This is a genomic window from Planomonospora parontospora (assembly GCA_014647935.1).
Taxonomy (GTDB): Bacteria; Actinomycetota; Actinomycetes; order Streptosporangiales; family Streptosporangiaceae; genus Planomonospora; species Planomonospora parontospora.
On the sequence record BMQD01000037.1, the window covers coordinates 1 to 42,132 of the forward strand.

43 protein-coding genes are annotated in these 42,132 nt (G+C 71.8%); 19 read left to right on the forward strand and 24 right to left on the reverse strand.

The window, feature by feature from the left end:
* Positions 1–184 precede the first annotated feature (184 nt).
* The gene (locus tag IEZ07_RS32215) at positions 185–673 is read right to left on the reverse strand and encodes an Lrp/AsnC family transcriptional regulator (protein WP_191898262.1); all 489 of its coding nucleotides are present in this window, start codon (positions 671–673) and stop codon (positions 185–187) included.
* Positions 674–793: 120 nt separating this feature from the next.
* On the opposite strand from IEZ07_RS32215, the gene IEZ07_RS32220 reads away from it, so the two are divergent.
* Together IEZ07_RS32220 and IEZ07_RS32225 are read left to right on the forward strand one after the other, a co-directional pair.
* On the forward strand, positions 794–1,687 hold the full coding sequence (locus IEZ07_RS32220; protein ID WP_068897779.1) for a phenylalanine 4-monooxygenase: 894 nt from the start codon (positions 794–796) through the stop codon (positions 1,685–1,687).
* Between the two features lie 127 nt (positions 1,688–1,814).
* Complete coding sequence (locus tag IEZ07_RS32225) at positions 1,815–2,831, forward strand: serine hydrolase (RefSeq protein WP_191898263.1); 1,017 nt, start codon at positions 1,815–1,817, stop codon at positions 2,829–2,831.
* Between the two features lie 174 nt (positions 2,832–3,005).
* Here the strand turns inward: IEZ07_RS32225 and IEZ07_RS32230 are convergent, their stop codons facing one another.
* The 7 genes from IEZ07_RS32230 to hisN form a co-directional block, all read right to left on the reverse strand.
* Positions 3,006–3,203 carry a hypothetical protein gene (locus IEZ07_RS32230; protein WP_068897777.1) on the reverse strand — a complete coding sequence of 66 codons (198 nt, stop codon included), beginning with the start codon at positions 3,201–3,203 and terminating at the stop codon, positions 3,006–3,008.
* 456 nt (positions 3,204–3,659) lie between these two features.
* The gene (locus tag IEZ07_RS32235) at positions 3,660–4,376 is read right to left on the reverse strand and encodes a response regulator transcription factor (protein WP_191898264.1); all 717 of its coding nucleotides are present in this window, start codon (positions 4,374–4,376) and stop codon (positions 3,660–3,662) included.
* Between the two features lie 28 nt (positions 4,377–4,404).
* The gene (pstB, locus tag IEZ07_RS32240; RefSeq protein ID WP_068897775.1) at positions 4,405–5,268 is read right to left on the reverse strand and encodes a phosphate ABC transporter ATP-binding protein PstB; all 864 of its coding nucleotides are present in this window, start codon (positions 5,266–5,268) and stop codon (positions 4,405–4,407) included.
* Positions 5,269–5,330: 62 nt separating this feature from the next.
* Positions 5,331–6,221, reverse strand: a complete 891-nt coding sequence (gene pstA / locus IEZ07_RS32245) for a phosphate ABC transporter permease PstA (protein ID WP_191898266.1) — start codon at positions 6,219–6,221, stop codon at positions 5,331–5,333.
* Entirely contained in the window at positions 6,221–7,162 is a 942-nt protein-coding gene (gene pstC / locus IEZ07_RS32250; protein WP_191898267.1) for a phosphate ABC transporter permease subunit PstC, read from the reverse strand. Before pstC ends, pstA begins: the two co-directional genes overlap by 1 nt.
* Complete coding sequence (locus IEZ07_RS32255; protein WP_204054738.1) at positions 7,162–8,163, reverse strand: PstS family phosphate ABC transporter substrate-binding protein; 1,002 nt, start codon at positions 8,161–8,163, stop codon at positions 7,162–7,164. Before IEZ07_RS32255 ends, pstC begins: the two co-directional genes overlap by 1 nt.
* A gap of 417 nt (positions 8,164–8,580) precedes the next feature.
* Positions 8,581–9,381 carry a histidinol-phosphatase gene (hisN, locus tag IEZ07_RS32260; RefSeq protein WP_191898268.1) on the reverse strand — a complete coding sequence of 267 codons (801 nt, stop codon included), beginning with the start codon at positions 9,379–9,381 and terminating at the stop codon, positions 8,581–8,583.
* A gap of 188 nt (positions 9,382–9,569) precedes the next feature.
* Here hisN and IEZ07_RS32265 point away from each other — a divergent pair, with 188 nt between their 5' ends.
* Positions 9,570–10,013: a DUF4442 domain-containing protein gene (locus IEZ07_RS32265; protein WP_191898269.1), complete on the forward strand. Its 444-nt coding sequence runs from the start codon at positions 9,570–9,572 to the stop codon at positions 10,011–10,013.
* Between the two features lie 120 nt (positions 10,014–10,133).
* Here IEZ07_RS32265 and rsgA read toward each other — a convergent pair whose 3' ends face one another.
* On the reverse strand, positions 10,134–11,210 hold the full coding sequence (rsgA, locus tag IEZ07_RS32270; protein WP_191898286.1) for a ribosome small subunit-dependent GTPase A: 1,077 nt from the start codon (positions 11,208–11,210) through the stop codon (positions 10,134–10,136).
* On the reverse strand, positions 11,207–12,487 hold the full coding sequence (gene aroA, locus IEZ07_RS32275) for a 3-phosphoshikimate 1-carboxyvinyltransferase (protein ID WP_191898270.1): 1,281 nt from the start codon (positions 12,485–12,487) through the stop codon (positions 11,207–11,209). The genes rsgA and aroA overlap by 4 nt, the downstream gene beginning before the upstream one ends.
* 172 nt (positions 12,488–12,659) lie before the next feature.
* Between aroA and IEZ07_RS32280 the strand changes: the two genes are divergently transcribed.
* The gene (locus tag IEZ07_RS32280) at positions 12,660–13,400 is read left to right on the forward strand and encodes an SOS response-associated peptidase (protein WP_068897769.1); all 741 of its coding nucleotides are present in this window, start codon (positions 12,660–12,662) and stop codon (positions 13,398–13,400) included.
* A gap of 209 nt (positions 13,401–13,609) precedes the next feature.
* Positions 13,610–13,942 (forward strand): TraR/DksA family transcriptional regulator, encoded by a 333-nt coding sequence (locus IEZ07_RS32285; RefSeq protein WP_084008406.1) that lies wholly within the window; start codon positions 13,610–13,612, stop codon positions 13,940–13,942.
* A gap of 187 nt (positions 13,943–14,129) precedes the next feature.
* Here IEZ07_RS32285 and IEZ07_RS32290 read toward each other — a convergent pair whose 3' ends face one another.
* The gene (locus tag IEZ07_RS32290; RefSeq protein ID WP_191898271.1) at positions 14,130–14,876 is read right to left on the reverse strand and encodes a class I SAM-dependent methyltransferase; all 747 of its coding nucleotides are present in this window, start codon (positions 14,874–14,876) and stop codon (positions 14,130–14,132) included.
* A gap of 282 nt (positions 14,877–15,158) precedes the next feature.
* On the opposite strand from IEZ07_RS32290, the gene IEZ07_RS32295 reads away from it, so the two are divergent.
* The 7 genes from IEZ07_RS32295 (at position 15,159) to IEZ07_RS32325 (ending at position 21,904) form a co-directional block, all read left to right on the forward strand.
* Complete coding sequence (locus tag IEZ07_RS32295; RefSeq protein ID WP_068897767.1) at positions 15,159–15,764, forward strand: sigma-70 family RNA polymerase sigma factor; 606 nt, start codon at positions 15,159–15,161, stop codon at positions 15,762–15,764.
* Positions 15,761–16,027, forward strand: coding sequence for a mycothiol system anti-sigma-R factor (gene rsrA / locus IEZ07_RS32300; protein ID WP_068897766.1), 267 nt, complete (start codon positions 15,761–15,763; stop codon positions 16,025–16,027). Before IEZ07_RS32295 ends, rsrA begins: the two co-directional genes overlap by 4 nt.
* 187 nt (positions 16,028–16,214) lie before the next feature.
* On the forward strand, positions 16,215–17,165 hold the full coding sequence (locus IEZ07_RS32305; RefSeq protein ID WP_191898272.1) for an NAD-dependent epimerase/dehydratase family protein: 951 nt from the start codon (positions 16,215–16,217) through the stop codon (positions 17,163–17,165).
* A gap of 269 nt (positions 17,166–17,434) precedes the next feature.
* The gene (locus tag IEZ07_RS32310; protein ID WP_231647402.1) at positions 17,435–18,772 is read left to right on the forward strand and encodes an HD-GYP domain-containing protein; all 1,338 of its coding nucleotides are present in this window, start codon (positions 17,435–17,437) and stop codon (positions 18,770–18,772) included.
* The gene (locus tag IEZ07_RS32315) at positions 18,769–20,049 is read left to right on the forward strand and encodes an HD-GYP domain-containing protein (protein WP_068897763.1); all 1,281 of its coding nucleotides are present in this window, start codon (positions 18,769–18,771) and stop codon (positions 20,047–20,049) included. Before IEZ07_RS32310 ends, IEZ07_RS32315 begins: the two co-directional genes overlap by 4 nt.
* Positions 20,050–20,209: 160 nt before the next feature.
* Complete coding sequence (locus IEZ07_RS32320; RefSeq protein WP_191898273.1) at positions 20,210–21,550, forward strand: acetyl-CoA carboxylase biotin carboxylase subunit; 1,341 nt, start codon at positions 20,210–20,212, stop codon at positions 21,548–21,550.
* A gap of 141 nt (positions 21,551–21,691) precedes the next feature.
* Positions 21,692–21,904, forward strand: a complete 213-nt coding sequence (locus IEZ07_RS32325) for a biotin/lipoyl-binding carrier protein (protein ID WP_153054295.1) — start codon at positions 21,692–21,694, stop codon at positions 21,902–21,904.
* Between the two features lie 90 nt (positions 21,905–21,994).
* Here IEZ07_RS32325 and IEZ07_RS32330 read toward each other — a convergent pair whose 3' ends face one another.
* On the reverse strand, positions 21,995–22,375 hold the full coding sequence (locus IEZ07_RS32330) for a thioesterase family protein (protein ID WP_230882420.1): 381 nt from the start codon (positions 22,373–22,375) through the stop codon (positions 21,995–21,997).
* A 24-nt stretch (positions 22,376–22,399) separates the two neighbouring features.
* On the opposite strand from IEZ07_RS32330, the gene bsaP reads away from it, so the two are divergent.
* Positions 22,400–22,582 carry a biotin synthase auxiliary protein BsaP gene (gene bsaP, locus IEZ07_RS32335; RefSeq protein ID WP_068897759.1) on the forward strand — a complete coding sequence of 61 codons (183 nt, stop codon included), beginning with the start codon at positions 22,400–22,402 and terminating at the stop codon, positions 22,580–22,582.
* A 302-nt stretch (positions 22,583–22,884) separates the two neighbouring features.
* The gene (locus IEZ07_RS32340) at positions 22,885–24,558 is read left to right on the forward strand and encodes a serine/threonine-protein kinase (protein WP_191898274.1); all 1,674 of its coding nucleotides are present in this window, start codon (positions 22,885–22,887) and stop codon (positions 24,556–24,558) included.
* A gap of 84 nt (positions 24,559–24,642) precedes the next feature.
* On the opposite strand, the gene IEZ07_RS32345 is transcribed toward IEZ07_RS32340, so the two are convergent.
* The 5 genes from IEZ07_RS32345 to IEZ07_RS32365 form a co-directional block, all read right to left on the reverse strand.
* Complete coding sequence (locus IEZ07_RS32345; RefSeq protein ID WP_191898275.1) at positions 24,643–26,292, reverse strand: acetolactate synthase; 1,650 nt, start codon at positions 26,290–26,292, stop codon at positions 24,643–24,645.
* 169 nt (positions 26,293–26,461) lie between these two features.
* Entirely contained in the window at positions 26,462–27,457 is a 996-nt protein-coding gene (gene bioB / locus IEZ07_RS32350) for a biotin synthase BioB (RefSeq protein WP_191898276.1), read from the reverse strand.
* A gap of 140 nt (positions 27,458–27,597) precedes the next feature.
* Positions 27,598–28,320, reverse strand: coding sequence for a dethiobiotin synthase (gene bioD / locus IEZ07_RS32355; protein WP_191898277.1), 723 nt, complete (start codon positions 28,318–28,320; stop codon positions 27,598–27,600).
* 84 nt (positions 28,321–28,404) lie between these two features.
* Positions 28,405–29,124, reverse strand: a complete 720-nt coding sequence (locus IEZ07_RS32360; protein ID WP_068897754.1) for a GntR family transcriptional regulator — start codon at positions 29,122–29,124, stop codon at positions 28,405–28,407.
* An 85-nt stretch (positions 29,125–29,209) separates the two neighbouring features.
* The gene (locus IEZ07_RS32365) at positions 29,210–30,370 is read right to left on the reverse strand and encodes an 8-amino-7-oxononanoate synthase (RefSeq protein ID WP_191898278.1); all 1,161 of its coding nucleotides are present in this window, start codon (positions 30,368–30,370) and stop codon (positions 29,210–29,212) included.
* 68 nt (positions 30,371–30,438) lie between these two features.
* Here IEZ07_RS32365 and IEZ07_RS32370 point away from each other — a divergent pair, with 68 nt between their 5' ends.
* Positions 30,439–32,145, forward strand: a complete 1,707-nt coding sequence (locus IEZ07_RS32370; RefSeq protein ID WP_191898279.1) for a GAF domain-containing sensor histidine kinase — start codon at positions 30,439–30,441, stop codon at positions 32,143–32,145.
* Positions 32,146–32,315: 170 nt separating this feature from the next.
* Here the strand turns inward: IEZ07_RS32370 and IEZ07_RS32375 are convergent, their stop codons facing one another.
* Together IEZ07_RS32375 and IEZ07_RS32380 are read right to left on the reverse strand one after the other, a co-directional pair.
* Positions 32,316–32,570 (reverse strand): WhiB family transcriptional regulator, encoded by a 255-nt coding sequence (locus IEZ07_RS32375; protein WP_068897752.1) that lies wholly within the window; start codon positions 32,568–32,570, stop codon positions 32,316–32,318.
* 280 nt (positions 32,571–32,850) lie between these two features.
* The gene (locus tag IEZ07_RS32380; RefSeq protein ID WP_191898280.1) at positions 32,851–33,795 is read right to left on the reverse strand and encodes a diacylglycerol/lipid kinase family protein; all 945 of its coding nucleotides are present in this window, start codon (positions 33,793–33,795) and stop codon (positions 32,851–32,853) included.
* 77 nt (positions 33,796–33,872) lie between these two features.
* Here IEZ07_RS32380 and IEZ07_RS32385 point away from each other — a divergent pair, with 77 nt between their 5' ends.
* On the forward strand, positions 33,873–34,286 hold the full coding sequence (locus tag IEZ07_RS32385) for a hypothetical protein (protein WP_191898281.1): 414 nt from the start codon (positions 33,873–33,875) through the stop codon (positions 34,284–34,286).
* Between the two features lie 34 nt (positions 34,287–34,320).
* On the opposite strand, the gene IEZ07_RS32390 is transcribed toward IEZ07_RS32385, so the two are convergent.
* The 3 genes from IEZ07_RS32390 to sodN all read right to left on the reverse strand — a co-directional run bounded on the left by IEZ07_RS32390 (position 34,321) and on the right by sodN (position 36,139).
* Positions 34,321–35,100 (reverse strand): RNA polymerase sigma factor SigF, encoded by a 780-nt coding sequence (locus tag IEZ07_RS32390; RefSeq protein ID WP_203872270.1) that lies wholly within the window; start codon positions 35,098–35,100, stop codon positions 34,321–34,323.
* Positions 35,101–35,117: 17 nt separating this feature from the next.
* On the reverse strand, positions 35,118–35,543 hold the full coding sequence (locus IEZ07_RS32395) for an ATP-binding protein (RefSeq protein ID WP_068897748.1): 426 nt from the start codon (positions 35,541–35,543) through the stop codon (positions 35,118–35,120).
* Between the two features lie 194 nt (positions 35,544–35,737).
* Positions 35,738–36,139: a superoxide dismutase, Ni gene (gene sodN, locus IEZ07_RS32400; RefSeq protein WP_068897747.1), complete on the reverse strand. Its 402-nt coding sequence runs from the start codon at positions 36,137–36,139 to the stop codon at positions 35,738–35,740.
* 91 nt (positions 36,140–36,230) lie between these two features.
* Here sodN and IEZ07_RS32405 point away from each other — a divergent pair, with 91 nt between their 5' ends.
* A complete protein-coding gene (locus IEZ07_RS32405; protein ID WP_068897746.1) occupies positions 36,231–36,539 on the forward strand; it encodes a S24 family peptidase in 309 nt (102 codons plus the stop codon).
* Here the strand turns inward: IEZ07_RS32405 and IEZ07_RS32410 are convergent.
* Positions 36,494–37,039, reverse strand: a complete 546-nt coding sequence (locus tag IEZ07_RS32410; protein WP_068897745.1) for a CGNR zinc finger domain-containing protein — start codon at positions 37,037–37,039, stop codon at positions 36,494–36,496. The genes IEZ07_RS32405 and IEZ07_RS32410 overlap by 46 nt on opposite strands.
* A gap of 268 nt (positions 37,040–37,307) precedes the next feature.
* Between IEZ07_RS32410 and IEZ07_RS32415 the strand changes: the two genes are divergently transcribed.
* Both IEZ07_RS32415 and IEZ07_RS32420 read left to right on the forward strand, forming a co-directional pair.
* Entirely contained in the window at positions 37,308–38,501 is a 1,194-nt protein-coding gene (locus tag IEZ07_RS32415; RefSeq protein WP_191898282.1) for an NAD(P)-dependent malic enzyme, read from the forward strand.
* A gap of 389 nt (positions 38,502–38,890) precedes the next feature.
* The gene (locus IEZ07_RS32420) at positions 38,891–40,249 is read left to right on the forward strand and encodes an NsdA family TPR-like regulatory protein (RefSeq protein ID WP_191898283.1); all 1,359 of its coding nucleotides are present in this window, start codon (positions 38,891–38,893) and stop codon (positions 40,247–40,249) included.
* Positions 40,250–40,323: 74 nt separating this feature from the next.
* On the opposite strand, the gene IEZ07_RS32425 is transcribed toward IEZ07_RS32420, so the two are convergent.
* Positions 40,324–41,928, reverse strand: coding sequence for a trypsin-like serine peptidase (locus IEZ07_RS32425; RefSeq protein ID WP_239321155.1), 1,605 nt, complete (start codon positions 41,926–41,928; stop codon positions 40,324–40,326).
* Positions 41,929–42,132: the final 204 nt, after the last annotated feature.

The following is a 42,132-nucleotide window of genomic DNA, read 5'->3' on the forward strand; positions in this document are numbered from 1 at the left end:
TCCGGGGTGGTGGCGTGGGAGCTGGGGTGGTCCCGGGACGGGGTGGGCCGTCCTTCGGGGGGCGGTCCTTCTTCCGTTTCCCCGGGCTGCTGCCCTCGGGTGTTCTCAGGTTTCCGGACGGTCGGGAGCCCGCCGCCGGTACGGTGGGCAGCCATCGGCGGTATCGGAGTTCGGGCCTATCCGTCTAGGACTGGCCCCGTCCGCCGTCCCGCTCGGCGGCGACGTGCAGCAGCGGTTCGATCCGGAACGGGATCTGCACCGACAGGGCGACCGTGGTGTCGGTGCGCTGCACGGCGGGAGACGCCAGGACGCGGGCGATGATCTCCTGCAGGTCCGGGGTGCTCCGCGCCACCACGCGGCAGAGCAGGTCGGACTGACCGCTGGTGCCGTACACCTCGAGGATCTCGGGCAGGGCCCGCAGCGCCCGCACGGCCTCGGCCAGCCGGCCCTGGGCAATCTGCAGGGAGACGAAAGCCAGGATCGGGTAGCCGATGCCCTCAGGGGTCACGGTGGGGCCGAAGTCGGCGATGACGCCGCGTGCGGTCAACTTGTCCACCCGCGCCTGCACGGTGCCGCGGGCCACGCCGAGCAGGCGGGCGAGCTCGGTGAGTCCGATCCGCGGGTGGGCGCGCATGGTCACCAGGAGTCGGCTGTCCAGCTCGTCGATGACCATGTCGCCAGACTAGGCGATATGACCAGTGAGAACCAGGCACGACCAGGCGATCTTGCGCAGATCGCCCACTTTTAATGCTCGCTCTTGCCAGCGAATCCGAGAATTGCTGTCATTTCATTCATGTTCGAGGAAGCACAGTACTTCGCGCCGGTGGCGGCCAACGACGACGGCACGGTCGAGGTCCAGCTCGCCGCGAGTCATCCCGGTTTCGCGGACCCCGTCTACCGGGCTCGTCGCAACGCCATCGCAGCGCTCGCCGTCGGCTACGTGCCCGGCACGCCCATCCCGACGGCCGAGTACACCGAGCAGGAGCACGAGGTGTGGGCGATCGTCAGCCGGGAGCTGGCGCTCAAGCACCGCAAGTACGCCACGGCCGAGTACCAGCGGGCCGTGACGCGGCTGGGACTGCCGGGTGACCGCATCCCGCAGCTCCAGGAGGTGGGCGACCTGCTGGAGCCCCTCACCGGGTTCCGGTACATCCCGGCGGCCGGGCTCGTCCCGCTCCGGGACTTCTACGGGGTCCTGGCGGACGGGCTCTTCCACTCGACGCAGTACATCCGCCACCACTCCACACCGCTGTACACCCCCGAACCCGACGTGATCCACGAGGTCATCGGGCACGCCAACGCGCTGGCCTCCGACCGCTACGCGGCGCTCTACCGGCTGGCCGGGCAGGCGGCGCGCCGGGTCGAGAGCGACGAGGCGCTGGAGTTCGTCTCGAAGGTCTTCTGGTTCACGCTGGAGTTCGGGGTGATGACCGACGACGGCGAGCTGCGGGCGTACGGCGCGGGCATCCTGTCGTCCTACGGCGAGATCGAGGAGTTCCGGGGGATGGACATCCGCCCGCTGGACCTCGCGGCCATGGGCACCACCCACTACGACATCACGAAGTACCAGGACGTGCTGTTCCGGGCGGACTCGCTGGCGCATCTGGAGGACGTGGTCGGCGGGTTCTGGGAGAGCTGCGACGACGAGGCCGTGCTCCGGCTAATCGCCGAGGGGCGTCAAGGCTAGGTAGCTCACCGGCCCGCGGTTCCAGGAAACCGCCTCCGTTCGGCAGGCGCCCTTCTCACCCATCCTCATATGCCGCATTAATGGGATAAGTCCGATTCGTGGCTTCATGGGGAAGGCGGTGAGGGCGATGACGCGTCCGCGAGGTCCGTCCGCCGTGGCCGCGGCCGTACTGGTGCCCGCGTTGGTCTGCGGATGCGTGTCCCAGCGGGCCGCCTCCCGGGGCGCGGGGCAGGCGCGCGCGGGCCCACCGCCCGCCGTCGTCTGGCCGGCACCGTCCGCGGCCGCCGCGCCACCGGGGCCGCCCGAGATGTCCGGGGCCGAGCTCACCCGCACGCTGGACCGCTTCCTGGGGGCGCACGGCGGCGACATCACAGCCGCCGTGCGGGACCTGTCCACGGGCAGGGCCTATCACTACCACCCTGACCTGCAGCTGCCGACCGCCAGTACCTCCAAGGTCGACATCCTGATGGCGCTGCTGCTCCGGACGCCCTGGCGGGAACTGGGCACGGCGGCGCGGCGCGACGCCGACCGGATGATCCGCCTCAGCGACAACGACGCGGCGGACCGGCTGTATGAGCGTATCGGCCTGGAGACGGGACTGGCCGAGGCGAACCGGAGGTTCGGTCTCGAACGCACCTACGCGCCGCCCGGCCGGTGCGTCGACCTCTACTGCTGGGGGATCACGCGGACCACCGCGGAGGACCAGCTCCGGCTGCTCGCGGCGCTGGTCACGGAGACGAGCCCACTGAGGGCGGAGGACCGCGGACAGGTGGTCCGGTTGATGGGGGAGGTGATCCCCGAGCAGCGCTGGGGGATCAGCGCGGCGGCATGCGAGGGGGACCGGGTGGCGCTCAAGAACGGCTGGCTGCGGCGAGTGTCGAACGGGCGCTGGGTGGTCGTGAGCGCCGGGCTGATCAGAGGGCGCGGCCACGACTACGCCGTGGCGGTGCTCACCGAGGACAACGGGAGCATGGGCGCGGGCGTGCTCAGAGTCGAGGGTACGGCCGAGCGGATGCTGTCCGCGTTCCGCGGCGAGGGGGAATGCCGCGACGACCGGCGGGCCGGTGGGAACGGGAGGAACGGGGAAGGCCTGGAGCGCGGAAAAACGCGGGGAAAGGCGCCGGGAACGGCAAAAAGCCCCTGACGGGTGAGTGTCGTTGGCCAGACGACTCTCACGTCAGGGGCTTCCGCGCCGTTTCCGAGATAATTCACACCGGGCTGTTCCGGCCGGCCAGGATGGCCCGGAGGCGAATCATCTCCGAACGGCACCGCCCGGTATGGGAAGCCGGGCGTGCGTCATCGCCTCTAAGGGAGAGGATCAGTTGTCGATGATGCCGAGAAGGGCGAGGTCGATGAGGTCGTTCAGGATCTCGTTGTGGTTGCTGTCGTCGACGTAGGTGAAGTTGGGACGCTGCTTGTCGTCCCAGTCACCGGCCGACGCGACACCGGCCGTGGCCAGGCCCGCGAAAGCGGCGATCCCGGCGATGGCCGCACCTGCGAGAATACGACGGATCATGTTGCTTCCTCCATGGAAACGAAACGGGGAACTTCTGGAGACTCCTGCTGTAAGCCGTGTCCGGCTGACCGCTCGTTGTCGCGAATAAACATCTCGCACCGGCCGCGCGGCTTCAACGAATTAGCGCCAGGTTTCGGTCAAGGGCTGATGGCGCTTCTTTTGAAGTGAGCCGGTAGCGGGAGTATCCGGGTGATTTCCCGCGCCGATCGGAGATGATTGGAATATTTCACGGCCATGGGGCCGGGTTGTTTCGATCGACCGGTTCGCGTGAGTCGTCCGACCGCTTCGGGCGGCGCGGCGCATCGCGGTTCCCTCCGCGGCGTTCTCCGGCGCCTTCCCGGTGTTCTCGGCCCGGCACTTCCCCGTGTTCTCGGCACTTCCCGGCCGTGCCGGTTCGCCGTTCCGCTGCCGGCGTCCTCCCGCCGGTCCGGAGGGAGGACACGGGCGAAGGCGCGGTCAGCCGTGCTCCACCAGGCGGTATCCCACGCCGCGCACCGTCTGGATGAGCCGGTCGTCGTTGTCCCCGAGCCGGGCGCGCAACCGCTTGACGTGCACCGCGATGGTGTTGGTCGAGGTGGCGTCGGTGGAGTGCCACACGTGCCGCATGATCTGCTCGCGGGTGACCGTGCGGTGCGCGTTGCGCATCAGGTAGTGCAGCAGTTCGAACTCGCGCAGCGGCAGGTGGACGATCCTGCCGCCGACCCTCACCTGGTAGGCGTTGACGTCGAGTTCCACGTTGCCGACCACGAGCGTGCGGCGGATCCCCGAGTCGCCCTCGATCGCGGCCTGCACGAGAGGGAGGAGCTCGGGCACCCGGTACGGCCTGGCCACGCAGGCGGTGGCGCCGGCCGTGAGCGCCTGGACGGCCTGCTCGGCGTGGCTCTCGCCCACACCGAGCAGAACGGGCACGGCCCGCGCCAGCCGTACGGCGCGGATGAACTCCACCGCGCCGATGACGGGCAGCGAGGCGCTGACGAGTACGACGTCGGGCCGGAGCGCTCCGGCCTGCAACAGGGCCTGGGCGCCGTCGGAGACGCCCAGGACCTCCACGCCCTCGCGTTCGAGGGTCACGGCGAGTTCCTCGACCAGGGCCGACTCCGGATCGGCCACCAGCAGCATGGGCGCGGTCCGCGTGTCCCCGTCCACTTCGGGTGCCGTCTGCGGCTGGATCACCCGGATCCTCCAAGTAGGGGTATGTGGTTCAGCCGAAGCGGCCGGTGATGTAGTCCTCGGTCCGCTTGTCGCTCGGGTTGGTGAAGATGCGGCTGGTCTCGTCGAACTCCACCAGGCGGCCGTGCCGTACTCCGTCGGCGTCCACCTCGGCGGTGAAGAAGGCCGTGCGGTCGGAGACGCGGGCCGCCTGCTGCATGTTGTGGGTGACGATGACGATCGTGTAATCGCGCGTCAGCTCCTGCATCAGGTCTTCGATCTTGGTGGTCGCGATCGGGTCGAGGGCCGAGCAGGGCTCGTCCATCAGGATCACGTCGGGCTTGACCGCGATGGCCCGGGCGATGCACAGGCGCTGCTGCTGACCGCCGGACAGGGAGAGCGCGTTCTGCTTGATCTTGTCCTTGACCTCGTCCCAGAGGGCCGCCTTGGTCAGCGCCTCCTCGACGATGTCGTCCATCTTCCCCTTCACGCCGTTGACCTTCGGGCCGTAGGCGATGTTGTCGTAGATCGACTTGGGGAAGGGGTTCGGCTTCTGGAAGACCATGCCGATCCGGCGGCGGACCTCGATCGGGTCGACGTGGTCGCCGTACAGGTCCTCGTCGTGGTAGAGGATCTTGCCGGCCGCGCGGGCTCCGGGGATGAGGTCGTTCATCCGGTTGAAGCAGCGCAGGACGGTGCTCTTGCCGCAGCCGGACGGGCCGATCATGGCCGTGATCTCGCGGTTGCCGATGGTCATGTCGACGCCGCGGACCGCCTCGTAGTCGCCGTAGAAGACGCTGAGACCGGAGACGGTGAAGACGGGGTCGAGGGCTTCGATGGTGCGGGGGACCTCGGGGCCTCGCACGGAGACGTTCGGCACGGAGACTCCGATCTCAGCGGTCCCAGAAGTCGGCATGGGATTGCGGGGCACAGCGGTCCCGGTCGGCAGGGGGTTGCGGACGTCAGACATTGCGTTTCTCACCAGCGCTTCTGGTAGCGGTTACGGAGCCAGATGGCGACGGAGTTCATCAGCAGCAGGATCGCGAGGAGGATCACGATCGCGGCGGCCGCGAGGATGGCGAACTCCTCCTGCGGGCGGGCGATGAAGCTGTAGATCTGCAGCGGCAGCACGGTGAAGGTGCTCCAGACGCCCTCCGGGTTGAACCGGACCAGCGTCGCGGCGCCGAGCATCAGGAACGGCGCGGCCTCGCCGATCGCGCGGGAGAGCGCCAGGATCGAGCCGGTCGCGATGCCGGGGACGGACGCCGGGAGGACCTGCCGGTAGATGGTCTGCCACTGGGTCGCCCCGAGTGCCAGCGAACCTTCGCGGATCGACGGGGGCACCGCGCGGATGGCCTCACGGGCGGAGATGATCACGATGGGCAGCACCAGCAGCGAGACGGTGAGCGCACCCGTCATGACGGTGAAGCCGAACTGCATCCACCGGGCGATCATGCCGAGGCCGAGGATGCCGTAGACGATCGAGGGCACCGCGGCCAGGTTGGAGATGTTCAGCTCGATCAGCCGGTTGTACCACTTGGTCTTGTCCGCGTACTCCTCCAGGTAGATCGCGGCCAGGATCCCGGTGGGCAGCGCCATCAGCGCAGTCAGGCCGATGATCCAGAGGGTGCCGAGGATCCCGGACTGGATGCCGGCCGTCTCCGGGCGGCGGATCGAGGGCTGGTTCTCCCAGAGCGTCGAGTCGAGCCGGGGCCAGCCCTCCTCGACCACGTAGACGATCAGCATCGCCAGGAAGGCGATCGCGATCGCCAGGCTGGCCAGCAGCGCGATGCGGAACAGGTGCTCCCTGAGCGGGCGCCCCTTGCTCGCGAGCTGTACGGCGGAGCGCGGCGTGGAGAGGATGGCCATCAGTCGTAGACCTCGCGATACTTCTGGACCATGCGGGCACTGAGGTAGTTCATGGCGAAGGTCATGACGAACAGCAGCGAGCCCACCGCGAAGATGGTCTTGTAGGCGGTGGAGCCGACCGATGCGTCACCCGAGCCGGCCTGCGCGATGAACGCCGCCATCGTGGCCATCTCGTTCGCCGGGTTGAGGGTGAAGACGGACTTGAAACCGCCCGCGATCGCGACGATCATCGTCTCGCCCGCGGCCCGGGAGACCGCCAGGATGATCGCGGCGACGATGCCGGAGAAGGCGGCCGGGACGACGACCCGCACCGAGGTGATCATCTTGGAGGCGCCGAGGGCGTAGGAGCCCTCCCGCAGGCCGTTCGGGACCGCGGCCATCGAGTCCTCCGAGAGCGACGCGACGATCGGGATGATCATCACGCCGACCAGGAGGCCGGCGCTGAGCGCGTTCTTGCCGTCCAGGCCCAGGAACGGGAACACGTCCTGCAGCAGCGGGGTGACGAAGGTGAGGGCGAAGAAGCCGAAGACCACGGTGGGCACGCCGGCCAGGACCTCCAGGACCGGCTTGAGGACCTTGCGGACGCGCGGGGTGGCGTACTCCGACAGGTAGATCGCGGAGGCCAGGCCGAGCGGCACGGCGACCACGATCGCGATCAGCGTGATCTCGAGCGTGGCGACGATGATCGGCCAGACTCCGAACGCCGGCGGGTTGAACAGCGGTCCCCAGGTGGTCGAGCCGAAGAACTCACCGAGGCCGACCTCGGAGAAGAACTCGATGGTCGGCTCCAGCAGGGCCACCACGATGCCGACGGTGGTCAACACCGAGACCAGGGCCGCCAGCAGCAGGACGACCTTGACGGCGAGCTCGCCGTAACGCGGGCGCGACCGCGCCAGGGACCCGGAGGTCCTTGGCGCGGCCGTACGGTGCTGTGCCGACATCAGCCCTGGCTCTTCAGGGACTCGAGGTCGGACTTGAGCTTGGCCTCCTGCTCGGGGTTGAGCGGGATGAACTTCGCGTCCTTGGCGATCGTGCCGATGTTCGCCACGTAGTAGTCGAGGAACGCGGCGACCTCGGGCCGCTTCACCGCGGCGGCCGACGGGTAGACGAACAGCGGGCGGGCCAGCGGGGTGTACTTGCCGCCCTGGGCCGCCTCGACGCTCGGAGCGACGCAGCCGCTGCCGGAGTCGATCTCGATGGCCTTGAGCTTGTCGGCGTTCTCCTCGAAGTAGGTGAAGCCGAAGTAGCCCAGGCCGCCCTTGGCGCCGAAGACGCCGGTGACGATGTCGTTGTCGTTCTCCGAGGGGCTGTAGTCCTTGCGGCTCGCGCCCTCCTCACCGTTGATCTCGTCGGTGAAGTAGTCGAACGTGCCGGAGTCGGTGCCCGGACCGTAGAGCTTGAGCTCCTCGGCGGGGAACTTGGGGTCGACGTCCTTCCAGGTCTTGACCTTGCCCTCGGCCGCCGGCTCCCACATCTTCTTGAGCTGGTCGGTGGTCAGGCAGGTGGCCCAGTCGTTCTCCTTGGAGACGACCACGGTCAGGGCGTCGGTGGCCACCGTGAGCTCGGCGAACTTGATGCCCTTGGCCTCGCAGGCCGCCTTCTCCTCGTCCTTGATCGGGCGGGAGGCGTTGGAGATGTCCGTCTCGCCGTTGCAGAACTTCTCGAAGCCGCCGCCGGTGCCGGAGCTGCCGACCGGCACCTTGACCTGCGGCTGCTCCTCGCCGAACAGCTCGGAGGCCGCCTGGGTGAGGGGCGCCACGGTGCTGGAGCCGTCGGTCTTGACCTCACCGCTCAGCGCGGCGCCCTGGGACTCGCCCGGGGCGGCGGCGGCGGAGGAGGTGCCTTCGCTGGTGGGCTTGGCGTCGCCGCCGCAGGCCGCCGCGAGGGAAACGACGAGCGCGGCCGTCGCCACCGCGCTGAGGCGGCGCTGTCCACTGGTCACGGTTATGTTCCTTCTCCGTAGTGAGATCCGTTCTCGATGGCTCCGATGAAAGCGAGCGAAAGTGAACGGAAGTGAAACGACCAATGACCGGAGCCGGAAGACGTGAGCATTGCCGTGTGAATACCGTTCCGGGTGATCTCCATGGCTCTCACATGGGGATTCGCGCCCGTGGAGGGTGACGGGAGAACCCTGGGCGTGACAGGGGAACCCAGCGTCCGAGGGCGCCGGGTCACGGCCGGACGGGCGCGGTCGGACCGGCGGGCGCACATCGGCGGGCGCGAACCGGCGGTGCCGGAGGGGCGGAAGGCGGAGCGGGCGGACGCGGACCGGCGGGCGCGCATCGGCGGTGCCGGAGGGGCGGCACGGGTGGGTGGAATCGGACCGGCGGTGCCGGAGGGGGCGGACCGGTCGGGTGGCTCAGACCGATGGGGTGAGCGGACCGCCGAGGCGCTCGAGGACCTCGCCGTGCAGGGAGCCGTTGGTGCAGACCAGGCTCCCGCCGTCCAGGCCGGGGACACCGGACAGGTCGGTCCAGGTGCCGCCGGCCTCCTCGACGATGACGGTCAGTGCCGCGATGTCCCAGGGGGAGAGCTCGGGCTCGGCGGACAGGTCCACCGCGCCCTCGGCGACCATCATGTGGGACCAGAAGTCGCCGTAGGCGCGGCTGCGCCAGACGGAGCGGTTCAGCTCGAGGAACCGGTCGAGCCTGCCGGCCTCCTCCCAGCCGCCGAGGCTGGAGTAGGAGAAGGAGGCGTCCTCCAGGCGGGTGACGGAGGAGACCCGGCAGGGGGTGGCCTCGGCCAGGCTCCTGCCGGTCCACGCGCCGCCGTCGCGGGCGGCCCACCAGCGGCGGCCGAGTGCCGGGGCGGAGACCAGCCCGACGACGACGCGGCCCTGGTCCATCAGGGCGATGAGCGTGGCCCAGACGGGCACGCCGCGCACGTAGTTCTTGGTGCCGTCGATCGGGTCGACGATCCATGAGCGCGCGCCATGGCCGGTCGCGCCGAACTCCTCGCCGATGATCGCGTCATGGGGGCGGGCGCGCCGGAGGGTGTTCCGGATCGCCTCCTCGACCGCGCGGTCGGCGTCGCTCACCGGGGTCAGGTCGGGCTTGGTCTCGACCCGCAGGTCGACGGCCCTGAACCGGCGCATGGTCATGTCGTCGGCGGCGTCGGCCATGACGTGGGCGAGGCGGAGGTCGTCGTTGTAACCCGTCACGGAGGGCAACGCTATCGCGTCGGCGTGCCGTACAGGAGGGGCGGTGCATGTTCGGGAGGGGCGGACGGGTCTGGCCCTCGGGCCGAGGTGCACCGGCGGCCCTCGTCCGGCGGCACGACGGACGGACGGTCTGGACGGCGCGCGGACTCCGGCGCAGTACTTCATTACCCACGAGTAGCATCTAGGGCATGACCTTTGACGTGGGTGCCTTCATGCTGCAGAGCGTGCCGTTCGCGCGGACGCTGGACATCGCGTTCGAGAAGGTGGAGCCAGGCCTCGCGGTCTGCCGGATGCCGGACCGGTCCGACCTGCACAACCACCTGGGCGGTCCGCACGCCGGCGCCCTGTTCACCCTGGCCGAGTCCGCCTCGGGCGCCGCGATGCTCTCGGCCTTCGGCGACCAGCTGTCGCGGGCGACCCCGCTGGCCGCGAGCGCGGCGATCCGCTACGTGAAGCTCGCGATGGGCGAGGTCGTGGCCGAGGCCCGGCTCCAGGCGGACCGGGAGGAGGTCGTGGCCCTGCTCGACGCCGGCCGCCGGCCCGAGTTCGACGTCGCCGTCGGCATCAGGACCGCCGACGGCACCCCGGTCGCGGAGATGACCGTCGCCTGGACCCTGCGCCCCAACCGCTGAGGCTATGCCTCCGGACGTGCTCTCCGGGTCCGGCGGTCGTCCGCGCGGTGAACCCCGCTCCAGGCCCGCCTGCCGGGCGCAGCAGGACGACCCCGGGCCGGGCGGAGGCGTCAGGGGGCGTCAGGGGGCGTCCGGCCGCCGGTCGTCGTCGGGGGCGCCCTCGCGGATGGCGAGCAGGCGGCGGAGCGAGACGAGACGGGCGGGGTCGGCGCGGCCGGCCGCCACCCATCCGTCCAGGGCGCACTCCTCACCCAGGTGGTTGCAGCCCTTGGGGCACTCGACCGTGCCCTCGACCAGGTCGGGGAAGCCCGCCAGCACGGTCTCGACCGAGACGTGGGCCAGCCCGAAGCTCCGCACCCCCGGGGTGTCGATGATCCAGCCGCCGTCCGGGAGCGCCAGGGCCACGGCCGAGGTGGAGGTGTGCCGGCCCCGGCCGGTCACCGCGTTGACGTGCGAGACGGCCCGGTCGGCCCCCGGCACCAGGGCGTTCACCAGTGTCGACTTGCCGACTCCAGAGTGCCCGACGAGCACGCTGATGCGGTCCCGCAGCCGCTCCCGGACCTCGTCGAGCGTCCCCCCCTTGCTGACCACGACGTACGGCACGCCGAGCGGTGCGTACAGCGAGACGAGCTCCTCGGGCGGCGCGAGGTCGGACTTGGTGAGGCAGAGCAGGGGCTCGATGTCGGCGTCGAAGGCCGCCACGAGCATCCGGTCGATCATGCGGGGCCGCGGCGGCGGGTCCGCCAGCGCCGTGACGATCACGAGCTGGTCGGCGTTGGCGACCACGGGACGCTCGATGCCGTCGGTGTCCTCGGTGTCGTCGGCGGAGCGGCGGAGCATCGAGGCGCGCGGCTCCACGCGGACGACGCGGGCCAGCGTGTCGGGCGCGCCGGAGACGTCGCCGACCAGCGAGACCCGGTCACCGACCACGATCCCCTTGCGGCCCAGCTCGCGGGCCTTCATCGCGACGACGAGCCGGCCGTCGTCCCCGGCTCCCGAGGCCCGGTCCCTGGCCCGGCGCCGCTTCTCGCCGGCGGAGGGCCCGGCGGTCACCAGGCACGTGTAGCGGCCCCGGTCGACCGCCACGACGAACCCCTCGACCGCGTCCTCGTGCGCGGGACGGAGCCGGGTCCGGGGCCGGGAGCCCTTGCCCGGCCGGACCCTGACGTCGTCCTCGTCGTACTGCCGCTTCCTCAGCGGTCGCCTCCCAACATCCGCGCCCACATCGAGGCGAACTCCGGCAGGGTCTTGCCCGTGGTGGCGATGTCCTCCACCAGCACCCCGGGTACGGCCAGGCCGATCACCGCGCCGGCCGTGGCCATGCGGTGGTCGGCGTAGGAGTGGAACACCCCGCCGGTGAGCGGGCGGGGCCGGATCTCCAGCCCGTCGTCGGTCTCGTTCGCGTCGCCGCCCAGCGCGTTGATCTCGGCGACCAGCGCGGCCAGCCGGTCGGTCTCGTGCCCGCGGATGTGCGCGACGCCCCGGATCCGGCTGGGGGAGTCGGCCAGGGCCGCCAGGGCGGCGATCGTCGGGGTCAGCTCGGCGACGTCGCGCAGGTCGGCGTCGATGCCGGAGATCCGGCCGGTGCCGGTGACCGCCAGCCCGTCGGCGGTGAACGCGACGGAGGCGCCCATGCCGGCCAGGAGCCCGCGGAGCTGGTCGCCGGGCTGCGTCGTCTCGGCGGGCCAGCCGGGGATGACGACCGTGCCGCCGGAGACCATCGCGGCCGACAGGAACGGCGCCGCGTTGGACAGGTCGGGCTCCACGGTGAAGTCGGTGGCCCGGATCGGACCGGGCTCGACCCGCCAGACGTCGGGCTCGGAGTCGTCGACGTGCACGCCGCGCTCGCGGAGCATCTGGAGCGTCATCCGGATGTGCGGCTGCGACGGGATCGGCGGCCCGGAGTGCCGGACCGTCACCCCCTTGGGGAACCGGGCGGCGACCAGCAGCAGGCCGGAGAGGAACTGCGAGGAGCCGGACGCGTCGAGCACGACCTCCCCGCCGGTCAGCGGTCCCCGTACGGTGAAGGGCAGCGCGTCTCCGGTGACCTGCGCGCCCAGGGCGCGCAGCGCGGCCAGGATCACGCCCATCGGGCGCTTGCGCGCGTGCGGGTCGCCGTCGAAGGAGACCTCGCCGTCGGCCAGTGCGGCCATCGGCGGCACGAAGCGCATCACGGTGCCGGCGAGGCCCACGTCGATCCGCCCCCCGGCGGTGACCGGCCCGGGGACGACCGTCCAGTCGAGGCTGGAGCCGCCCTCGTTGGAGGAGGTCATCGTGGTGCCGAGCGCGCGCAGGGCGTCGGCCATCAGGTCGGAGTCGCGGCTGCGCAGCGCCAGCCGTACGGTGCCGGGGCCGTCGGCCAGCGCGGCGAGCAGCAGCGCGCGGTTGGTCACGGACTTCGATCCCGGCACCGGGACGGTCGCGTGGACGGGTTCGGTCGCGGTCGGGGCGGGCCACAGCGGAGCGGACGACATGTGATGAGCCTACCGAGACCGGCCCGCCGGACGGGAAACGCCGTGGGCGGCGGAGCGGGGGTGTCGTACGGGAAGCGCCGTGGGCGGCGGAGCGGGGTGCCGGGCGCGGAACCGTGCGGCCGAAGTGGCGGAGGGGGCGCCCGGGAGGCGCGGGAGGTGGCAGAGTGGGGACATGTGCGGAAGATTCGCGTCTGCGCGGGGTAAGCAGCAGCTGCTGGAGGAGTTCGAGGTCGAGGTCGACGGGGCCGCCGACGCCGAGCTCCGGCCCGACTACAACATCGCGCCGACCAAACCGGTCTACACCGTGCTCAGCCGGGCGCCGAAGGGCGACGCCGAGGACGGCCGGGCGGTGCGCCAGCTCCGCGTCATGCGCTGGGGGCTGGTCCCGTCCTGGGCGAAGGACCCGGCGATCGGCTCCAAGATGATCAATGCGCGGGTGGAGACCGTGGCGGAGAAGCCCTCGTTCCGCAGGGCGTTCAAGGAGCGCCGGTGCCTGGTCCCGGCCGACGGCTACTACGAGTGGGCCGTGCTGGAGGAGACCGACGCCAAAGGCAGGCCGAAGAAGCAGCCCCACTACATCCGGCCGGCGGACGGCGGGATCATGGCGATGGCGGGGCTGTACGAGTTCTGGCGTGACCGGGGCCGGCCCGACGACGACCCGGACGCCTGGCTCGTGACGTGCACCGTCATCACCACCTCCGCCGTCGACGCGGCGGGCAGGGTGCACGACCGCATGCCGATGCTGATCGAGCGCGACCGGTGGGGCGAGTGGCTCGATCCCGGGGTACCCGACGCACAGGGGTTCCTCATCCCGGCCGGTTCGACGGGGCTGGTGGCCCATCCCGTCTCCACCGCGGTGAACTCGGTCCGCAACAACGGGCCCGAGCTGATCGAGGCGCTGCCGGAGGAGTGAGGGCGGGCGCCGGGGCCGTCCGGGAAAACGGCTGGTGGCCGGTGTAAGAAGCGCGTGGAGCGGGCATCCGGTGAGGAAAGCGAATCCTCCGGCCGAACCCCCCGCGGCGACGCGGTCCGGGGACGCCGGGGGAGCCCACCCCTCGTGCCCGGCGGGAGATCCGGGGAATCCCGCCGAAGGCCGCCCCCACGTCCCGGAGGTGCGGGTCCGTGAACGACGCGACCGCGCGTGTGCGCCTGGAGAGCATGCTCAGCGAGCTCGACCGCTCCATCGGAATCCTGCGGGGGGACCCCGCGGCCCTGCGCGACCGCTCGGCGGCGGACGCCGGGTCCGACCTGGTCGACGCGGACCGCAACCAGGCCATGCTGGAGGTGGCCACCCGGCACCGCCGTTCGGTCCTGGAGGCGCTCAGGCGGATCGACGACGGGTGCTACGGCCTGTGCGTGGACTGCGGCCGGCCGGTGCCGGAGGGCAGGCTGGAGGCGCGTCCCGAGGCCTCCCGGTGCGTGCAGTGCCAGTCCCGCAGGGAGCGCCGCCGCTGACCTCCCGGACGCCGACGCGGCCGCCACCGCCTCCTGGCCGCCGCCCCGCGGTCCGTCAGCGGCCCGGTCCGTCAGCGGCCCGGCCCGTCAGCGGCCCGGCCCGTCAGCGGCCCGACCCGCCGGTCGGCCGTCCGGGGTCGGGCGACCGGGTCGGTCGTCCACCGTCGCGTCGGCGGGCCCGCCGGCCTCAGACCCGCCGGGCGCTGGCGACCAGGTGGATGCCCACGGTGTCGTCGTCGTCCGGGTGGGCCTCCAGCTCGGTGCGGACCAGCCAGTTCAGCGCGCGGGAGTCGGCCGCGAGGACGTGGTCGACCGTCGAGGGGGACAGCACCGTGCGGGGCCGTATCCACTCGACCTCCAGCCCGGCCTCGGTGAGCAGCTCGCGCAGCTGGGCGCTGCTGAAGCAGCGGGTGATGCTCCCGTCGGGCCAGGGCACGAGCATGACCTCGCTGGTCTGGCGCAGGTGGGCCCAGTAGTTCTGCTCGGCGAGGATCGCCATCCCCAGCACCAGGGAGTCGACGCAGACGAGCGCCCGCCCGCCGGGGCGCAGCACCCGGGCGACGTCGGCGAGCGCGGACTCGGCCATGAGCTCCAGGGACATCGACCGGTCCTCGGCGAGCACGGCGTCGACGCTGCCGTCGGGGAGGAAGCGCAGGTCGTCGGCGCGGACCTGGCGGACCCGTTCGGCGTCGCGCAGGACGGGCTGGCCCTCCACCGCCACCGCCCGGCGGAAGTCGACCACCTCGATCACCCGGTGCCCGGCCCGGGCGGCCTGCGCGGACCAGCGGCCCTGACCGCGGGAGAGGTCGAGGACGACGGAGGGGCTCCGGGGGAGCCAGCGGTTCAGCTGCTCGGCGACGACCGCGCGGTAAAAGGTCCAGTACGGCCCGAGCGTTCCTGAGCCGTTCAGCTCTTCGGCCGGGATGGGCAGCACAAGCGGCTCCTGGCGTCGGGGTTCCGGTGGTCTGAAGCTACCTGCCGGTACGTATGTTTTTCCCCGTACCGGGTCGTTCGTCACCTTCCATCTTGAGGGAACAGACGGCCGGACGGGCGTGTTGCCAACGAACAGCGCACACCCTTCCGGGAGGTTGGCAAGCGAATGCTCGCGTTGATCGAACCCGTCGCCCGCCCCGGTGACCGGCCTTTCCCTGGCGAGCGGGTATCCTCCGCTCAGTACGGTGTCCCGCGTGAGCCGGACTCCGGAGATCCTAAGGGGGTGGGTCCGGTCCCTGCGACAGATGCGGAGACTCTGGAACAGCGGAGCGAGCGGTTCGAGCGGGACGTGATGCCCTACCTCGACCAGCTCTACTCCGCCGCGCTCCGGATGACCCGGAATCCCGCGGATGCGGAGGACCTCCTCCAGGAGACCTTCGCCAAGGCCTTCGCCTCCTTCCACCAGTTCCAGGAGGGCACGAACCTCAAGGCCTGGCTCTACCGCATCCTCACCAACACCTTCATCAACAGCTACCGCAAGAAGCAGCGGGAGCCCAAGCAGGCCGGCACCGAGGAGATCGAGGACTGGCAGCTGGCGAGGGCGGAGTCGCACACCTCGACGGGGCTGAAGTCCGCCGAGATCGAGGCGCTCGACCACCTGCCGGACAGCGACGTCAAGGACGCGCTGGCGGCGCTCCCGGAGGACTTCCGGATCGCGGTCTACCTCGCCGACGTCGAGGGCTTCCCCTACAAGGAGATCGCCGAGATCATGGGGACCCCCATCGGGACCGTGATGTCGCGGCTCCACCGTGGCCGCCGTCAGCTGCGGACGCAACTCGAGGACTACGCCCGGGAGCGTGGCCTGGTTCCTGCGGAGGGTGCAAAGTGAGCTGTGGAGATCACCACGACACGGACTGCCGCGAGGTCCTGGACAAGGTCTACACCTACCTCGACGGCGAGCTCGACGAGGGCGACTGCGCCGACATCCGCCAGCACCTGGACGAGTGCGGCCCGTGCCTGCGGGAGTACGGCCTGGACCAGGTGGTCAAGCAGCTGGTGGCCAGGCACTGCGGCTGCGACGCGGCGCCCGAGGACCTGCGGGCCAGGATCCGCGACCGGATCGATCAGGTCCGCGGCGAGCTGGCGACCTGACCCCTGGGACCTCTCGCACGTGCGACGCAGCGCCCGAGGCCGGGATCCGCGGCGAGCCCGCGACCTGACCCCTAGGATCTCTCGTACGACGGCGGCCGCGCGGGCAAGCGGGTGAGCCCTCCCCGGAAGAGGTGAGAGGCCCCCGCGGGAGCCCGGCCGCGGCCAGGCAACGAGAGCGGGGGTCGGCATGCGGGTGCTCGTCACCGGAGGGGCCGGGTTCATCGGGTCGAACCTGGTGGACCGGTTGCTGGCGGACGGTCACGAGGTCGGGGTCGTGGACGACCTGTCCTCGGGGAGCCGGCGCAACCTGGCCGGGGCGGAGGGGGACCCGCGCTTCAGCCTGCACGAGATGGACATCCTCGACCCCGCGCTGGCCGGTCTGGCCACCGACTTCCGGCCGGAGGTGGTCTGCCACCTCGCCGCGCAGATCAGCGTGCGCAAGAGCGTGGCGGACCCGGTCCGCGACGCCCGGCTCAACGTGGAGGGCACCGCCGCGGTCCTGTCCGCCGCCCGCCGGGGCGGCACGCGCAAGGTCGTCTTCGCCTCCTCCGTAGCGGTGTACGGCCGTCCCGCGGTCATCCCGGTCCCCGGGGACGCCGCGACCGACCCGCGTTCGCCGTACGCCGCCTCGAAGCTGAGCGCGGAGGTCTATCTCGCCGCCTTCAAGGCGCTGCACGGCATCGACTACACCACCCTGGTGCTCTCCAACGTCTACGGTCCCCGCCAGTCGCCCGAGGGAGAGGCCGGGGTGGTCGCGATCTTCACCGACGCGCTGCTCAACGGGGCCCCCACCGTGGTCTACGGCGACGGCACGCAGACGCGCGACTACGTCTACATCGACGACGTGGTGGACGGTTTCGCCCGCGCGTGCGGGGAGGCGGGCGGCGGCGGGCGGTTCAACCTGGGCACCGGGGTGCAGACCACCGACCGGGAGCTGCACACCCTGGTCGCGACGGCGGCCGGGGCGGCCGACGAGCCGGGGAGCGCGCCCGCACGACTGGGAGACCTGCCGGCGATGGCGGTCGACCCCGCCCCCGCGGCCGAGGCGCTCGGCTGGCGGCCCCGGACGGATCTGGCGACCGGGCTGAAGCGCACCGTCGAGTGGGCGATGACCCGCTCCGCGGCCCGGCAGGGATGACGGCGGACGGCATCCGCGCCGTCCCGTCGGCCAACTCCTCGTGCTGGGTTGGTTACGCTTTGCTTGCGATTGCCGGTCCGTCCTGCCGGATCCGATTCGCTTCTGTAGCCTGAGACGCGAAATCAACGTGGAGGCAGCGCATGTCGAAGGAAACGGTCAGCCGGGCGCACCCGGGGATCTCCTGGACCTGAACACGCGCCCGTAGGACCCCTAGGGTGGCCGCATTGCGTGGACTGCCATGGTTTGCCAAGGTCTACCTTGTCGCCGTGATCGGGACGGCCTTCGGGCTGCTCGTCCACGGCGTGGCCGGGAACGGCAGGATCGAGCAGCTCGAATGGTCCACCCTGCTGGTGCTGGCCCTGCTGTTCCTGGTGTGCGAGTCGATGCCGACACTCCTCAGTGTCAGGCAGGCCGCGGTCTCGGTCAGTTTCTCGGCCGCGCTCGCCGCGGTGGTGCTGACGGGTCCCGAAGGCGCGGCGCTCGTCGGCATGACGGCCGTGCTCAGCGTGCGCCCGGGGCTGCCGCTGGTGAAGCGGCTGTTCAACGGCGCGCAGTTCGCGCTCTGCGGCTACGTGGCGGGCTGGGTCTACGAGAGCCTGCTCGGCCGGCCCGCCGGGGTGCCGGGCGTCGGGGGCGGCGGAGGCGTCGAGTTCAGCGACCTGATCGTGCCGTTCGCGGGCGCGGCGGCGGTGTTCGTGCCGCTGAACTTCGTGCTGATCGCGCTGGTCCTGGCGGCGACCGGCCAGGCCGACCAGGTCCCGCTGCGCGGACTGGCCCAGTTCATGGTCTCCTACCTGGGATACGCCACCTTCGGCCTGCTGATCGCCGGGCTCTGGACGACGGTCAACTCGATCGCCGCGGTGCTGGTGCTGATCCCGCTGTTCGTCGCCCGCTGGGCCTTCGGCCAGTACCTCGCCCAGCAGCGCTCCTACGACGCCACGATCGCCGCGCTCTGCCAGGCGGTGGAGACGAAGGACTACTACACCCGCGGACACTGCACCCGCGTCTCCCGGGCCTCGGGGATGATCGCCGAGGAGATCGGGATGGGCTCGGAGCGGCTGCGCGCGATCCGCTACGCCGGGATGCTCCACGACGTGGGCAAGCTGGGCGTGCCGACGAAGGTGCTGCAGAAGGAGGGGCCGCTCACCGAGGAGGAGTTCGCCGCCATCCAGCTCCACCCGATGCGGGGACTGGAGATCGTGCGGGGCATCGACTTCCTGGACGAGGCCTTCGCCGGGATCATGCACCACCACGAGCGGCAGGACGGCAGGGGCTACCCGATGGGGCTGGCCGGTGACGAGATCCCGGAGTTCGCCCGGATCATCGCGGTGGCCGACGCCTTCGACGCGATGACCTCCGACCGCTCCTACCGCAACGCGCGGTCGGTCGAGGTCGCCACGGAGGAGCTGCGCAAGGGGGCGGGCGCCCAGTTCGACCCGGTCATGGTGAACGCCTTCCTGCGCGCCCTGGACCGCCAGGGGTGGGAACCGCCGTGCAAGGTGGCGGCCCCGCCGGCGGACGCGGCGGAGACCACCACCAAGGACCACGACGACCCGACCGCCCCGATCCAGGTGGTGTCGGACGTGACCACGGGGACGGAACGATGACGAACACGGCCGCTCTCACGGCCGCGCGGGCGTTCCGGCGGCTCGACTCCGGGCAGGTCCTGCTCATCTCCGCGGCGGGCCTGATGGCGCTGGCGGGCGTGGCGTACACGGCGGCGGTGGGGCTGGTCCAGGCCGAGTTCGCCATCGGGTTCGGCGCGCTGATCGCGGCGGGGGAACTGGCCAGGCTCACCATGCCGGGCAACCGGGAGGTGGCTCCGATCGGAGCCGCCGCGGCGCTCGGCTACACCCTGCTGCTGGACGTGGGGACCACCCGGGCGGAGCATCCCGCCCTGCAGGTCGTCGCGGTGACGGCGGTCGGGATGGTGGCCGGGGCGCTGCCGCACCTGGCGGTCGGGCGCCCGCCGCAGCTCGACGCGCTGGCCCGCAGGCTCCTCACCGGCTCCCTGCTGGCCATCGCCTACCGCCCGCTGGCCGAGCCGCTCCGCCTGACGACCCTCCCGCCCGACGGGAGCTGGACGCCCGCGCTGGGCGTGATGACCGCGTTGATCCTGGTGACGGTGCTGGTGGACGTGTTGCTGGCGGCCGTCCTGCGGGCGGAGCAGGTGCGCGCCGCGTTCGCGGTGGCCGTCCGCGACGAGCTGCGGATGGCCGCCCCGCTGGGCACCGCGGTGGCGGCCTCCGGCGTCCTGCTGGCGCTCGCCTCGCACAGCATGGACATGGCCGCACTGCTGGTCTTCGCCGCTCCGCTGCTGGTGACCCAGGTGGCCTTCCGCAAGTACGCGGGGATCCGGGCCACCTACCTGCAGACCGTGCGGGCGCTCTCGCAGGTGACCGAGGTGGCCGGCTACGTCGAGCCGGGACACTCGCGCCGGGTGAGCCGCCTGTCGGTCGCCGCCGGGCGGGAACTGGGCATGGCGGAGCCCGAACTGCTGGAGCTGGAGTACGCCGCGCTCATGCACGACATCGGCCAGCTCTCGCTCCGCGACCCGATCCCCGGCGGCGCGACCGTGCTCACCGACCCGGCGCAGGCGCGCCGCATCGCCGAGCTGGGCGCCGAGGTGATCCGGCAGACGGGGGTGCTGGACCGGGTGGCGGAGATCGTCCGCCGCCAGTGCGAGCCCTGCGGTACGGCGCCGCCGCTGTCGAGCCGCATCATCAAGGCCGCCAACGCCTACGACGACCTGGTCGGCGGCTCCACCGACCGTGACCGGGCGGGGGCCGCGCTGGAACGGCTCCGACTCGGTTCCGGAGTGGAGTACGACCCGGCCGTCGTCGAGGCGCTGGCGCGGGTCACCGGGCGTCTCGCCCGCTACTGATCCGCTCACGAGGTGCGCTCTCACGGCTTGTCGCACCGGGGTTTCCCGCCCCGCGCATTGTAAGTTTCCTACAGTTCGCGCCGCTGTGATCAGTGGCGTCGGGCGAAAGGCTGTGCCGAGATCTCGGCCATAGGGTGGAGCGGTCGAAAGGGGCCACTACGTGTTCGAGTCTGTCCTGGTCGCGAACCGAGGCGAAATCGCCCGGCGCGTCATTCGCACGGTCCGCCGCATGGGGGCGAGGGCCATCGCGGTGTACTCCGAGGCCGACGCGGACCTGCCGTTCGTGAAGGAGGCCGACGAGGCGATCCTGTTGGGTCCCGCCAATCCCGCGCAGAGCTACCTCGACGCGGGCAAGGTGATCGAGGCCGCCCGCGCCTCCGGCGCGCAGGCGGTCCACCCCGGATACGGCTTCTTCTCCGAGAACGCGGACTTCGCGCGTGCCGTGATCGACGCGGGGCTGGTCTGGATCGGCCCCTCGCCCGAGGCGATCGAGCGGATGGGCGACAAGATCAACGCCCGTAACCTGATGGAGGCCGCGGGCGTGCCCGTCGCCGCCGGGACCAGGGAGCCGGTCACCGACCTGGAGCAGGCCGTGGCCGCCGCGGCCGGGATCGGCTACCCGGTCATGGTGAAGGCGGCCGGTGGCGGCGGCGGCATCGGGATGGGCGTCGCCCACGACGAGGCGGGGCTGACCAAGGCCTTCGAGACCGCCGCGCGCGCCGCGGCGCGGTTCGGCGGAGCCGAGGGCGGTCCCGCGATCCTGCTCGAGCGCTACATCGAGCGCGCCCGTCACGTCGAGGTGCAGATCCTCGGTCTCCCGGACGGGAGGGTCGTCGCGCTGGGCGAGCGGGACTGCTCGGTGCAGCGCCGCCACCAGAAGGTCGTGGAGGAGACCCCGTCCCCCGGCATCACCCCGGAGCTGCGCGAGCGCATGCTGGCCGCGGCCGTACGGGCGGGCGAGGCCGTCGGCTATCTGGGCGCCGGGACCGTGGAGTGCCTGGTCGACGCGGACGCGCAGGACTTCGTGTTCCTGGAGATGAACACCAGGCTCCAGGTCGAGCACCCCGTCACCGAGCTGGTCACCGGCGTGGACCTGGTGGAGCAGCAGCTGCGGATCGCCGCGGGCGAGGCGGTGGACCTGCGGGTGGCCCCCGCCGGGCACGCGATCGAGTTCCGGGTCTACGCCGAGGACCCCAAGCGGTTCTTCCCCGGACCCGGCAAGATCGACGTGTGGGAGGAGCCGTCCGGGGAGGGCGTGCGGATCGACTCCGGCTACGCCGCCGGCAACACGGTCACGCCGTTCTACGACCCGCTGATGGCCAAGCTGTGCGTCTTCGGCCGGACGCGGGACGAGGCCCTGGAGCGCGCCCGCAAGGCGGTGGCGGGCTTCCTGGTCGAGGGCCCCAAGAACAACCTGCCGTTCTGCGCCGAGCTGCTGGAGCACCCCGAGTTCGTCTCCGGCGACTACGACACCGGACTGGTGTCCCGTATGAGGGCCTGATCGTTCTGGCACAGTTGGAAGGTGCGGGCGGCGGGCCGGGCACGGAGGATCGGGCGCGTACGGCGCGGCATGACTCGTCCCTGCTCCGGCGGAGGCCGGAGCGGGCGCGATCGTTGACAGTGACAGTGATGGGAGTTCCCGGTGGCTGAAGTACGCGCGGAGATGGTGGCGAACGTCTGGAAGGTGCTCGTCAAGGAGGGCGACACCGTGGAGGACGGCGACACCCTGGTCATCCTGGAGTCGATGAAGATGGAGATCCCGGTCATCGCGGAGGACGACGGTGTGGTGGCGCAGCTCAAGGTGGCCGAGGGAGACGTCATCCAGGAGGGCGACCTCATCGCCGTCATCGAGTAGCCCCCGGCCGGAGCCGCGCCGCGCGGGAGGCGACCGGCCGGGGTGCGGCGGGTGCGGTCGGCGGACGTGCCGGCGAGGGAGCGCTCGCGGTCAGCGGACGTGCCTGGCGAGGAAGCGCTCGCGGTCGACGACCACGCGCTCGATCGTCCCCGTCGCGACGGTCGCCTGTCCGTCGCGTGCGGTGAAGGCGAAGACCAGCCGGCGGCCGTCGACCTCGGTGAGCTCGGCGGAGATCTCGACGTGGGCGCCGATCGGGCTGGCCGCCAGGTGCTCCAGGGCGACCCTGGTGCCCACGGAGGTCTGGCCGGGCCCGAGGACGTCCGCGACCGCCTGGACGGTGGCGCGTTCGGCGAAGGCGAGCAGGCGGGGAGTGCCCAGCACGGGGACGTCGCCGCTGCCGACCTTCACGGCGGTGTCCTCCTTCTCCACCATGATGAGCAGCCGGGAGCGCAGACCGGGAGCGAGCGTCATGCGCGTCAGCATAGGGTCTGAGCCGTGACCTCATACTGCGATCACTGCGGTCTCCCGGCCGATGCGGGCGAGCACGCGTCCTGCCTCGCCGCGCGGGCGATGGAGCCGCCGCGCTACTGCTCCCGCTGCCGCCGCCGGATGGTGGTCCAAGTGACCCCGCTGGGCTGGTCAGCCCGGTGCGTGGAGCACGGCACGCTCAGCGGATGACCGGTCCGCGAGCCGCGCCGGGCCGCTCCGCGGCGGAGGACGCGGGGCTCGCCGTGACCGGCGCCGGGCCCGGCGTGGAGGGGGCGGATTTCCCGTTGCGGACCGGGCCGTCCGACTGGACGTGGCAAAATATGTAAATACCCCCAAAGTTTGGACTTTTGTGTCATGCTGCCGCTCGTCCCACAGCGAGCGGGCAAACGGCATACAGGCCTTCGTTATGCTGCCGTGACGTTGCCGCGATACAAATCCGCTTTGTTGGAGAACCCTGGGGTGGGAGTGGAGAGGGTTACGGGGGAGTAGTCATGGTGGCCCAAGGCACGACGCTGGCCGGGCGGTATCGCTTAGATACCCGCATCGGTGCCGGCGGCATGGGCGAAGTGTGGCGCGGCGAGGACACGGTCCTGGCCCGCACCGTCGCCGTGAAGGTGTTGCTTCCGGGCCGCACCGACGATCCGGGGTTCCTGGTGAGGTTCCAGGGCGAGGCCCGGGCGATGGCGACGATCAATCATCCGGGGGTCGTCGACGTCTACGACTACGGGGTTCACGAGGTGCCCGGCGCGGGGGCGACGGCATACCTGGTGATGAAGTTCGTGGACGGCGAGCCGCTCGACCGGCTGCTCGGCAGGCTGGGCAGCATCGCCCCCGGCGCCGCGATGGAGCTCATCGCCCAGGCGGCCTCGGCCCTGCAGGCGGTCCACGACCAGGGCATCGTCCACCGGGACGTCAAACCCGGCAACCTGCTGGTCCGGTCCGACGGCACGCTCGTGCTCACCGACTTCGGCATCGCCAGATCCGACGCCGCCAGCCGGCTGACCGACGCGGGCATGGTGCTCGGCACCGCCTCCTACTGCGCGCCCGAGCAGGCCGAGGGCGCGCCGGTCACCCCCGCGGTGGACATCTACGCCCTGGGCGTGGTCGCCTACGAGTGCCTGGCGGGCCAGCGGCCCTTCGACGGCGACAGCCCGGTCACGATCGCGCTCAAGCACATCCGGGAGGCTCCGCCGCCGCTCCCCGAGCGCATCCCGCCGGTGATCCGGGCCCTGGTGGAGCGGGCCCTCTCCAAGGACCCCGCCCGGCGCTTCCCCAGCGCCGCCGCGATGAGCACCGCCGCGCGACAGGCGATCGCCGGCCCGGAGACCGGGGCGACGGCGATCCCGTCGGCCCAGCTGCCGATGCCCGGAGCCGTGCAGGGCCTGGCCGGTCAGGGCGCCGCCCCGCGGCAGGACGGTCCGTACCCCGAGACCGGCTGGAGTGCGGCCGCGCAGCCGACCGCCGGATGGCAGGCGGCCTCGCCGGCGCCGCCCGGCACGCCCACCGAGCTCTCCGCCGGGAGGCGGGGCCGCCGGGGCGCGAAGCCCAAGCGCCGGGGCGGGCTGCTGGCCATGGCCTCGGCGGGCGCCGTCGTGGTCTGCGCCGGACTGGTCGCGGTGGCGCTCAACACCGTGGCGGCGAGTTCCGAGGTGCCGCCCGTCGACAGGGACCGGCTCGCGGCGACGGATCCGCCCGCCAAGCCCGTCGGCACCGAGCCGACGAAGAGTCCGTCGCCGAAGCCGAACAAGACGCGCCCCAGGCCCACCCCGACGCAGAACCACCAGGTCCCCGACCCCACGCCCGAGGTCAGCGAGGAGCCGAAGCCCACCCCGACCCCGTCGAAGAGCCCGTCGCCCAAGCCCACCCCCACGAAGGGGACCCCGACGCCGACCCCGACCCCGACGCCGGTGGCGAAGAAGAAGGTGCCGAACGTCACCCAGTTGCCGCTCGCGGCGGCGCTCCAGCAGCTCAAGAACGCGGGGCTCAAGGCCAAGCCCCAGTACAGCGGCGGATCCGACACGCAGAAGTGCTGGATCGTCTACCAGCAGTACCCTCCGGCGGGAGAGATGCTGGACCCCCGGGTTCCGGTCGAGCTCATCGCGGACGCCGTGCCGTGCTCGGGTGACTCGGCGCCGACCCCCACGCCGACGGCGACCAAGGGCTGATCCGCCGAGGCATCCGGCCGGGATCCCGCGCGGGCTCCCGGCCGGATGCCGGGCCCGCCGGGCCCGTGCCCCCTGCGGGAGGCCTCACACGCCGGTGGTGGTGCGCGGGTAGGCCACGGACGGGTCGGTGGCGATGTTCACCATGTACGGCACGCCGGAGTCGAACGCGCGGCGCAGCGCGGGACCGATCTGCGACGGGTCGGTGACGAGCTCACCGCCGCCGCCCAGGGCGGTCACCACCTGGTCGTAGCGGCACTGCGGCTGGAGCTCGGCGGCCACGTCGTAGCCGTAGAGCATCTGCATGGGGTGCTTCTCCAGACCCCACATGCCGTTGTTGCCGCAGATCATCACGACCGGCAGGCGGTGCCGTACGAGCGTGTCGACGTCCATCAGCGAGAAACCGGCCGCGCCGTCGCCGAGCAGCAGCACGACCTGCGAGGAGGGGCGGGCCAGCCGGGCGGCGATCGCGTAGCCCAGGCCGGTGCCCAGGCAGCCGTAGGGGCCCGGGTCGAGCCAGTTGCCGGGCTGGCGGGGCTCGACGTACTTGCCCGCGTAGGAGACGAAGTCGCCGCCGTCGCCGATCACCACGGCGTCGTCGGCGAGGATCCTGCCGAGCTCACCGTAGATCCGCATCGGGTGGATCGGGTCGGAGGCGGACTCCAGCAACTGGACGTCCCCGGCGATGGCGGCCCTGGACGCCTCGGCCAGGGTCGACAGCCACGGGGCGTAGGTCTTGGGGGAGACGCCCGCCTCGGCGCACGCCGAGGTCAGGCCCCAGAAGACCAGGGACAGGTCGCCGGCGGCGGCCCCGGCGGGCTTCATGTGCGTGGCGACCTGCGACGGCGCATCGGTCAGGTGCACCACCTTGGCGAGCGGCGCGCCCTCCTTGCCCCCGAACCAGCCGTAGCCGAGCCGGAAGTCCAGCGGGGTGCCCGCCACGATCACCAGGTCGGCCTGGGAGAAGGCCAGTCCCCGGGCGCGGTTGACCAGCAGCTCGTGCCCGGCCGGCAGGATGCCGCGGCCCTGGCCGTTGGGGATGACCGGCAGGCGGTACTCCTCGGCGAAGCTCCGGGCGACCTCCTCGGCGCGGTCCATCCACACGTCGGAGCCGAGCACCAGGATCGGCCGCTCCGCCTCGGCGAGCAGCCCGGCGATCTGCGCGAGGGCGCCCGCGTCGGGTTCGAGCGGAGAGGGGGTGAGCGTCTCGGTGTGGTGCTCGGCCGCCGGGGCGAACAGGTCGTCCATGTGGAAGTCGAGGAAGACCGGGCCCCGGTGCGGGGCGATGGCCGTGCGGAAGGCCATCTCGACGTCCTGCCCGACGGAGTCGGCGCCCGAGCCGGTGAAGGCGAGCTTGGTGACCGGCGCGAGCAGCGGCGGGTGGTCCATCTCCTGCAGCGCTCCGGAGCCCCAGCGGGATCTGGGGGCCCGCCCTCCCATGACGACGACGGGAGAGCCGTTGAAGTGCGCGGTGGCCACGCCGCTGACGCCGTTGGTGACGCCGGGCCCCGCGGTGAGCACGGCCAGGCCGGGCCTGCGGGTGAGCCGGGCGGTGGCCTCGGCGGCGAAGACCGCGCTCTGCTCGTGCCGCACGTCGAGGATGGACACGCCTTCGTGCACCGCCCCGTCGTAGAGCGGGAAGACGTGCCCGCCGGACAGGGTGAACATGGTTTCGATGCCGTAGGCCTTGGAGACGGCGACCGCGATGTCACCGGCGTGCTTGGGGGACGACTCCATACCGCGAAACCTACCAGTCAGTCACTTAGCCGGACAGGGGAGTTGCTCGGGGGTGTTCGTGGCCTTCTACCTCCCCAGATTCCCCCCTGTCACACGCGTGCGCATCGAGATCCGCCGTACGGAGAGTTACGTTCCCGCTACTTTCCGATGACCGAGGTGGGCGACCGGGTCACAGCGTGTCGGAGAGCGCCTTGATCGGCATCCGCAGGTCCGCCAGCAGGCCGAGGTCCTGCTCGGCGGTGCGGCCGAGGGTGGTCAGGTAGTTGCCGACGATGATCGCGTTGATCCCGCCGAGCATGCCGTCCCGGGTCCCCAGGTCGCCCAGGGTCAGCTCACGCCCGCCCGCGTAGCGCAGGATCGTGCGCGGCAGCGCCAGCCGGAAGGTCGCGATCGTCTTGAGCGCCTCGCTCCCCTCCAGCAGCGGGAACCGCTCGAACGGCGTGCCGGGGCGCGGGTTGAGGAAGTTGAGCGGGACCTCGTCGGGCGCCAGCTCGCCGAGCTGCCCGGCGAACTCGGCCCGCTGCTCCAGCGTCTCGCCCATGCCCACGATGCCGCCGCAGCACAGCTCCATGCCGGCCTCGCGGACCATCAGGCAGGTGTCCCAGCGCTCCTCCCAGGTGTGGGTGGTGACGACCTTGCCGAAGTGCGACCTCGCGGTCTCCAGGTTGTGGTTGTAGCGGTGCACGCCGAGGGCGGCCAGTTCCTCCACCTGCTCCCGGGTGAGCATGCCCAGCGAGCAGGCGACGTTGATGTCGACCGCCTCCCGGATCGCCGCCACACCCTCGCGGACCTGGTCCATGAGGCGCCGGTCGGGCCCGCGCACGGCGGCCACGATGCAGAACTCCGTGGCTCCGGTCGCCGCCGTCTCCTTCGCCGCCTGGACGAGCGACGGGATGTCCAGCCAGGCGGCGCGGACCGGCGAGGGGAACTGCCCCGACTGGGAGCAGAAGTGGCAGTCCTCGGGGCAGCCGCCGGTCTTGAGGGAGATGATCCCCTCGACCTCCACCTCCGGGCCGCACCACTTCATCCGCACCTCGTGCGCGAGGGCCAGGAGGTCGGCCAGGCGGTCGTCGGGCAGCTTCAGGCACTCCAGCGCCTGGGCGGTGCCGAGGCCCCGGCCCTCGTCCAGGACCTGCACCCGGGCGATCTCGAGGATGTCGCTCAACTTCTGACTCCACTCTGCGGTGACGGCTAGGAGGAAACGAGGGGAACGGGGGACCCGGAACCGCGCGGAGCCGCGGAGGCCGCCGCCCGGCACCACTCCGCGCCGTTCCGCGCTGCTCGGCACTACGGGGACTACGGGGACTACGGGCAAAGCGTAAGGGTGCTCCTGAAGGCGGCGGGGTCGAACCCGCCGCCCAGGACCGGGCTCAGCCCCGAACGCGCCACCCGGGTGAAGGACTCGCGGTCCAGCCCGCCGGCCCCCTCCGGCAGCACGCCCGCCAGCGGCCGGGCGGCCAGCATCTCCAGGTCCGCCACGTTGCACCGCTCGGCCAGGCCGGGTTCCGCCGGCCACGAGCCGATCACCAGGCCGGCCAGGTCGAGACCGCGGCCCGCCACGGCCTCCAGCGTCAGCGCGGTGTGGTTGAGCGTGCCCAGCGCGGCCCTGGCCACCACCAGCACCGGCGCGTGCAGCATCCGGGCCAGGTCCGCGAGCGTGAACCCCTCCTCGTCGAAGCGGACGAGGAGCCCGCCCGCGCCCTCCACGACGACCAGCCGGTGCGACCCGGTCAGCTCCTTGATCCGCACGGCCGCCTCCGCGAGGGAGACCGGGGGCAGCCCCGCGACGCGCGCGGCGGCGGCCGGGGCCAGGGGATCGGGGAACCGCGCGAGCTCGAACGTGGTCGTCACCCCGGACAGTCGGATGACCTCGTCCAGATCCCCGGGCTCGTTCTCCCCGACGCCGGTCTGGGCCGGTTTGACCACCGCCACGGTCGAGCCCCGCTCCCGCGCCAGCGCCGCCACGGCGGCCGTGACGACCGTCTTCCCCACCCCGGTGTCGGTCCCGGTGACCACGAGAATGCTCATCCGCCTCAGCCTACGGGGAGCCCGGCCGCGGGCGCGGGGCGGCGTGCCGTGCGCTCCCGTCGGGGGCGGGCTGGACGGGAGCCCTCAGGGACGGCGCAGACGGGTGACGAACTTGTAGCGGTCGCCGCGGTAGAGCGACTGCGCCCACTCCACCGGGTTGCCGTCGGCGTCGAAGGCGTGCCGGGTGAGCAGCAGCATCGGCAGACCGACGTCGACGCTCAGCACCTGGGCGTCGTACGGCGTCGCCAGCACGGTCTCGATGATCTCCTCGGCGTCCATCAGCCGCACGTTGTAGGCGTTGTGCAGCGTCTCGTACAGCGAGGAGTGCACCTCCAGCTCCCGCCGGAGCCGGGGGAAGCGGCGGGCGGACAGGTGGGTGGTGTCGATCGACATCGGCTCGCCGTTGGCCAGGCGGAGCCGGTGGATGCGGAGTACGCGCCCACCGGGGTTGATCGCCAGCCGGCGGGCCAGCGGCTCGTCGGCCGTGACGTAGCTGATGTCCAGGATCTTGGTGTCGGGTTCCAGGCCGACGGTCCGCAGGTCGCCGGTGTAGGAGGTGAGCTGGAGGACCTGGGCGACCTTCGGCTGCGCGACGAACGTGCCCTTGCCCTGGATGCGGACCAGGCGGCCCTCGACCACGAGCTCCGACAGCGCCTGGCGCACGGTGGTCCGCGAGGTCTCGAAGCGGACCGCGAGCGTCCTCTCCGGAGGCAGCGCGCTGCCCGCCGGCAGGCTCTTGGTGAGGGAGAGGAGGCTCCGCTTGACGTCGTAGTACTTCGGGATCCGGGGGGAGTCGTCCGTCATGGAAGCTCCTCGCCCGCAGGGGCGGAACCCGCCCGGCCGGCCGTGCCGGGCCCGCCGTGCCGACCGGCCCGCTCACCGCGTTCGCTCACTTGCCCACCTTCATCTCGGCGACGGCGGTGAGAGCACCCCGGATCACCGCGAGATCATCGGAACTCAGATTGGCCCGCGCGGTCAACCGCAGGCAAGAGCGGCCGACCGGCACCGAGGGCGGCCGGAAGCATCCGGCCCGCACTCCGTGTTCCGCACAGATGGCGGCGGCCCGCAGTGCGGTCTCGGGCCGGCCGAGGACGACGGGGACGACCGCACCTGCCGGCTCGCCGGTCTCCAGGCCGAGTTCGCGGGCCATCGAGGCCAGCTCCCTCGCTCTGGTCCGCACGCGTCCGGGCAGTTCGGGCTGATGGTGAAGGATATCGACCGCGGCGAGTGCCGCCGCCACGCTGCCCGGGGCCAGCCCGGTGTCGAAGATGAACGAGCGGCCCGTGTCCACCAGGGTCTCCACCACCTCGGGCGCGCCGAGCACGGCTCCGCCCTGGGAGCCCAGCGATTTCGACAGTGTGACCGTTCTCACAACCGTCCGTTCACCGGCCAGACCCGCGGCGTGCACCGCGCCCCGTCCGCCGGGCCCCACCACGCCGAGCGAGTGCGCCTCGTCCACCACCAGCAGCGCGCCCTGCCGTACGGCCGCGGCGTGCAGCTCCTCCAGCGGGGCCAGGTCCCCGTCCACGGAGAAGACCGCGTCGGTGACGACGAGCGCGTGCTCCTCGGCGCGGTCGGCCAGGGCCTTCTCCACGGCGGCCGCGTCCCCGTGCGGGGTCACGGCCACGGGGGAGCGGGAGAGCCGGCAGGCGTCCACGATCGAGGCGTGGTTGCCCGCGTCGGAGACCACCAGCGCACCGGCGCCCAGCGCCGCGACGGCCGCCAGGTTGGCCAGGTAGCCGGAGGAGAAGACCAGCGCGCCCTCGGCCCCTGCGAAGGCGGCCAGCGCCTCCTCCAGCCGGGCGTGCAGCGCGGTGGAGCCGGTGACCAGGCGGGAGCCGGTGGAGCCGGTGCCCCAGGCGCGGGTGGCCTCGACGGCGGCCTCGGCCAGCCGCGGATCCTTCGCCAGCCCGAGGTAGTCGTTGGAGGCCAGGTCGATCAGGCCGTCGTCGTCGGGCGTGCGGGCGCGCAGGGTGCGCCTCAGTCCTGCCGCGCGCCGTGCTTCGGCCGCGGTCCGCAGGCGGGCCAGGGGATCCGGGGTCTGCTCCATGGGGGCATCTTCGCAGTTCCGGATCGGCCGATTCGCGTTCAGGCCAGCAAAGAACGCATGATGCACGGGTGCCGACTCTTAGCGACCTGGCGGTCCGCCACACCGCGCTCGACGATGCGGACCTCGAGTGGATGCACTCGCTGGTCTCCGACTGGCAGCTCCTGGCCGACCTGTCGTTCGCCGACCTCATCCTGTGGATCCCCCTGAAGGACGGGTCGGGGTGGATCGCGGTCGCGCAGATGCGCCCCACCACCGGGCCCACCGTCTACCACGACGACGTCGTGGGCACGACCATCGCCAGGGGCGAGCGCGAGCTCATCGACACCGCCTGGGACGAGCGGAGGATCTGCCGCGAGGGCGACCCCGACTGGTCCACCGGCGTCCCGGTGCGGGAGGAGACCATCCCGGTACGGCGGGCGGACCCGGTACGGCGGGCGGACCCGGCCGGATGCGCGCCCGGCGCGTCCGTGCCCGGCGGGCTCGCGCTCGGCGGGCCCGTGCCCGGCGGGCTCGCGTCCGGGGGGCCCGTGCCCGGCGGGCTCGCGTCCGGGGGGCCCGTGCCCGGTGGACTCGCGTCCGACGGGTCCGCCGTCGGCGGGGCCACGAACGGGGCGGCGAACAGGGCCGCCCCCGTCGGGCCGGCGAACGGGGCGGCTCCAGGGCAGCGCTACCTCGGGGTGATCCAGCGCTCGACGAACCTGTCGTCGGCGCGCACGCCGTCCCGTCTGGAGCTCACCTACCTGCAGAGCGCCTCGGACCTGGCCCAGATGGTGGCCGAGGGCCGCTTCCCGTTCTCCGGTGCGGAGCCGATCCTGGTGCGCTCGCCGCGCGTGGGCGACGGCCTGCTCCGGCTCGACCGGGCGGGCCGGGTGACCTACGCCTCGCCCAACGCCCTGTCGGCCTACCGGCGGCTGGGCCTGACCGCGGACCTGGTCGGTGCGGAGCTGGGCCGTACGACCGCCACGCTCTGCTACGCCGACGAGCCCATCAACGAGAACCTGATGATCGTGGCGAGCGGCCGGGAGCCCCGGGAGACCGAGGTGGAGGCGGGCGGCACGGTCGTGCAGCTGCGGGCGATCCCGCTGGTGGTCGGAGGCGGGCGGATCGGCGCGCTGGTGCTCATCCGCGACGTGACCGAGCTGCGGCGGCGCGAGCGCGAGCTGATGACCAAGGACGCCACCATCCGGGAGATCCACCACCGGGTGAAGAACAACCTGCAGACGGTCGCGGCGCTGCTGCGGCTGCAGGCCAGGCGGCTGCAGGTGCCGGAGGGGCGGGAGGCCCTGGAGGAGGCGGTACGCCGGGTCGGGTCGATCGCGATCGTGCACGAGACGCTGTCCCACACGCCCGAGGAGCAGGTGGACTTCGACGACATCGCAGACCGGGTGATCGCGATGGCCAGCGAGGTGTCGGCCCCGGAGGCGCAGGTGGTGCCGCGCCGCGTCGGGACGTTCGGGGTGCTGAAGTCGGAGATCGCCACCCCGCTGGCGATGGTCCTCACCGAGCTGCTGCAGAACGCGGTCCAGCACGGGCTGGCGCAGCGGCCGGGCAGGCTCCAGGTGATCGTCTCTCGGGAGGCCGACCGGCTGGACGTGATCGTCTCCGACGACGGTGCCGGCCTGCCCGAGGGGTTCGACCTCGAGTCGTCCACCAGCCTGGGACTGCAGATCGTGCGGACCCTGGTGGTGGGGGAGCTCTCCGGGCGGCTGGCCATCGAGCCGCGCCGGGGCGGCGGGACCGAGGTCACCCTGGCGATCCCCCTGCCGGGGGCCTGACGCGGTCTGCGGAGAGCGGCCAGGCGGCGGTGCGGGCCGCCGCGGCGGGCCCCGGTCGGTCCCGGGGCCCGTGCCGGTCAGGCTGCTCGGGCCGCGCTCGGGTGGCGCTTCAGGCGCGGGCGACGCCTCAGGTGGTGGCGCGGGCCGTGCGCGTCAGGCTGCGCGGTGTGTCAGGCGGTGGCGCGGGCGCGGGCGCGGGCCGTGCGGCGCTTGAAGGCGCGGCGCTCGTCCTCGCTCAGGCCGCCCCAGACGCCGGCGTCCTGCCCGGACTCCAGAGCCCACTTCAGGCAGGCCTCGCTCACGGTGCACGTACGGCAGACCTGCTTGGCCTCTTCGATCTGCATCAGGGCGGGGCCGGTGTTGCCGATCGGGAAGAACAGCTCGGGGTCCACGTCACGGCAGGCAGCTCGGTGGCGCCAGTCCATGCGTCCACTCCTTCGTAAGAGGAGCCCTTGCGCGGCTCCGACGGCTCACTTTGTGAAGACTTTCACTAACAAGCGCGAGCGACCTCCCGGCCCTGGGTCGGTCCGGGAGTGTTCGCGGTGATCGCCGGTGGCCTCAGAGTGAAGGTGGCCACTCAAAGGTCCTACGTTCCGACGTCACTGCTGAGAGTGTCAGCTACCCCGAGTGCAGGCAAGAGGTTTGGTAAAAGGTTTTCGGGGATAGGAGTGTCGGATACGTCACACAATGACGATATGTAATCCGCTATGCCAATACTTGTAACGCATTGGGGGTAGAGCGGAAGATCACCTGCTCGACCTCCCCCAGATAGTCGCCGTCGAGCTGGAAGGCCACCGGCCGCTCGGCGGTCAGCGTGAACTCCTTCTCGTCGTGGAGCTGCACCAGGTGCCGGCCGGTCGGCAGGGTGTCGCGCGTCCCCATGATCTGCGGCATCAGGCTGAGCATGGACGGCAGGCCGAGGCGCTGGAGCCCCAGGAGGTCCAGCCCCGTCTCGAAGCTGGCCCAGGGGGTCGGGCAGACCGGCCGAGGGCCGATGAAGCTCCACGGCGAGGTGTTGGAGACCACCGCCATGAAGATGCCGTCGGCCGGGGGCACGCCGGGGCCCTCCAGGCGCATCGCGGCATGGCGCTTGTCGGTCGACAGGTAGTGGCGCAGCGCGGTGTTGACGTAGCGCGCGGGAGTGGCCTTGCGGCCCGTGCCGCGCATCCCCTCGACCGCCCGGATGACCTCGGCGTCGTACCCCAGGCCGCTGCAGAATGTGAAGTAGCGGCTGTGCCCGTCCCACAGCGCCTGGCCGAGCCCCACCGTGCGCCGCCGGTCACGGCCGACCGCTTCCAGCACCACTCCGGTGGCCTCGACCGGATCGTTCGGCAGGCCGAGCGCCCGGGCGAAGACGTTCGCGCTCCCGCCGGGGATCACCAGCAGCGCCGGCCGGTCGGCCGCCACCTCGCCTTCCTCGGCGTCGAGCAGGCCGTTCACCGTCTCGTTGATCGTGCCGTCACCGCCGAGCACCGCGACCACGCCGAACCCGTCGGCGTGGGCCGTACGGGCGAGATGGGCCGCGTGCCCCCGGTAGCCGGTCTCCTCGACCGTCAGGTCCATCGTCGCGCCCAGCGCCCTGATGAGCACGTCCCGCGTCCGCTGGTTGGTGGTCGTGGCCTTGGGGTTCACCAGGAGCATCGCGCGCATGGCGCCAGCGTATCCGGCAATAACAGCCCAGAGGCGACGAAAGCGGTGTCTATCGACGTCGGCTGTAGGGTTGCCCTGTGCAGAACCGCCCGCCGACCCTCACCGTCGCCGCCGCCGTCCTCGCGCTGGAAGGACTCACCGCCCTGCTCCTCGGCGGCTACGTCGCGGTCGAGACCGTGGTCGGGAACCCGTCCGATGCGATGAGCTCGGCCTTCGTCGCCGGTTTCGGGCTCCTCGTGGGAGCGCTCCTGCTCCGGGTGGCCTGGGGACTGCTGCGGGCCGAGAAGTGGACGCGGAGCCCGGGGGTGCTGACCCAGATCTTCATGGTGCCGGTCGTGGTCACGCTCTTCCAGTCGGACCGGGCCCCGCTCGGCGGCCTCCTGGCCGCCGCGGTGGTGACCGCGCTGGTCGCGCTGCTCTCCCCGCCGACGACCCGGGTCCTCTACGGGGACGCGGAGCCGTCGGACGGAGTCGGGAGCGGCGGGGCCTGAGCGGCAGGCCGGTCCGGCAGGCCGGACCGGCGGGTCAGTCCTCGGCCGTGAGGCCCTCGCGGAGCTGGGTCAGGGTCCTGGCCAGCAGCCGGGAGACGTGCATCTGCGAGATGCCCAGCTCGGTGGCGATCTGCGACTGCGTCATGTTGCCGAAGAACCGCAGCAGCAGGATCCGCTTCTCGCGCGGCGGGAGCCGCTCGAGCAGCGGCTTGAGGGACTCGCGGTATTCGACGCCCTCCAGGGAGTCGTCCACGATGCCGAGGGAGTCGGCCACCGCGGGCGCGTCGTCGTCACCGGAGTCGGGGGCGTCCAGGGAGACCGTGGAGTAGGCGTTGGCCGACTCCAGACCCTCGAGCACCTCCTCCTCGGTCATCTTCAGGAACGCCGCGAGCTCGGCGACGGTGGGCGCCCGCCCCTCGCGCTGCGACAGCTCGCTGATCGCCTTGGTGAGCGAGAGCTTCAGCTCCTGCAGGCGGCGCGGCACCCGGACCGCCCAGCCCTTGTCGCGGAAGTGCCGCTTGATCTCGCCCACGATGGTGGGCGTGGCGTAGGTGGAGAACTCCACCCCGCGGTCCAGGTCGAAGCGGTCGATCGACTTGATCAGGCCGATGGTCGCGACCTGCGTCAGGTCGTCGAGCCACTCGCCCCGGTTGCGGAAGCGCCGGGCGAGGTATTCGACCAGGGGCAGGTGGAGCTCGACGAGCTCGTCACGGATGCGCTGGCGTCGCGGGTCGTCGGGGGTCAACTCCGCCAGTTCACCGAAGAGCGTGCGCGCGCGAACCCTGTCGGGGACCGCGTGGTCGCTGGTGGCCATGGCACGAGTCCTTTCCGTCACGCCGGCCTCGCCGCGCCTCGACGCTTGCGGAGCACGATCGCCATACGGTCGGGGGAGTCGGTCACGGCGTCCACGTCGTCCGCCAGGGCGGTGAGCACCATCCAGGCGAACTCGTCGCGCTTGGGCGGGGAGCTGCCCACCGTGCTGACCTCGACCCGGACCCGCATCTCCTGTCCGGTGAGCTCGAACTCGGCCGTCAGGTCGGTGCCCGGCACGGCCTGGGTCAACAACATCGCACACGCCTCGTCGACCGCGATCCGGAGATCCTCGATCTCGTCCAGCGTGAAGTCCAGACGGGCGGCCAGCCCTGCGGTGGCCGTACGTAAAACGGACAGATATGCGCTCACAGCCGGCAGCCGGACGCTCACCACGTCACGGATCCCGCCCGCGTCGACCGCGGGCGCCTCGGTGTGCTCAGTCACGTTCCTCCTCGCAAGGTCGCTGACTGCAACCTACCGCCCCCAGGTGGCTGTTGGCCCGATCAGACTCGCGATCGGGATGATTTGGAACGGGAAAAAAGGACGTTCCGCGAGGTGGGAGGAGCGGCCCACCGGCGCCCCGCGGGGCGCCGGTGCGCCTTGCCCTGCGCGGTCGCGAATCCGGCCGCGGCGGCGGATCAGGCGGCCTTGGTCTCCCAGAAGATCTTGGAGATCTCCTCGATCTTGGCCAGGAGCTCGTCGGCCTTGGAGGAGTCGACGGTGCCCTTGGCCGCGGCGGCGCCCGCCAGCTTGGTGGCCTCCCAGAACAGCTGGTGCAGCTGGGGGTAGGCCTCCAGGTGCTGCGGCTTGAAGTAGTCGGTCCACAGCACCCACAGGTGGTGCTTGACCAGCTGGGCCCGCTCCTCCTTGATGATCAGCGCGCGCGTGCGGAAGACCGGGTCCTCGTTGGCGGCGTACTTCTCCATGATGGCCTTGACGGACTCGGCCTCGATGCGGGCCTGGGCCGGGTCGTACACGCCGCAGGGCAGGTCGCAGTGGGCGGACGCGACGTGCCGGGGGCGCAGAAGTCGTGCGAGCATCGGAAAATCCTTCCTTGATGCTGAGATCAGCATGGTCCTTGAACGACCTTACTCGCCTCCGCCAGGCCCGCGCTGAAAGGGGTTCGCGCTCATGAGAGTCCGTGTCGAGGGGGATTCCATGCTGCCTGCGCTGCGTCCCGGCGACTGGCTCTGGGTACGGCGCGGCGCCCCGGTCCGGTCCGGGGACCTCGTCCTCGCCCGGCTCCCCGCCGACCCGTCCCGGCTGATCGTCAAACGCGCCGCGTGGCGCGACGGCGAGGGCTGGTGGCTGGAGAGCGACAACCAGCGCGCCTCCGGCCGCCGGGACAGCTGGGACTTCGGCCCGGTCCCGGTGGTGGGGCGGGTGGTCGCGCGCTACCGGCCGCCGCTGTCCTGGCCGACCTTCTTCCGGGCCCGGTAGGCGGCGACGTTGGCCCGGCTGGCGCACCGCTCCGAGCAGTAGCGCCGGGACCGGTTGGAGGAGGTGTCGAGATAGGCCCGGCGGCACGGCGCCGCCCGGCAGAGCCCGAGCCGGTCCGGACCGAGGTCGGTGACGATGGTGGCCAGGCCCATCACCGCGCCCACGATGTACTGGTCGCAGAAGCGCCCGCCCTCGGTGAGGTGCAGGTGCCACGGCTCGCCGTCGTGGTCGGCGATCTGCGGGTGGACCGGGTGGCGGCGGAGCAGCGCGTTGAGCCGGTCGACGACCTCCCGCTCGTCCCCGCCGGCCGCGGCCTCGAAGACGGCCACGAGCTCCTCGCGCAGGCCGCGCAGGGCGTCGAGGTCCCCGGGGGTGAGGCGGTCGGTCTGCCGGGGGCGGCCGCTCTCCTCCAGCAGGGTCCGCAGCCCTTCCAGGCCGGTGAGGCGGTCGGGGTTGTTGACGAGCAGCACGGCCAGCTCGGCGTAGGAGATCAGGTCCACCGGGAGTTTCCGTAGAGGAGTCGGAGTAAGGGGTGTTCAGGGGTTCAAGTATTACATGTGAGCGGGTTAACGTCCGCGGTAACGAAAGTGTGGGCCACCTGTCACCTGCCGGAGTCTCACCATGTGGCACAATCGAGCAACGGGTGACCCCCGAACCCCTCCAGGCGACCGTCTCCAGCGAGCACGTCCCGAGCGGCTACCGAAGCCGGGCCAGCCTCCTGCGGCGCCTACGAAGGAAATGTCCGTCTGACTGATTACAGGGGTCGCTGTGGCAATCTCGCCATCTTCCATCTCCCTCGAAGCCCTCGATCTGGACCCGGCCTTCGCCCTGCACCGCGGGGGCAAGCTGGAGGTCCGCTCGTCCGTCCCGGTCCGCAACGCCGACGACCTGTCCCTCGCCTACACCCCGGGCGTGGCCAAGGTCTGCACCGCGATCGCCGAGGAGCCCGAGCTCGCAGCCGACTACACCTGGGTCTCGAACGTCGTGGCCGTCGTCTCCGACGGCACCGCGGTGCTCGGGCTCGGTGACATCGGTCCCGCCGCCGCCATGCCCGTCATGGAGGGCAAGGCCCTGCTGTTCAAGGAGTTCGCCGGCGTCGACGCCGTGCCGATCTGCCTCGACTGCACCGACGTGGACGCCCTGGTCGAGACCGTCGTCCGGCTCGCACCCTCGTTCGGCGGCATCAACCTGGAGGACATCAGCGCGCCCCGGTGCTTCGAGGTCGAGGACCGGCTGCGCGACCTGCTGGACATCCCGGTCTTCCACGACGACCAGCACGGCACCGCGATCGTCGTGCTGGCCGCGCTGAAGAACGCCGCCCGGCTGACCGGCCGCTCGCTGGGCGAGCTGCGGGCCGTGGTGGCGGGCGCCGGTGCCTCCGGCGTCGCGGTCAGCCGCATCCTGCTGAACGCGGGCATCGGCGACATCGCGGTCTCCGACTCCAAGGGCATCGTCCACCGGGGCCGCGGCGACCTCAACCCGGTCAAGGAGGCACTGGCCCGCGACACGAACCGGGCGGACCTGCGCGGCTCCACCGAGGAGGCGCTGGCCGGGGCCGACGTGTTCGTCGGGCTGTCCGGCTCGACGGTCTCCGAGCGGGCCATCGCCTCGATGGCTCCTGACGCGATCGTCTTCGCGCTGTCCAACCCGACGCCCGAGGTCCACCCCGAAGTCGCCAGGAGGCACGCCCGGGTGGTCGCCACCGGCCGCTCGGACTTCCCCAACCAGATCAACAACGTGCTGGCCTTCCCCGGCGTCTTCCGCGGGGCGCTCGACGTGCGGGCCACCACCATCACCGAGAACATGAAGGTCGCCGCCGCCGAGGCGCTGGCCGCGGTGGTCGGCGACGACGAGCTCTCCGCCGACCACGTGATCCCCAGCCCGTTCGACGAGCGGGTCGCCCCCGCGGTCACCGCCGCGGTCGTCGCCCAGGCCCGCGCCGACGGGGTCGCCCGGCTCTGACCCGGTGCCGGTCCCGCGCGACCGGGCCACCCGCCCGCCGGTCCCGCGCGACCGGGCCACCCGCCCGCCCGTCCGAGGGCCGTCCGCCCGTCCGAAGGCCGTCGGCTCCCGCCGATCGCACCGATCCCGCCGATCCGGCGGCCACTCCGATCGCTCCTGGTCCGGGCCCCACCGGCCCGTCGTCCGGCGCATCCCCCGAAGAGCCCCCGCCCGACCGGCGGGGGCTCTTCTTTGCCGATGAATCTCAATTCTTTTACGGAACGTGCTATAACAAGTTCTCTCCGTTACCTTTACCTTCCGGGCCGGGGCATGCGCGGGCACCGTCGTGCCCGCGGGCGGCCCGAGCGCACCCCCCATGCGCTCGGTGATTCTCGACGGCGAGGAGAACGATGGAACGCCAGCCGAACCGCTCACTTCAGCGGCTCATCGCCGAGGCCGGGTTCACCTACAAGGGGCTGGCCCGCAACCTCAACGAGCTCGGCCGGGCGCGCGGGCTGTCCGGGCTGAAGTACGACCACAGCTCCGTCCTGCGCTGGCTCGGCGGCCAGCGTCCGCGCGAGCCGGTCCCGGCCCTGCTCGCGGAGATCTTCTCGCTGCGGCTCGGCCGGACGGTCACGCCGGAGGACATGGACATGTCCGCGACGACTGCATCCCTCGACGTGGGGCAGGAGTTCCCGCACACCTGGGACGAGGGGGTGGCGAGCGTGACGGCGCTGTGGCGGGCGGACGTGGAGCGGCGCAGGTTCCTGGTCGACTCCACCTTCGCGATCGGGGCCGGTTCGGTCGGAGCGGTGCGCTGGCTAACCCTCCCCACGGAGTCCCGCCCCGTCGCGGGCGGCTCCCGGCGGGTGGGCACGACCGACATCGCCGCGATCCGGGAGGTCACCCGGTCCTTCGGCGAGCTGGACAACAGGTTCGGCGGCGGCCGGATCCGCTCGGCGGTGGTGAAGTACCTCGACACCGCGGTCGCCCCGCTGCTCAACGACGGCTCCTACGCCGAGGCCACCGGCAGGGAGCTCGCCTCGGCCGCCGCCGAGCTGACCCGGCTGGCCGGCTGGATGGCCTACGACCTCGAGCACCACGGGGTCGCCCAGCGCTACCTGATCCAGGCGCTGCGCCTGGCCCGGGGGGCGGGGGACCACGGCCTCGGCGGGGAGATCCTCGCCGGGATGAGCCACCAGGCCGCCTACATCGGGCAACCCGCCCATGCCCTCGACCTGGCCCGGGCCGCCCGGCTCTCGGCCCAGCGCGCCGGGGTCTTCTCCCTGCTGGCCGAGGCGCACGCGCTGGAGGCCCACGCGCAGGCCCTGCTGGGCGACCGTACGGCCTGCCGCGCCGCGCTGCACCAGGCCGAGCTGGCCTTCGACCGCAGGAGACCCGGTGACGAGCCCGAGTGGATCGCCTACTTCGACGAGGCCTACCTGTCGGCCAAGGTCGCCCACTGCTTCCGCGACCTGCGCGACGGGACGCAGGCCGTACGGCACGCGCGGCGGTCACTGGAGATGGACGGGCGGTTCGTCCGCGGGCGCATGTTCAACCTGTCGCTGCTCGCCGCGGGGCTGCTGGAGTGCGGCGAGCTGGAGGAGGCCTGCACGGCGGCGGGCGAGGCGCTGGAGCTGGCGGGAGGGCTGCAGTCGGCGCGGACCCGGTCCTACGTGACCGACCTGCGCCGGAGGCTGGAGCCGCACGCGGCGGAGCCCGCCGTCGTGGAGCTGAACGAGCGGATCAGGGAGCTCACCCCGGCCTGAGCGGGAGCGGAGGACGGAAAGGGGGTCCGGCGGCACGCCGGACCCCTCTTCCGTCCCTGGGCGGTTCCCCGCTCCTACTTGAGGAGCTCGCCCTTGTCGCCGACGATCCGCGTGTTGCGCACGATGAGGGCCTGACGGTAGGCCCCGGCGGCGTCGCTGTCGAAGTACGGCGAGCTGACGAAGTCCACCCGGTCGTTGCCGTCCTGGTCGTGGAAGACGCTGGTCACGCCGTTGACGTAGCCGAGGCGCTTGGCGCTGCTGTACTTGATGAGCCAGGGGCCGCCGTCGGCGCCGCCGGTCATCGAGCACTTCAGCGCCGCGTGGTTCTCGACCTTGTAGGCGTTGGAGGCGTAGGTGCGGGTGTTGGTCCTGCCGTAGCAGTACTTCATGGTCACGCCGGTGAACGGCTTGTCACCGTCGGGGTGGGCGTCACCGGGGTAGCCGAAGGCGTAGACCGGCTGGCCGACCTTCTGGTTCCAGGCGAATCCCTGACCGCCGACGGCGTCGCCGAGGCGGCCGGTGTCCTTGGCCTGGCCGACGTAGTAGCGGTCCCGGAAGTACTTGATCGTCTTACCGGTCTTCACCCACTGCTTGACGTAGTACTGGGTCTTGAACCAGGCGGTCTGCGCGTCGCTCTTGCCCGCGTAGGTCAGCTTGCCGAGGAAGCCGCCCTCGGCCTTCTTCCTGTTGAGCTCGTCGTACTCCTCCTTGGAGATCGCGAGCGGGCCGTCGACGGCGTACTGCTCGCCGTTGACGTCCGAGGCGGTGCTCTTGGCGGCGGCGTTGTACGCCGACTCGACGACCTCGACCTTGGTCAGCGTCTTGGCGCCCTTGTAGTCGTGACCGACCTTCTCCGGGGTGACGTCGAAGTCCTTGGACCAGTACGGCCCGGCCTCGCCGTACTTCTCGAAGCCCTCGGCGTACTGCTGCTGAGCGGTCTTGCCGCCGGGGACGTCCTTGAGCTCCTCGTGCTCGGCCCACTTGCTGCCGGTCCAGGCGGAGAACTCACCCTTGGTGACCTCCTTCGGGGCGCTGAGCGCGAAGCCGTTGTAGACGGCGACGAAGGCGTAGTCGTGGTCGAAGTCCTCGTAGGCCGCGAAGTTGTAGTGGGTGAAAGCGGCCTGGCCGACGTAGACGCCCCACGGGGCCTTGCCCTGGTAGTAGCCGGGGACGAAGACCCACCGGTCCATGACGTCCCGGTTGCCCTCGACGTCGTAGACGCAGTGGCCTGCGGTGGCGACCAGGTTGCGGTAGGTCGACTGGATCGAGGTGGCGGAGCACCAGCGGTAGTCGCCCTTGTGGTCGACGAAGAACACCTTGCCGACGGTCTTGGGCAGGTTGACGTTCTTCACCTTGGCGGTGGCGGCCTTCTCGCCGCCGATCGGCGCCACCGCGCCGGGCTTGCCGTCGGCGACGCTGCCGCCGCGGCCCGTGGCCAGCCGGGTGACGGCCTTGGCGTCCCGGTTGTACTGCGTGGCCTTCTTCAGGGCGGCGCCGTTGGAGCCGAGCCAGAAGGAGGCCGCGGAGTAGGCGTCCGCCTTGCTCGCGGAGAGGTTGTCGCGGGCCCACTCGGGGGCGGCCTGCGCGGGTGCGGCGGTGGCGAGGCCGGTCGCGGTCAGGGCGGCGGCGGTGAGGGCGCCGCCGAAGGCGGGGAGGAAGCGCTTGGCTCGGGGGATCACAGAGGGCTCCATGTATCGGGTGCGGGCGCCCGGTGCGTCACAGGCGTCACAGGAGGGGTTCCGGAAACCCTATCGACTCTGGCTTTTGCCCTGCTAGGTGACTTGCTGGGAGTTCTGTTACTTTTCCTGACTCGTTCTGACCCGTCGGGGGAATGGCCGAGGGGCCCGGCGGAGATTCCGCCGGGCCCCTCGGGTGGAGCTGGG

Excerpts from the sequence above, each read along its gene's own strand:
- pstB (WP_068897775.1), bottom strand. The coding sequence starts at position 5,268 with ATGCCGACTTCTGGGACCGCTGAGATCGGAGTCTCCGTGCCGAACGTC.
- IEZ07_RS32345 (WP_191898275.1), bottom strand. The coding sequence starts at position 26,292 with ATGGAGTCGTCCCCCAAGCACGCCGGTGACATCGCGGTCGCCGTCTCC.
- IEZ07_RS32340 (WP_191898274.1), top strand. The coding sequence starts at position 22,885 with ATGGTGGCCCAAGGCACGACGCTGGCCGGGCGGTATCGCTTAGATACC.
- IEZ07_RS32380 (WP_191898280.1), bottom strand. The coding sequence starts at position 33,795 with ATGCGCGCGATGCTCCTGGTGAACCCCAAGGCCACGACCACCAACCAG.
- IEZ07_RS32220 (WP_068897779.1), top strand. The coding sequence starts at position 794 with ATGTTCGAGGAAGCACAGTACTTCGCGCCGGTGGCGGCCAACGACGAC.
- pstC (WP_191898267.1), bottom strand. The coding sequence starts at position 7,162 with ATGTCGGCACAGCACCGTACGGCCGCGCCAAGGACCTCCGGGTCCCTG.
- IEZ07_RS32390 (WP_203872270.1), bottom strand. The coding sequence starts at position 35,100 with ATGGCCACCAGCGACCACGCGGTCCCCGACAGGGTTCGCGCGCGCACG.
- IEZ07_RS32265 (WP_191898269.1), top strand. The coding sequence starts at position 9,570 with ATGACCTTTGACGTGGGTGCCTTCATGCTGCAGAGCGTGCCGTTCGCG.
- IEZ07_RS32365 (WP_191898278.1), bottom strand. The coding sequence starts at position 30,370 with ATGGAGCAGACCCCGGATCCCCTGGCCCGCCTGCGGACCGCGGCCGAA.
- pstA (WP_191898266.1), bottom strand. The coding sequence starts at position 6,221 with ATGGCCATCCTCTCCACGCCGCGCTCCGCCGTACAGCTCGCGAGCAAG.
- aroA (WP_191898270.1), bottom strand. The coding sequence starts at position 12,487 with ATGTCGTCCGCTCCGCTGTGGCCCGCCCCGACCGCGACCGAACCCGTC.
- IEZ07_RS32230 (WP_068897777.1), bottom strand. The coding sequence starts at position 3,203 with ATGATCCGTCGTATTCTCGCAGGTGCGGCCATCGCCGGGATCGCCGCT.
- bioD (WP_191898277.1), bottom strand. The coding sequence starts at position 28,320 with ATGAGCATTCTCGTGGTCACCGGGACCGACACCGGGGTGGGGAAGACG.
- sodN (WP_068897747.1), bottom strand. The coding sequence starts at position 36,139 with ATGCTCGCACGACTTCTGCGCCCCCGGCACGTCGCGTCCGCCCACTGC.
- IEZ07_RS32360 (WP_068897754.1), bottom strand. The coding sequence starts at position 29,124 with ATGACGGACGACTCCCCCCGGATCCCGAAGTACTACGACGTCAAGCGG.
- IEZ07_RS32375 (WP_068897752.1), bottom strand. The coding sequence starts at position 32,570 with ATGGACTGGCGCCACCGAGCTGCCTGCCGTGACGTGGACCCCGAGCTG.
- IEZ07_RS32420 (WP_191898283.1), top strand. The coding sequence starts at position 38,891 with ATGGAACGCCAGCCGAACCGCTCACTTCAGCGGCTCATCGCCGAGGCC.
- IEZ07_RS32330 (WP_230882420.1), bottom strand. The coding sequence starts at position 22,375 with ATGACGCTCGCTCCCGGTCTGCGCTCCCGGCTGCTCATCATGGTGGAG.
- IEZ07_RS32305 (WP_191898272.1), top strand. The coding sequence starts at position 16,215 with ATGCGGGTGCTCGTCACCGGAGGGGCCGGGTTCATCGGGTCGAACCTG.
- IEZ07_RS32405 (WP_068897746.1), top strand. The coding sequence starts at position 36,231 with ATGAGAGTCCGTGTCGAGGGGGATTCCATGCTGCCTGCGCTGCGTCCC.
- IEZ07_RS32315 (WP_068897763.1), top strand. The coding sequence starts at position 18,769 with ATGACGAACACGGCCGCTCTCACGGCCGCGCGGGCGTTCCGGCGGCTC.
- IEZ07_RS32280 (WP_068897769.1), top strand. The coding sequence starts at position 12,660 with ATGTGCGGAAGATTCGCGTCTGCGCGGGGTAAGCAGCAGCTGCTGGAG.
- IEZ07_RS32215 (WP_191898262.1), bottom strand. The coding sequence starts at position 673 with ATGGTCATCGACGAGCTGGACAGCCGACTCCTGGTGACCATGCGCGCC.
- IEZ07_RS32225 (WP_191898263.1), top strand. The coding sequence starts at position 1,815 with ATGACGCGTCCGCGAGGTCCGTCCGCCGTGGCCGCGGCCGTACTGGTG.